The sequence below is a fragment of the Prosthecobacter sp. Pr1 genome, assembly GCF_057652315.1.
Map to the genome: position 1 here is coordinate 115,344 of NZ_JBYFBS010000015.1, position 57,671 is coordinate 173,014.

At 59.9% G+C, this 57,671-nt stretch carries 49 protein-coding genes and 1 tRNA gene (2 of these 50 cut by a window edge); 35 read left to right on the top strand and 15 right to left on the bottom strand.

All coding sequences use genetic code 11. The annotated features are described in order from the left end of the window. On the top strand, positions 1–2,057 hold the 3' portion of the coding sequence (locus AC24GY_RS21320) for an ankyrin repeat domain-containing protein (RefSeq protein ID WP_487686979.1). 463 nt of this gene lie to the left of the window's left edge; only the last 2,057 of its 2,520 coding nucleotides appear in the window; its start codon lies off the left edge, out of view; the stop codon is at positions 2,055–2,057. Between the two features lie 9 nt (positions 2,058–2,066). On the opposite strand, the gene AC24GY_RS21325 is transcribed toward AC24GY_RS21320, so the two are convergent. Both AC24GY_RS21325 and AC24GY_RS21330 read right to left on the bottom strand, forming a co-directional pair. Then, entirely contained in the window at positions 2,067–2,933 is an 867-nt protein-coding gene (locus tag AC24GY_RS21325; protein WP_487686982.1) for a hypothetical protein, read from the bottom strand. Positions 2,934–2,966: 33 nt separating this feature from the next. After that, complete coding sequence (locus tag AC24GY_RS21330) at positions 2,967–3,947, bottom strand: DUF3500 domain-containing protein (RefSeq protein WP_487686984.1); 981 nt, start codon at positions 3,945–3,947, stop codon at positions 2,967–2,969. Between the two features lie 148 nt (positions 3,948–4,095). Between AC24GY_RS21330 and AC24GY_RS21335 the strand changes: the two genes are divergently transcribed. Continuing rightward, positions 4,096–5,352, top strand: a complete 1,257-nt coding sequence (locus AC24GY_RS21335; protein ID WP_487686988.1) for an NAD(P)/FAD-dependent oxidoreductase — start codon at positions 4,096–4,098, stop codon at positions 5,350–5,352. Here AC24GY_RS21335 and AC24GY_RS21340 read toward each other — a convergent pair. After that, complete coding sequence (locus tag AC24GY_RS21340) at positions 5,328–5,729, bottom strand: hypothetical protein (protein WP_487686990.1); 402 nt, start codon at positions 5,727–5,729, stop codon at positions 5,328–5,330. The genes AC24GY_RS21335 and AC24GY_RS21340 overlap by 25 nt on opposite strands. Positions 5,730–5,843: 114 nt before the next feature. Between AC24GY_RS21340 and AC24GY_RS21345 the strand changes: the two genes are divergently transcribed. After that, positions 5,844–7,397, top strand: coding sequence for a cryptochrome/photolyase family protein (locus tag AC24GY_RS21345; RefSeq protein WP_487686992.1), 1,554 nt, complete (start codon positions 5,844–5,846; stop codon positions 7,395–7,397). Between the two features lie 252 nt (positions 7,398–7,649). On the opposite strand, the gene AC24GY_RS21350 is transcribed toward AC24GY_RS21345, so the two are convergent. After that, positions 7,650–9,071, bottom strand: coding sequence for a DUF1501 domain-containing protein (locus AC24GY_RS21350; RefSeq protein ID WP_487686994.1), 1,422 nt, complete (start codon positions 9,069–9,071; stop codon positions 7,650–7,652). Next, the gene (locus AC24GY_RS21355; RefSeq protein WP_487686997.1) at positions 9,064–11,943 is read right to left on the bottom strand and encodes a PSD1 and planctomycete cytochrome C domain-containing protein; all 2,880 of its coding nucleotides are present in this window, start codon (positions 11,941–11,943) and stop codon (positions 9,064–9,066) included. Before AC24GY_RS21355 ends, AC24GY_RS21350 begins: the two co-directional genes overlap by 8 nt. Positions 11,944–12,069: 126 nt before the next feature. On the opposite strand from AC24GY_RS21355, the gene AC24GY_RS21360 reads away from it, so the two are divergent. From AC24GY_RS21360 to AC24GY_RS21395, 8 genes are all read left to right on the top strand, one after another. Then, positions 12,070–12,546, top strand: a complete 477-nt coding sequence (locus AC24GY_RS21360) for a TspO/MBR family protein (RefSeq protein WP_487686999.1) — start codon at positions 12,070–12,072, stop codon at positions 12,544–12,546. Then, complete coding sequence (locus AC24GY_RS21365; RefSeq protein ID WP_487687001.1) at positions 12,525–13,361, top strand: oxidoreductase; 837 nt, start codon at positions 12,525–12,527, stop codon at positions 13,359–13,361. The genes AC24GY_RS21360 and AC24GY_RS21365 overlap by 22 nt, the downstream gene beginning before the upstream one ends. 2 nt (positions 13,362–13,363) lie before the next feature. Next, positions 13,364–13,843, top strand: a complete 480-nt coding sequence (locus AC24GY_RS21370; protein ID WP_487687004.1) for an SRPBCC family protein — start codon at positions 13,364–13,366, stop codon at positions 13,841–13,843. 46 nt (positions 13,844–13,889) lie between these two features. After that, positions 13,890–14,936 (top strand): hypothetical protein, encoded by a 1,047-nt coding sequence (locus tag AC24GY_RS21375; protein WP_487687007.1) that lies wholly within the window; start codon positions 13,890–13,892, stop codon positions 14,934–14,936. Between the two features lie 75 nt (positions 14,937–15,011). Then, a complete protein-coding gene (locus AC24GY_RS21380) occupies positions 15,012–15,542 on the top strand; it encodes an RNA polymerase sigma factor (protein WP_487687010.1) in 531 nt (176 codons plus the stop codon). Beyond that, positions 15,526–15,873: a hypothetical protein gene (locus AC24GY_RS21385; RefSeq protein ID WP_487687013.1), complete on the top strand. Its 348-nt coding sequence runs from the start codon at positions 15,526–15,528 to the stop codon at positions 15,871–15,873. Before AC24GY_RS21380 ends, AC24GY_RS21385 begins: the two co-directional genes overlap by 17 nt. Next, positions 15,870–16,709 (top strand): Spy/CpxP family protein refolding chaperone, encoded by an 840-nt coding sequence (locus AC24GY_RS21390; RefSeq protein WP_487687015.1) that lies wholly within the window; start codon positions 15,870–15,872, stop codon positions 16,707–16,709. Before AC24GY_RS21385 ends, AC24GY_RS21390 begins: the two co-directional genes overlap by 4 nt. Before the next feature lie 245 nt (positions 16,710–16,954). Next, positions 16,955–17,416 (top strand): RNA recognition motif domain-containing protein, encoded by a 462-nt coding sequence (locus tag AC24GY_RS21395; RefSeq protein WP_487687018.1) that lies wholly within the window; start codon positions 16,955–16,957, stop codon positions 17,414–17,416. 46 nt (positions 17,417–17,462) lie between these two features. On the opposite strand, the gene AC24GY_RS21400 is transcribed toward AC24GY_RS21395, so the two are convergent. Next, positions 17,463–18,761, bottom strand: coding sequence for an MFS transporter (locus tag AC24GY_RS21400; protein WP_487687022.1), 1,299 nt, complete (start codon positions 18,759–18,761; stop codon positions 17,463–17,465). Between the two features lie 151 nt (positions 18,762–18,912). Between AC24GY_RS21400 and AC24GY_RS21405 the strand changes: the two genes are divergently transcribed. The 7 genes from AC24GY_RS21405 to AC24GY_RS21435 all read left to right on the top strand — a co-directional run bounded on the left by AC24GY_RS21405 (position 18,913) and on the right by AC24GY_RS21435 (position 25,720). Further along, complete coding sequence (locus AC24GY_RS21405) at positions 18,913–19,773, top strand: hypothetical protein (RefSeq protein WP_422323450.1); 861 nt, start codon at positions 18,913–18,915, stop codon at positions 19,771–19,773. 348 nt (positions 19,774–20,121) lie between these two features. Further along, on the top strand, positions 20,122–20,445 hold the full coding sequence (locus AC24GY_RS21410) for a hypothetical protein (RefSeq protein WP_487687025.1): 324 nt from the start codon (positions 20,122–20,124) through the stop codon (positions 20,443–20,445). Positions 20,446–20,739: 294 nt separating this feature from the next. Next, a complete protein-coding gene (locus AC24GY_RS21415) occupies positions 20,740–21,204 on the top strand; it encodes a hypothetical protein (protein ID WP_487687029.1) in 465 nt (154 codons plus the stop codon). 157 nt (positions 21,205–21,361) lie between these two features. Then, positions 21,362–22,918, top strand: coding sequence for a Gfo/Idh/MocA family protein (locus tag AC24GY_RS21420; protein ID WP_487687032.1), 1,557 nt, complete (start codon positions 21,362–21,364; stop codon positions 22,916–22,918). 101 nt (positions 22,919–23,019) lie between these two features. Continuing rightward, complete coding sequence (locus tag AC24GY_RS21425; protein ID WP_487687034.1) at positions 23,020–23,382, top strand: DUF4870 domain-containing protein; 363 nt, start codon at positions 23,020–23,022, stop codon at positions 23,380–23,382. 65 nt (positions 23,383–23,447) lie between these two features. Continuing rightward, on the top strand, positions 23,448–23,948 hold the full coding sequence (locus AC24GY_RS21430; protein ID WP_395732915.1) for a hypothetical protein: 501 nt from the start codon (positions 23,448–23,450) through the stop codon (positions 23,946–23,948). Between the two features lie 11 nt (positions 23,949–23,959). After that, positions 23,960–25,720 (top strand): prenyltransferase/squalene oxidase repeat-containing protein, encoded by a 1,761-nt coding sequence (locus AC24GY_RS21435; protein WP_487687037.1) that lies wholly within the window; start codon positions 23,960–23,962, stop codon positions 25,718–25,720. A 308-nt stretch (positions 25,721–26,028) separates the two neighbouring features. Here the strand turns inward: AC24GY_RS21435 and AC24GY_RS21440 are convergent, their stop codons facing one another. From AC24GY_RS21440 to AC24GY_RS21450, 3 genes are all read right to left on the bottom strand, one after another. Continuing rightward, positions 26,029–31,107, bottom strand: coding sequence for a DNA repair ATPase (locus AC24GY_RS21440; protein ID WP_487687040.1), 5,079 nt, complete (start codon positions 31,105–31,107; stop codon positions 26,029–26,031). A 179-nt stretch (positions 31,108–31,286) separates the two neighbouring features. Further along, entirely contained in the window at positions 31,287–33,371 is a 2,085-nt protein-coding gene (locus AC24GY_RS21445; protein WP_487687043.1) for a flotillin family protein, read from the bottom strand. Positions 33,372–33,396: 25 nt separating this feature from the next. Continuing rightward, a complete protein-coding gene (locus AC24GY_RS21450) occupies positions 33,397–34,059 on the bottom strand; it encodes a hypothetical protein (protein ID WP_422323434.1) in 663 nt (220 codons plus the stop codon). A 357-nt stretch (positions 34,060–34,416) separates the two neighbouring features. Between AC24GY_RS21450 and AC24GY_RS21455 the strand changes: the two genes are divergently transcribed. Further along, positions 34,417–34,659 carry a DNA-binding protein gene (locus tag AC24GY_RS21455; RefSeq protein WP_397381501.1) on the top strand — a complete coding sequence of 81 codons (243 nt, stop codon included), beginning with the start codon at positions 34,417–34,419 and terminating at the stop codon, positions 34,657–34,659. 54 nt (positions 34,660–34,713) lie between these two features. Here the strand turns inward: AC24GY_RS21455 and AC24GY_RS21460 are convergent, their stop codons facing one another. The 3 genes from AC24GY_RS21460 to upp are packed head-to-tail and all read right to left on the bottom strand — an operon-like array spanning position 34,714 to position 36,751. Next, complete coding sequence (locus AC24GY_RS21460; RefSeq protein ID WP_422323432.1) at positions 34,714–35,055, bottom strand: hypothetical protein; 342 nt, start codon at positions 35,053–35,055, stop codon at positions 34,714–34,716. Positions 35,056–35,083: 28 nt separating this feature from the next. Continuing rightward, the gene (locus AC24GY_RS21465) at positions 35,084–36,010 is read right to left on the bottom strand and encodes a metallophosphoesterase family protein (protein ID WP_487687046.1); all 927 of its coding nucleotides are present in this window, start codon (positions 36,008–36,010) and stop codon (positions 35,084–35,086) included. 54 nt (positions 36,011–36,064) lie between these two features. After that, a complete protein-coding gene (gene upp / locus AC24GY_RS21470; protein WP_422323429.1) occupies positions 36,065–36,751 on the bottom strand; it encodes a uracil phosphoribosyltransferase in 687 nt (228 codons plus the stop codon). 14 nt (positions 36,752–36,765) lie between these two features. Between upp and AC24GY_RS21475 the strand changes: the two genes are divergently transcribed. Further along, positions 36,766–37,254 carry a hypothetical protein gene (locus AC24GY_RS21475; RefSeq protein ID WP_487687049.1) on the top strand — a complete coding sequence of 163 codons (489 nt, stop codon included), beginning with the start codon at positions 36,766–36,768 and terminating at the stop codon, positions 37,252–37,254. A gap of 6 nt (positions 37,255–37,260) precedes the next feature. Here the strand turns inward: AC24GY_RS21475 and AC24GY_RS21480 are convergent, their stop codons facing one another. Further along, positions 37,261–37,917, bottom strand: a complete 657-nt coding sequence (locus tag AC24GY_RS21480; protein ID WP_422323425.1) for a DedA family protein — start codon at positions 37,915–37,917, stop codon at positions 37,261–37,263. Positions 37,918–38,047: 130 nt separating this feature from the next. Beyond that, positions 38,048–38,824, bottom strand: coding sequence for a hypothetical protein (locus AC24GY_RS21485; RefSeq protein WP_487687052.1), 777 nt, complete (start codon positions 38,822–38,824; stop codon positions 38,048–38,050). Positions 38,825–38,952: 128 nt separating this feature from the next. On the opposite strand from AC24GY_RS21485, the gene AC24GY_RS21490 reads away from it, so the two are divergent. From AC24GY_RS21490 to AC24GY_RS21530, 9 genes are all read left to right on the top strand, one after another. Further along, the gene (locus AC24GY_RS21490; RefSeq protein WP_422317957.1) at positions 38,953–39,438 is read left to right on the top strand and encodes a phage regulatory CII family protein; all 486 of its coding nucleotides are present in this window, start codon (positions 38,953–38,955) and stop codon (positions 39,436–39,438) included. A gap of 21 nt (positions 39,439–39,459) precedes the next feature. Then, entirely contained in the window at positions 39,460–39,828 is a 369-nt protein-coding gene (locus AC24GY_RS21495; RefSeq protein WP_422317959.1) for a cupin domain-containing protein, read from the top strand. Positions 39,829–39,973: 145 nt separating this feature from the next. After that, a complete protein-coding gene (locus AC24GY_RS21500) occupies positions 39,974–40,429 on the top strand; it encodes a hypothetical protein (RefSeq protein ID WP_487687055.1) in 456 nt (151 codons plus the stop codon). 368 nt (positions 40,430–40,797) lie between these two features. Further along, on the top strand, positions 40,798–41,052 hold the full coding sequence (locus AC24GY_RS21505) for an acyl carrier protein (RefSeq protein ID WP_397381493.1): 255 nt from the start codon (positions 40,798–40,800) through the stop codon (positions 41,050–41,052). 63 nt (positions 41,053–41,115) lie between these two features. Then, positions 41,116–42,297: an acyl-CoA dehydrogenase family protein gene (locus AC24GY_RS21510; RefSeq protein WP_487687057.1), complete on the top strand. Its 1,182-nt coding sequence runs from the start codon at positions 41,116–41,118 to the stop codon at positions 42,295–42,297. 3 nt (positions 42,298–42,300) lie between these two features. Next, positions 42,301–43,236 (top strand): amino acid--[acyl-carrier-protein] ligase, encoded by a 936-nt coding sequence (locus AC24GY_RS21515; RefSeq protein WP_487687061.1) that lies wholly within the window; start codon positions 42,301–42,303, stop codon positions 43,234–43,236. Beyond that, on the top strand, positions 43,233–44,210 hold the full coding sequence (locus AC24GY_RS21520) for a DUF1839 family protein (RefSeq protein WP_487687063.1): 978 nt from the start codon (positions 43,233–43,235) through the stop codon (positions 44,208–44,210). The genes AC24GY_RS21515 and AC24GY_RS21520 overlap by 4 nt, the downstream gene beginning before the upstream one ends. Positions 44,211–44,215: 5 nt before the next feature. Then, positions 44,216–46,720 carry a glycoside hydrolase family 2 protein gene (locus AC24GY_RS21525; protein WP_487687065.1) on the top strand — a complete coding sequence of 835 codons (2,505 nt, stop codon included), beginning with the start codon at positions 44,216–44,218 and terminating at the stop codon, positions 46,718–46,720. Then, positions 46,710–48,662: an alpha/beta fold hydrolase gene (locus tag AC24GY_RS21530; protein ID WP_487687067.1), complete on the top strand. Its 1,953-nt coding sequence runs from the start codon at positions 46,710–46,712 to the stop codon at positions 48,660–48,662. Before AC24GY_RS21525 ends, AC24GY_RS21530 begins: the two co-directional genes overlap by 11 nt. 26 nt (positions 48,663–48,688) lie before the next feature. Here the strand turns inward: AC24GY_RS21530 and AC24GY_RS21535 are convergent. Continuing rightward, positions 48,689–48,765 (bottom strand) — tRNA-Met (locus AC24GY_RS21535). Positions 48,766–48,877: 112 nt separating this feature from the next. On the opposite strand from AC24GY_RS21535, the gene AC24GY_RS21540 reads away from it, so the two are divergent. The 6 genes from AC24GY_RS21540 to AC24GY_RS21565 form a co-directional block, all read left to right on the top strand. Continuing rightward, entirely contained in the window at positions 48,878–49,696 is an 819-nt protein-coding gene (locus tag AC24GY_RS21540; RefSeq protein WP_487687070.1) for a 3-keto-disaccharide hydrolase, read from the top strand. Between the two features lie 249 nt (positions 49,697–49,945). Next, on the top strand, positions 49,946–51,013 hold the full coding sequence (locus AC24GY_RS21545) for a polysaccharide deacetylase family protein (RefSeq protein WP_422317975.1): 1,068 nt from the start codon (positions 49,946–49,948) through the stop codon (positions 51,011–51,013). Continuing rightward, the gene (locus AC24GY_RS21550) at positions 51,010–52,266 is read left to right on the top strand and encodes a glycosyltransferase (RefSeq protein ID WP_422317977.1); all 1,257 of its coding nucleotides are present in this window, start codon (positions 51,010–51,012) and stop codon (positions 52,264–52,266) included. The genes AC24GY_RS21545 and AC24GY_RS21550 overlap by 4 nt, the downstream gene beginning before the upstream one ends. After that, positions 52,263–54,014: a DUF4091 domain-containing protein gene (locus AC24GY_RS21555; protein WP_487687073.1), complete on the top strand. Its 1,752-nt coding sequence runs from the start codon at positions 52,263–52,265 to the stop codon at positions 54,012–54,014. Before AC24GY_RS21550 ends, AC24GY_RS21555 begins: the two co-directional genes overlap by 4 nt. 68 nt (positions 54,015–54,082) lie before the next feature. Continuing rightward, positions 54,083–55,249: a GNAT family N-acetyltransferase gene (locus tag AC24GY_RS21560; protein WP_487687075.1), complete on the top strand. Its 1,167-nt coding sequence runs from the start codon at positions 54,083–54,085 to the stop codon at positions 55,247–55,249. Positions 55,250–55,258: 9 nt separating this feature from the next. Continuing rightward, positions 55,259–57,671, top strand: partial view of an exopolysaccharide transport family protein gene (locus AC24GY_RS21565; RefSeq protein WP_487687077.1) — the 5' portion only. It continues 74 nt past the right edge of the window; only the first 2,413 of its 2,487 coding nucleotides appear in the window; the start codon lies at positions 55,259–55,261; its stop codon lies beyond the right edge, outside the window.

The window sequence follows — 57,671 nt, forward strand, 5'->3', positions numbered from 1 at the left end:
AGCCCAACCACCGAGCTTTGGTGTCTGCGGTCAGAGGGTGTCATCTCGATATTGTAGAGCATTTGGTCAAAGGAGGCATTGACCCGACTTCCACCGACAAAGATGGCCGCACCTTGCTGCACGAAGCTGCAAGTATGTCATGGGCTTACTCGCGGGAGGAGCCAGAAAAGCGGCTAACTCTTTGGAACCGAATACTTGCGCTGGGAATCCCTGTCGAGGCGCTGGATCGAAGAGGACGCAGCGCTTTGTTTGAAGCCGGTTCCGAGGAGATGATGGAATGGCTCGTTCAGAAAAATGCGGATGTGAATCTGAAGGACCATGAGGGCGTGACGGTGCTGATGGAGGTGGCAGGAGACGGATGGGATATGGCAGAACTGGTTCGATGGCTGCTGAAGGCTGGAGCCGATTTGAAGGCGAAAGATCAAAAAGGGCGTTCTGCGCTGGACTTCGCCGCCGGTGCAGAGGCATGGGGGGAAATGTCCCTGTTGCTGGATGAAGGTGCGACTGCGGACCATGCAGTGGGCATGCTCACGGCCATGGCCCGCGCCACGCTGGATCATGCGACGGCGCATGAGCATCTGGCCAGCATTACCGAACATTTGCTGTCGCAGATTGGGGAGCCGAATGCTCTGCGTGTGGATGGAATGCCGCTGCTTTCTTGGGCGGTACTGATCAATAATGAGGCAGTGGCAAAGCTGCTGCTGAAGGCCGGGGTGGATGCCAATGCTGTGGATGCCGAAGGACGCACTGGTCTGATGATGGCCGCGCTGGCTGGCAATACCGCCATGAAGGGACTCTTGCTCAAGGCGGGGGCTGATTCCGCGCGCAAAAACAAGCAGGGGCTCACGGCTGATAGATTGACCCCTTTTCCAAAGATGGGGAATGAAAGCCTCTCATCCGGCGGGAGTGATGGATCCACCGTGGCCGTCGAAGCAGCGCTGAAGGATGACATTTTCGGGGCGATTGCGGCTGATCAAATCGAGGATGTTAAGCGGCTGGTTGCGGCGAAGCCCGGCATCCTTCAACAGGAACGAGGTGGCGTGCAGCCACTGCATCTGGCGGTTGCGCTGGGCCGACTGCCTATCGTGGAATGGCTCTCGAAGAATGGTGCGACGCTTGAAGCAAAAACATCGGATAAGCAAAGCTGCCTGGCGGTCGCGCTGGGGGCGAATCAACCGGAGATGGCGCGGTGGTTGATGAAACAACGTGATGTTTTTGACCCTGCGGCGGTGATGGAAGAATTGCTCGGTAGTTGGACAGATCAAGAGGGCTGTATTCTGGCAGTGCGTCTAGCTCTGGAGGCCGGATGGAAACCAGACGGTAGTGGAAAGGCCAGAGATGCGGTGGCACTGGCCGTTCGATGCGAAGATCTTATCACGACGCGGCGACTGCTGAGCCTCGGTGCCCCGCTAACTCCGGTGGAGAATGACAGCGCTGAAAGTATAACGATTGGAACACCGCAAAATCTGATTCGGTTTGCCGCGCAGAGCCGCGATACGGTGATGCTGAAATTTCTGCTGGAGAAAATCTCCGCTAAACACAAGGAATGGCGGGCGGACATCACGGCAGCGCTGCATTTTGCGGCCAGTTCAGGCAACCTGCCGGTGGTGAAGCTGCTGGTGGAGCAGGGCGGGGCCGATGTGAATGCAGGCACGCAAAAGTTTCACGGGACTGGCTGGGGGTATCAATCTCTTGAAGACAAAAGCATCTTGTTCACTCCCATCTGCCTCGGCGTGGAGCAATCTCAGCGCGAGATCGTGGAATATCTGCTGCAAAAAGGTGCCAAAGCCGAAGGGCATGATACTTCCGGACGGCAGGTGCTGGCCTGTGCTGTGGCGACGGGGAAAATCGAGCTGGTCAGACTCATGCTGGAGCATGGTGCGGCCCTTGAGGCCAGGAATGGAGATGGTGGCACCGCACTGCATGAAGCGGTGCGATGCGGGGTGTCTGACATCACAGCGCTGCTGCTCAGCAAGGGAGCCAGCCGTGATGCGAAGGATAAGAATGATCGTACGCCGGCGCAACTGGCCGAAAGCATGGGTCAAACTTTTCCCTGAAGCACCGCATCATTCTTCCGGCAGTTTTTCAAAGGCGGTGACGATCTTTGCAACGCCGGGATAGCTGCCATCGATGGTGGCATTCCAGGCGATGCCGAGCCAGCCGCCGGTGGTTTTCATGGAGACGTTGGTGTTCCAGTGGCTAAGGCCAGGAAGACGCTTGTGCTCCACTTTGCCGCTTATGGGATCAATGCTGGTCAAGATGGTCTCCCACCTGCGCAGTGGATCTTTGCGTTCCGCCGCAGTCTCTGCCTGGCGCACCCAGGCCACCCACCAGCGGCGGGCCGCCCAGACGGGAGCTGATGAAGTGGGGAAATCATAGATCGTCGCCGGCTCACCGAGCAGCACGGTCTTGCCGGGTGAAAAGCCTTTCGTGGCGGCGGTGGAGAACATCAGTTTGACTGAAGCCGATGGATCCACGCGCTCGTCGCTGGTCCAATCGTAGCCTAACGCAGTCCAGGTGAAGCCTGCCCATTCACCAGCCAAAGTTGCTTCGTCAACCATCGCAAATTTTGCCGGGTCGAGGGGCAGGGGCTGTTCGACTTTCTGCCCATTCGTTGTTCGAGTCAGAACAAAACGTGTTTTGCGTGAGCCTGGCACTCCAAGGGTTTCCACCTTGATGGCATCGGCAGGTGGGGGCGGCTCCGGGCGTTTGACCAGGATTTGATGGCGTGGAAGCAGGAGTTTTCCCTCTGGAGAGAAGACCATGCCCCATTCCAGAACCTGTGTTTCCACGCGTGTGATGAAATGGATGGCGAATTTGCCATCCTCGATCTCCACACTGGGGCTGACGTCCCCATGTGGATTCATGTGAGCCTGAGTGATCAGCGGTACGGACAACAGGCAGGCGAGGCCGAGAAGGGCTTTGGCTGACATGGCGCAAGGCGATGGAGCAATCCGTGCTGCGAGCTAAGCCGCCTGCGGGGAGCGGATGTGGGCCCAGCAGTGGACGTGGGGGGCGCCGCGGAAGAACCAGACCATGTTGGGGCCTTCGATCTGCCAGACGTCCCAGATGCCGTCTTTGCCGACGTCCTGGTTTTTGAAGAAGGCCATGTGGAGGTTGTCGTAGCCGCCGGCTTCGATGTATTTCATGGATTCTTCGCGCTCGGACTGGCGGAAGGGTTTGAGGAGATCGGCGATGACTTTTTTGACGAGGTCTTTCTGGTCGGCGCTGAGTTCGGTGAGGGGGATGCCTTCGAGGCCTTTGGTTTTGCCGGTGAGCTTGACGGTGTCGTTGCCGTCTTCGTCGCGGGATTCGCCGAGGAGGGCGAGCTCGCGCTGCTTGCCGTCGAGGGCCTGGAAGACTTCGTTGGCACGCTTGGCCTGATACCAGTAGGCGTTGCCGGGGTGGTCGGGCTTTTCATTGAAGCCCTGGGCGGCGTGGCCGTAGAAGATGGGGCCGCCGAAGGCCGCGCCTTTTTCGCTGTCGCCATCGCAGCGGCGGGTGCAGTGGCGGCCGGTGAGGACGAACTCGAACTGACTGGTGCCGGGCTGGCCGAAGAGGGCGATGGAGGCGCTGCCGAAGCCGCCGTCGCCTTTGTTGTCCTGATCGAACTGACGCCAGACTTCGGATTTGTACTCGTCGCTGTGGAGTTTGTCGAAGATCTCGCGCACGAGTTCCTGCTGGTCGGGCTTGAGGACGTCGCGGATTTTCTGCGGGGTGATGTGCCAGTTGTTGTCCACCTTGAGGCGGCGGGGATCGCTCCAGGCGAAGCAGAGGGTTTTGCGCTGGGCTTCGTCCATGCTGCCGTAAAGCTGCTGGACGAGGGTTTCAGAAGTGGCGGCGGAACTGGCGCCGAAAGCGGAGCCAAGGAGGCCTGCGGCGGCGACCTGCGCGCTGCGGGTGATGAAATCACGGCGGCTGGCCGAGGGAATGATGTGCGTGTTCATGGCGGGGTTGTACCAAACGTGGCTTTGAATGGGAAGTTTTTGTTTTCCCTGCGCCATTATCGCAAACGGGCATAAAAGTGATGCTGAAATGGTATTGCAGGTGGCGTACCAGCAGACAGCATTCATTCGTATTGAAGTTGTTATGCACATGAACAGTACCCACGAAGTCATCATCATCGGCGGCGGTCCGGCCGGAACCAGCACTGCAGCCATCCTCGCAGAGTACGGCCACAAAGTGCTGGTGCTGGAGCGGGAGAAGTTTCCGCGGTACCATGTGGGTGAGTCGTTGATCCCGTTCACGTTTGGACCGCTGGAGCGGCTGGGGCTGATCCCGACGATGAAGAAGTCGCACTTCATGAAGAAGTTCAGCGTGAGCTTTGTGCAGCCTGACGGAAGGCGCTCGCAGCCCTTCTACTTTTACAACCGCTATGACCGCGAGACGGTGGCGCAGACCTGGCAGGTGATGCGCTCGGAGTTTGACCAGATGCTGATGGAGCATGCACGCGGCAAGGGTGCCACGGTGCGGGAGGAGACGACGGTGACGCAGCTGCTCAAGGATGACAGCGGCCGGGTGATCGGCGTGGCGGTGCAGAACAAGGACGGCAGCAAGGAGCATCTGCTGGCCAAGCTGGTGATTGATGCCTCGGGCAAGGAGGCGTTTGCCTCGGTGCGTGAGGGCTGGCGCGTGGGCGATCCTTATCTCAACAAGGTGGCGGTGTGGACGTACTACAAGGGGTCGAAGCGCGAGGCAGGCCTTGATGAGGGTGCGACGACGATCGCTTTCGTGCCGGACAAGGGCTGGTTCTGGCACATCCCGATGCATGATGACATGGTGAGCGTCGGCGTGGTCGCCGAGGGCAAGTATCTGAGCCGCGATGGCGTGAAGGATCCGAAGGCGATGTTTGAGCGTGAGATTGGTGAGAACCAGTGGATCAAAGACCACCTTTCGGCGGGTGCCTCCACGGGTGAATACTGGATCACGAGCGAGTACTCACGCCACTCGAAGTATGGTGCCTCGCCGGGCCTGCTGCTGGTGGGGGATGCGTTTGCGTTTCTGGATCCGGTGTTCAGCAGCGGCGTGATGCTGGCGCTGAAGAGCGGCGTGCTGGCGGGAGATGCGGTGCATGAGGCGCTGGTGGCGGGTGATGTGTCGCCGGAGCGCTTTGCGGAATACGCCGAGTCCATGCGCCAGGGCATCGATAACATGCGCAAGCTGGTGTATGCCTTCTACAACCCGAACTTTTCCTTCAAGGATGTGGTGATGAAGTATCCGGACGCCGGTGACGAGATCACCGACTGTCTGTCCGGCGATGTGAACAAGGATTACTCATCCCTGTGGACGAAGATCCGGGAGTTCTCCCCGATACCCGACATCCTGCCCTATGGCGTACCGATGGCGGCGTGAGTTTTCTTGACGCCCCAGACCACGAGCAGAAACAGAGCGATCAACCCCGCACCGGTGGCGTTTTCACGCCATGAGGGAGGGAATACCAGCACGTAGCCGGCGCTTTTCACCAGTGCGGAGAAGCTGGAGACGCAGAAGGGCATGAGAAAGAGGCGAAAGGTGACCCAGCGGTCCGGCCAGACCCAACGACCGGAGGACTGGGACTGCGTGCTGATGAGCAGCGCGGCACCGATGATGCCACTGAGTCCGACGGAGGTGAGCCAGATGCGGGGAGTGCTGTCGAAGTGGTTCACAATGCTGAGCGCCCACCAGATGAAGTAGCACCAGAGGATGGTGCGGCCGGTGGAGAGGTTCTGCAGGTAGCGGATCAGGGGCATGGCGGGTGAGGCTTCCTATGAAGCGCATCAGCGCAGGGGCAAATACGAAGGCCAGCCATGGAACGGCAGCATGATGCGGCCACAGCACCGCATGGGGCGTAATGCGCATGCGCCATGCCATCCCGACCCCGACTTGTGCTAGTGCTGGGAGACCAGCTTGATCTTCAATCTGCTGCTTTTGACGGCTTTGATCCGCTGCGGGATGTGGTGTGGATGGCCGAGGTGGCGGCAGAGTCCACCAAGGTGTGGAGCGTGAAGGCGAGGATTGCCGTCTTTCTCGCAGCCATGCGGCATTTCCGCGAGGCGCTGAGGGAGAAAGGATGGAGGGTGGTTTATCATGAGATGGGTGCGTATGGGGACTTTGGGCAGGCTCTGCGTGCCAGTGTGATGGAACTGAGCCCTTCCGCGCTGGTGATGGTGAAGGCGGGGGAATGGGGCGTGCAGCGTGATCTGGAGGCTGTGGCTGCGGAGCTGGGGGTGCCACCGGAGGTAAGGGAAGACCGTCACTTTCTCTGCACCACGGCGGAGTTTGCGGAGCATGCGAAGGGCCGCAAACAGCTGCGCATGGAGTTCTTTTACCGTGAGATGAGACAGCGCACGGGGGTGCTGATGGAGGAGGGCAAGCCAGCGGGAGGGGAGTGGAACTTTGATCACGACAATCGCGGTTCTTTTGGCAAGGAGGGGCCGGATTTGCTGCGGGTGCCGCCGAGGAGGTTTGTGCCGGATGAGATCACGCGGGAGGTCATTGAGCTGGTGGAGGAGCGTTTTGCGAAGCATCCGGGCACACTGAAGGATTTCGACTGGCCGGTGACGGCGGCGCAGAGTGTGGAGGCGCTGGAGGATTTCATCGCGCACCGGCTGCCGGAGTTTGGGCAGTATCAGGATGCGATGTGGGTGAATGAGCCGTGGCTGTATCATTCACGGCTGAGCGCGGCGATGAATCTGAAGCTGCTGGATCCGAGAGTGGTGATCGCGGCGGCGGAGAAGGCGTGGCGTGATGGCAAGGCACCGCTGGCGGCAGTGGAGGGATTCATCCGGCAGATCCTTGGCTGGCGTGAGTATGTGCGGGGCATCTACTGGCTGAAGATGCCGGACTATGTGCGGCTGAATGCCATGGAAGCGCACGAGGTGCTGCCGGGTTTTTACTGGACGGGGGAGACGGACATGAACTGCCTGAGGGATGCTCTTTCGCAGACGCTGCGCTACGGGTATGCGCACCACATTCAGCGGCTGATGGTGACGGGTTTGTTTGCGCTGCTCTACGGGGTGGACCCGCGTCAGGTGCACGAGTGGTATCTGGCGGTGTATGTGGACGCGGTGGAGTGGGTGGAACTGCCCAACACGCTGGGCATGTCCCAGTATGGAGACGGCGGCCTGATGGCGAGCAAGCCGTATGTGGCCAGCGGCAAATACATCCAGCGGATGAGCAACTACTGCACAGGCTGCAAGTATGATCCTGCGCAGGCCACGGGGGTGAGGGCGTGTCCTTTTACGACGTTGTATTGGGACTATCTGCTGCAGCATGAGGTGAAGCTGCGGGGGAATCAGAGAATGGCGATGCAGCTCAAGAATCTGGGGCGACTGACTGCGGAGAAGAGGAGTGAGATTCAGGAGCAGGCGCGGAGGGTGAGGGAGGGGGGTAGTCTTAGTGGCCTGCGGCTACGCTGAATATCGGCCCCTCACCCGGCCTCTCCCCGAAGTATGGCTGGAGCAGCAAAGCCTTGGACGGGGAGAGGAGATTTGCGCTGAGGCGCTGTGAAACTGTGTCGAAGTCACAACGTGTCTCCCCCTCTCCCCGCCGAGGGCATGGTTGGCGCTACGCACCTTCGGGGAGAGGCCGGGTGAGGGGTGTCACGTAGCTTACTTGAGTTGCGATTAGGGGCTGAACAGTGACTGCGGATGTTCGTTATACTTGAATGATCACGCCAGGATGTCCTTCACGACCTTGGCTGGCTCCACGCCGGTGAGGCGGAAGTCGAGGCCTTGGGCGCGGAAGGTGAAGCGTTCGTGGTCGATGCCGAGCTGGTGCATGACGGTGGCGTGGAGATCTCGGACGTGGACGGGATTTTCGGCGACGTTGTAGCTGAAGTCGTCGGTGGCGCCGTAGGTGACGCCGGGTTTGATGCCGCCGCCGGCCATCCACATGGTGAAGCAGCGCGGATGATGATCACGTCCGGCTTCGGGGCTGTCCCATTTGCCCTGACCGGCGACGCCACGGCCGAATTCGCCGCCCCAGAGGACGAGGGTGTCATCGAGGAGGCCGCGTTGCTTGAGGTCTTTGATGAGAGCAGCGCTGGGCTGGTCGGTGTCGCGACAACGGGCGGTGCACCAGCTTGGCAGACGGCTGTGATGATCCCAGTCGGGATGGAAGAGCTGGATGAAGCTCACGCCACGTTCCGCGAGGCGGCGGGCAAGGATGCAGTTGGCGGCGTAGCTGCCGGCGCGGCGCGAATCGGGGCCGTACATTTCGAAGACGTGATCGGGTTCGTCGCTGAGATCGGTCAATTCCGGCACGCTGGTCTGCATGCGGTAGGCCATTTCGTACTGGCGGATGCGGGTGGTGATTTCGGGATCCTGGGTTTGCTCAAAGCGCATCTGGTTGAGCTCCGCGAGCCCGTCGAGCATGCCACGGCGGAGGTGGCGCGGCAGGCCTGCGGGATCGGTGAGATAGAGGACGGGGTCTTTGGAATTGCGGAGTTTTACGCCTTGATAGCGGGAGGGCAGGAAACCGCTGCCCCAGTAGTGGTCGTAGAGGGGCTGGTCGCTGGGGCGCTGCATCTTGGAGATGAGAACGAGGTAGTCGGGCAGGTTGCGGTTCAGGCTGCCGAGACCGTAGCTGATCCAGGAGCCGAGGCTCGGCCTGCCAGGGAGCTGGTGGCCGGTGAGGAACTGCGTCATCGCCGGCGCGTGATTGATCTGGTCTGTCGTCATCGATTTGATGAAGCAGAGGTCATCGGCCACGCCCTGGAGATGGGGCAGCCATTCGCTGATGGTGGCGCCGCTCTGGCCGCAGCGGCTGAATTTGGTGAGGCCGGGCAGGATGAGCTGCTTCTGACCTGAAGTCATCGTGGTGAGGCGCTGGCCCTGGCGCACGGACTCCGGCAGTTCTTTGCCTGCCCAAGGCATCAGTCCGGGCTTGTGGTCGTAGAGCTCCAGCTGCGAGGGCCCGCCTGAATGGGTGAGGAAGATGACGCGCTTTGCCTTGGGTGCGAAATGGGGAAGGGAGGGCAGGCCGGTGGCTTCCTGCTGGGCCATGGAGTGGAGAGCCATGGTGCCGACGGAGACGCCGGTGCATTGGCCGAGGAAGTAGCGCCGGGTGGTGTTGAGGGAGGATTCACTCATGGGTGATGGCTTCGTCGAGGTTGAGGACCAGGCTGGCGACCAGTGTGTGCGCGGCGAGTTCGGGCGTGGTTTGCAGTTTGCGGGCGTCGTCGGGATGGGCGCGGTAGTGGGCGAGAGCGCGGTCGAGTTCGCGCTGAAGGACGGACAGCTCTTTTGGCGTGGCTGGTCGGGTCAACACGGACAGGTAGAGGAGAGGGAGGCGATCTTCGGTTCTCGCGGCGAGCATGCGTTTGGCGAGGGCGCGGGAGGCTTCCATCATGGTCTCGTCATTGAGCAGGGTGAGGGCTTGCAGGGGCGTGTTGGTGCGCGAAATCGCCACCTCGCATGAGCGGCGCTGGGCGCTGTCGAAGAGGAAGGTGGGGGCGATGCTGCGACGCCAGAAGGCATACAGGGTGCGGCGGTGCTGGGCGGCACCCTGGCTGGGCTCATAGGTGAAGCGGCCCATGAAGATCTCTTCCCACACGCCATCGGGCTGGTGGGGGCGCACGGGCGGGCCGCCGAGGGCGGGATTGAGCAGGCCGGAGGAGGCCAGGGCGGCGTCACGGATCATCCAGGCGGGGAGGCGGAAGCGGGGGCCGCGAGAGAGGAGGAGATTCTGTGGATCAGAGGAGTTGGTATGGTCTGATGCCTGCTGGTAGGTCTCGCTGGTGACGATGAGCTTGATCAGCTTTTTCACGTCCCAGCCGTTCTCCATGAAGTCGACGGCGAGCCAGTCGAGCAGTTCGGGGTGGGTGGGGCGCTGGCCTTGGAGGCCGAAGTCATCGGGTGTGCGCACGAGTCCGGCACCGAAGAGCATCTGCCAGACTTGATTGACGAAGACGCGGGCGGTGAGGGGATTTTCTTTGGAGGTGAGCCATTTGGCGAGACCGATGCGGTCCTTCACCGTGCCAGCGGGCCAGGGTGCGATGGCGGCGGGGACATCGCGCTGGACGACATCGCCTTTTTTGTCCCAGACACCGCGAACGAGGACGTGGGTGTCGCGCGGTTCTTTGCGCTCGGCGAGCACCATGACGTTGAGCTTGCCGGCGGCGGCCTGCACTTCCTTGAGCTGGGCATTGGCGCGATCATAGGAAGCTTTCGCGAGCTGGTAGGGTTCGTGATCTTCCAGGAATTGATCGAGCAGGCGGTGACGATCGGGTTTGCCAATCGCGAGTTGTTCGAGCGGGGTGGGGCCGAGTTCGCGCACGGCGGGGCCGGGCTGATCCGTAGCGGAAACGCGGAAGCTGGCGATGTTGGCGTCCCCGTTGGTGGAGCGGTGGCGAAGTTCGAAGATGAGCTCTTCATCGCTTTCGAGCACGAGCGGTTCGGCGAGGCCGTAGAGGGCGGTGTGCGGCTGATCTTTGGGGAAGCCTTTCGTGGTCCAGCCGTTGCGTGGATCATCGTCGAGGGTGCCTTTGACATCGCCGTATTCGCGGGCCTTGGCTTCGAGCTTGGTATCGGCGACGGCGTATTTGACGAGGATGTCGCGGATCTGGGAACTGCCATTGCGGCGCACCTGCAGCTTGATGTCGGTGAGGATGAATTCGCCGTCCTTGCCGCGTGAGAGCACGCCGTTTTGTGGCAGCACTTCGAGCTTCAGGCCGGTGAGGCGGGGCAGCTTGATCACCGAGATGAGGCGGTAGTCATCCTGCTTGGGATTGGGGCCGGTGGCGATGACGATGCCGTCTTTGGTTTGTGCGAGTTTTGTGCCTTCCTGAGATTCCACGGCACCGTGGATGATGTGCCAGGCCTGGAAGCCGTTCTTAACTGCGGCTTGCTGCTCCGTGAGCCATTTTTCGAAGGGTTTTGCAGCATCCGCCTTGGCTTTGGTTTCCACGGGCTTGCGGGCATCGACGAGTTTTTGGGTTTCATCCACGGCACGCTTGGCGTGAGGCGACTGGTAGCTGAAGTACGGCTTTGCAGCTGTGCCGGCGGCACCGTCTTCGTCGATGCTGTTGAAGAAGGCGTGGAGGCTGTAGTAGTCGTGCTGGGAGATGGGGTCGAACTTGTGCGAGTGGCACTGGGTGCAGCCGAGGGTGAGGCCGAGCCAGACGGTGCCGATGGTGTTCACGCGGTCGATGACGTAGTCGATGCGGGACTCCTCCTTGTCGCGGCCGCCTTCGCCGTTGGTCATGTGGTTGCGGTGGAAGCAGGTGGCGAGTTTCTGCTCGGGGGTGGCATTGGGCAGGAGATCGCCGGCGAACTGCTCCAGCGTGAACTGATCGAAGGGCTTGTTGGCATTGAAGGACTCGACCACGTAGTCGCGCCAGGGCCAGTTGGTACGGGAGGCGTCGGACTGGAAGCCATCGGTGTCGGCGTAGCGTGCGGCATCCAGCCAGACCATGGCCATGCGTTCGCCGAAATGCGGTGATGCAAGCAGGCTGTCGATGGTTTGATTGGCGGTGGGTGGCAGGCCGGTGAGGTCAAAGGAGAGGCGGCGGAGGAGGGTGTGAGTGGGGGCTTTGGGGGAGAGCTTGAGGCCTTCTTTAGCGAGGCGGGCTTTGACGAAGAAATCCACGGGATGGCCTTCGACTTTGGCTTTCACGGGTTTTTCGAGGGACCAATGCTTGCCCCACTTGGAGCCTTCGGCGATCCAGCGTTTGAGCATGGCGATCTGCTCTGGTTTGAGGGCGGGCTTGTGGGACTTCGGGGGAGGCATGATCTCCTCGGGGTCCGAGGTGACGATGCGTGTCATGAAATCGCCGGATTGGAGGACTTCGCGAGCGCCTTCCGGGGTGTCGAGGCGCAGGTCGGCCTTGCGATGGCCAGCGTCCTGGCCGTGGCAGGAGAGGCAGTTGTCTGAGAGCAGGGGCATGACCTCGCGGCTGAAGCTCACCGGGTCCGCATGGGCGGACAGAGTGAGGGCGAGCAGGAGCAACAGGTGTTTTGGCATGTAGAAACTAACGCGGCTGGGCATGCAAGGTGCATGCATCTGCTATGGAGAATCCTGAGATTTTTGCGATGCCAGCTTTCCTAAAAACAGGCAAAGCGGCGGTGGGAGGCGTAATCGAAGGCATTCATGAGTGAACAACCCTCCAACAAGCGCCATGGCCTCGTGCTGGCCGGATTCATCGTCATCACGTTTTGCGCGCCGCTGCTGAGTGTGGGCTCCATGCCGGGCGCGTGGTATGCGGCCTTGCAGAAGCCGTCATGGAATCCGCCGGCGTGGTTGTTTGGTCCTGCGTGGACGCTGCTGTACACGCTGATGGCGGTGGCGGCGTGGCTGGTGTGGAAGCGTGTGGGATGTGCCAGACCGCTGACGCTGTACTTTGTGCAACTGGCGCTGAATGCGGCGTGGACGCCGATTTTCTTTGGGGCGCATCAGCTTGGCTGGGCGCTGATCGAAATCGCGCTGCTGTGGATTGCGATTTTGGCGACACTGCTGAGTTTTCGTCGTGTGAACAGGGCAGCCGGATGGCTGTTGGTGCCGTATCTGGCGTGGGTCACGTTTGCGACGGTCCTGAATTTCACCCTATGGAAACTGAATCCCGCATGAATCAAAAGAACTGGCTGATCACAGGATGTTCGAGCGGCTTTGGCCGTGCGATTGCGGAGGCGGCGCTGGCGGCGGGGCAGCGTGTGATCGCCACAGCGCGGGATATCAGGAGCATCGCGGATCTGGAGCGTGCGGGAAGCTGTGAGGTGATGGCGCTGGACATCACGGATGCGGACAGCGTGCGCGAGGTGATCGCGGCGGCGGGGACGCTGGATGTGATCGTGAACAATGCGGGCTACGGACTGATCGGTGCGGTGGAGGAGTGCAGTGACGAGCAGATCCGCCGCAGCATGGAGACAAATTTCTTTGGGCCGCTGAATGTGATCCGTGCGGCGCTGCCGATGCTGCGGGCGCAGAAGAGCGGGCACATCGTGAACATCAGCGCGGCGGCGGCGATTTCGAACTACCCGGGCTTTGGCATTTATGGAGGAGCCAAGGCAGCGCTGGAGATGATGAGCGAGAGCCTGCGGCTGGAGCTGGCGCCGCTGGGAATTCAGGTGACGCTGGTGCAGCCGGGACCGTTTCGGACGGACTTCATCGCGCGAGGTTTGGAAAAGGCGGCGGGTGAGATCGAGGACTATGCGGGCAGTGCGCGCAAGTTTGCCACGTTTCTGGAAACGGTGAACGGCAAGCAGCCGGGAGACCCGGTGCGTGCGGCGGAGGCCATCGTGAAGATGGTGCTGGATGGCCAGGCACCGCTGCGGCTGCCGCTGGGCAAGTATGTGGTGAAGAAGATGCGGGACAAGGCGGCGGCGCTGACACGTGAGGTGGAGCAGTGGGGAGAGGTGGCGGTGAACACGGATTTCCCCAGCTGACCATGGCTGTTCACACCTTGCACACGAAGCAGATCATCCGGGCCACGCGGCAGGAGGCGTGGGATTTTTTCTCGAACCCGAGGAATCTGGCGAAGATCACGCCGCCGGAACTGGGGTTTGAAATCATCACGCCGGATCTGGTGCCGCAGGTGCGGGAGGGGATGATGATCGCGTATCGTGTGAGGCCGCTGCTCGGGCTGCCGATGACGTGGCTGTCTGAGATCACGCTGGTGGAGCCCGGAGTGCGGTTCATCGACGAGCAGCGTGTGGGGCCGTATGCGGTGTGGCATCATGAGCATGAGTTTCACGATCTGGGCGACGGCCGAATCGAGATGGAGGACAAGGCGACGTATGTGCTGCCCTTTGCACCGCTGGGAGATCTGGCGCATGCTTGGCTGGTGCGGCCGCAGCTGGAGCGCATCTTTGCCTATCGTGAGAAGGCGGTGAGGCAGCTTTTCGATTGTAGCCCGAGCAAGGGATGATCGTTTGTTCGACTTGAGTGAGGTTGCCGTTTAAACACCCCCTAGCATGAAGATCCCTGTTGCTTACGAACTGAACGGCCGCCGACGCTTTCTGCTGGTGCAGGACGGTGAGACGATCAGTGTCGGGCGTGGCGAGACATGCAGCATTCGACTGACGGGGGAGGCTGCGCAGGAGGTGGAGCTGACGGCGCAGTTTGTGAACGGCTGTCAGTTCCTGGTGGTGCATCCGGCCAATGGCAGTGTGCCTTATGCGCAGCCGCTGCCGTGGAAGGTCACGCTGGCGGGGATGGAACTGGAGCTGCAGCGTCCTTTCAAAGCGGACCAAGGCAAGGCTGGGCGCGAGCTCGTTTTGCAAGGTCTGAGCGCGGGGGAAACCCGGCTGGTGATGCAGCCGGACAAGCCGCTGCTGCTGGGTGCGAGTGATGGCTGCGAGGTGGTCATTCCAGATGCAGGCTGTCCGGATGTGCTGCTGGCCCTATGGGGGGCAGGGAACAAAGTGCTGGTGCAGGTGCTGGATGAGTCGGCTGTGGTGGGCTGGGTCGGACGTGCGGGTGAAACCGAGGCTGAGCTGGAGCTGCCGGTGAGTTTGAGCATTAGCGGCCGGGTGCTGCTCTTTCGCTCTGGCGAGGCAGCGGCAATGACGCATCCCGTGGCGAAGCCGATGGTGCCTGTGGCGGCAGCACCGCATGCGCCATCCATTTTGGCGAAGAACGCCGAATATGCCCCCAAGATCATCGCACGGCAGGGAAGCCCGAATGGCAGTGAGGAAGGCGGTATCCATCTGGTGAAAAAGGAGGAGCAGGCTCTGGTGACCACGGGGCGTCCGCTGGTTCTGCCGCCGCCGTCGGTTCTCCCTGCGGATGAAGGGGTGCCGATCATGACGATAGAGGAGGCGGTTCATTCGCATCCCAAGCCCTACACTCCGAAGGTGTTCCTTCTCGTGAGCTGGCTGCAGGTGGGGCTGATTTTTGCCGTGGCGCTGCTGCCCCAGCGGGGGCTGATGACGCCCGAGCAGATCGTGCAGTTGTGGTATGCCGCGGGCGGCATGCTGATCCTGACGCTGGTGCTGGGTCTTGGGGTGCTGCTCAAATGAGGCGTGGAAGCGGCTGGTTTTTTTGAGGAAGGTGTCATACAACGCGGCACGCCCGCGTCACTCAGCGGGAAATGAATGGAACGCGCCATTGCCGACCAGCTCGAAGCCCTGCATCCCGACGCCTTTGGCTGGGCGCTGCACTGCTGTGCCGGCGAGCATGGGAGGGCGGAGGATGTGCTGCAAAACGCGTATCTCAAACTGGCCCAGCAACGGGCGCAGCACGACGGGCGCTCCAGCTTCAAGACGTGGTGGTTTGGGGTGATCCGCTTCACGGCGCACGAGGAGTTCCGGCGGCTGCGCTACCGGGAATCCCTGCTGGGCAAGCTGCTGCTGCAGTTCACGGGCGATGCCCACGATCCACAACCGTCGCCCGCACGAAAGATGGAGCTGGACGAGCGCACGGCCGAGCTGCGGCGCTGCCTGGCGCAACTGCCGGCACGGCAGGCGGAGGTACTGCATCTGGTGTTTTACCAGGATCTCACGCTCAACGAAGCGGCGGAGGTGATGCGAGTGGGCATCGGTTCCGTGCGCCAGCATTACGAACGCGGCAAAGCGCGCCTGCGGACGCTGCTGCAACCCGACCACCTGCATGAAACCGCAGTCTGACGACGACCTGCTCGAGATTTTTTCACACGCGCGCCGGCTTGACCGGGAAGACGCGCCTGCCTGGAGACCGGAGCTGCTGGACGGACCCCGGCAGAGGCCTGCCACCCCGTTGCGGTGGATTCCGGCGGCACTGGTGGCAGCCAGTGTGATCGTGGCGGCGGTATTCTTCACCCACGCGCCCATGCATGAGCCGCGACTGAGCGAGGCGCTGCCGCCGTTGTTTGAGTCTCAGCCAGGCGAGCTGTTTGCCAGCATGGAGCCATCACTCATGAGCTTTGAAGCGCCTTCCGACTTTCTTTTGCCCGATCATCTCAACCCCTACAACCCATGAAAAAGCTCCTTTGCTGCCTTTTGCTCACCGTCGCCAGTTTGCCTGCTGCCCAAGTCGAAGACTGGCTGAAAAGCGGGCTGCTGCATCCAGACCTGATCGCCTCGGTGCGTGAGCAGCTGGGCCTGACGGAAGAGCAGCAGACCAAACTCAACTCCCAGCTCAGCGACGCGCGCTCCCAGGCAGAACCGCTGGAGCAGGCGGTGCAGGAGCAGAAGAAAGCGCTCAATCAACTGCTGCAGGACCCAAGCACCAGTGCTGACGTGGCCGCAGCGCAGCTGACCAAGCTTTTGGATGCGGAAGCTGCGGTCAAACAACTGCAGCTACGAACGCTGATTGGCGTGCGCGATGTCCTGACACCGGAACAACTTGGCAAAGCGAAGAAACTGGGGCCGCCGAAGCTGGCTGCAGGTGGAGGACTGGAGGCGAAAGTGAAGGAGAAAGCCGGCAAGCTCAGGGCCGCGGTGGAAGCCATCGGCGTGCCGCCTACCGAGGCGATGAAATATCGAGGTGAAGAAATCGAAAAGCTGATCAAAGCCAGTCAGTTTGCCGAAGCCAACAAGGAGCTGGATGAATTGATGGAAGACTCGCACTTCAAGGAGCTGGACGCCGAAGTGGAGAAGGTGGATTTTGCCAAATTCGAGCCCGGCAGCACCGATGTCGAAACTTTGCGGGAGCGCTACGAAAGCGTGCATGCGGCGGGGCAGGAAATCATCTCCCTGCCATTGCTGCGTGAGCTTGTGCAGGCCAAGACGGCCTTTGAAGCCGCGAAGGAGGCGCAGGACGCCGACAAGGTGGGGCGCATTCTCACCTATGTGGAGGGCAAGCTGAAGAAGTAACCTGGGCGGGAAACTGGATCTAAGGACGGGAAAGCAGCGCTCCGCCTGAGGGTGACGTCGGGGTGAAACCGTAGAAAAGTTTCGTTTGCCTTTGGCCATTTTCCGGCGATAAAACGCCGTAAGTCACCTGTTAAGGGTCAGGCTCAGTCGTGCATCAGGTGATTTTGAATCCGTTGGTGTTCATATACCGATGATCGGGGCTGGTTCTGACACGAGGCAGAGGACGGCACCCAACAACGAAAGATATGAATACCAAGATGTACGTGGGCAATCTGCCCTTCGCCGCTCAAGAACAAGACATTCGTGAGCTGTTTTCACAATACGGTGGTGTCACCGAAGTCTTCCTCCCGATGGATCGCGAAAGTGGTCGTCCGCGCGGCTTTGCCTTCGTGACCATGGACTCCGCAGAAGCCATGAATGCTTCGATCAACGCGCAAAACGGCCAGGAATTCATGGGCCGCAAGCTTGCCATCAATGAAGCCCGCCCACGTGAAGAACGTCCGGCAGGCGGCGGCGGTGGTGGTGGTCGCGGTGGCTACGGCGGCGGTGGTGGCGGCGGCGGCGGTGGCCGTGGCGGCTACGGTGGTGGCGGCGGCGGCGGTGGCCGTGGCGGCTACGGTGGTGGCGGCGGCGGTGGCGGCAAGCGCGGTGGCGGCGGTTTCGACCGTGGCAACCGTGGCGACGGCGGCGACGGCGGCGGCTGGTAACACCTGACCCTGTTTTTGACTTTACGCCCGTGATCCGGTGAGAGCGTTATGCGCCCTCCTGAATCACGGGCTTTTCTGCGTTCACGAACAGAGCAAACACACCGGCGAGCACGAACGCCGTGGCACACATCCACACGCCCTCGTGGAAATCGTGATTGGTGTCATAAGACTTGAGCACCAGGGTGAAGAGCATGGGCATGATGGCGGCGCCGAAGTTCCCCCACATGTTGGACCAGCCAAAGAGCTGCGCCTGATTTTTGCCGCTGATGTCCTGCATGGTGGTCCACATGGCAGGCAGACCGATATCGCCGAAAAAGGCGGCCATGCCAAAGGCTGCGGCCATGCCCCAGGGAGAGTCCGTCCACAAGGCCAGCACATAACAGCCGGCGGCGGCGAATTTGGTCACGCTCATGGGCAGCATGCGGCCCATGCGTTTGCCATGATGACGTGTGATGTAGTCGGTGATGAAGCCGCCGAGAGGGAGCGCCACGATGCCAATGGACAGAGCACCGGTCGTGATGAGGCCGGCGAGGCCTTCCTCCAGATGCATGACTTTCTTGAGGTAGTCGGGCAGGGAAAGGATGAGAAATGCCCAGCCGATGTTGGTGAAGAACTGCACGGCATTGGCCATCCAAAGATTGAGGCTGAGGCAGGCGGCCTTGAGGGGAAAACGCCGTGGTGGATCTTTGATGGGCTGGAAGTCACCGCGTCCTTCGGCCAGCAGATCGATCTCTGCTGCGTTGCAGCGTGGGTGCTGGCGCGGGTGTTCACGAAACACACGCCAGTAGCAGATGGCGACGATGACTCCGATCAAACCATAGATCCACCCCGCCCAGCGCCAGTCGCCAGAGCGCAGAATGACAAAAGCAGTCAGGCCCGGTGCCACCGCACCCCCGACGCGCCCGCCCCAGGAAATCATGCTGCTGGCAAATCCGCGTGCTTCAATGTGGGCCCAGCGGGTGAGCAGGCCGCTGCTGGCCGGATAGTAGCCCGCTTCGGCGAGTCCGCAGCACAGCCGGGCGATCAGCAGCGTGGTGAAGCCCAGTGAAAAACTGGTGGCGGCGGTGAAGACGGACCAGGTGGCAATGTAAATGGTGATGAGGATTCGCGTGCCGAAGCGATCGCTGAGCCATCCGGCGGGGACTTGAGCCAGGGCATAGGCCCAGAAGAACGCGCCCTTTACCCAGTCAATCTGCCAGCCTTCCAGCGCGACGCTTTTTTGAAACGAATCTGAGGCCACGATCTGAGCCAGGCAAATGCGGTCCAGATACATCAGGAAGGCCACCATCGTCGCGGTGGCAAGGATTTGATGGCGGACGATCGTGGGGCGGGAGGAAGAAGACATCGAAGAGACAAGACGCAGAAAATCAGCCAGCCCTAACAGGATTCCGACTTGATGAAGCATCGGAAGGCATGCATGAGCCGTGTATTGCAGCGCAAAAGCGTCGCAATGAATAGACTTGCGTGCCTCACAGTCTCATCAACTCTTCCCTATCATGACCGCCATCAAAAATCTTACCGCACTGCTGGTGCTGAGCTTTCTCGCTTCCGGTGTGCTCGGCTGGTTCCTGTTTCAGTCGCACACCGATCTTGCAACGGCGCATGCAGAGCTGGAGCAGATTAAAGCTGCGCATGCTGAAGAGATGAGTGCGAAGGCGGCTGAATTTCAGCGTACGCTCGACACCCAGGCGGCGCAGCATCAGAAAATGATCACTGCGATCAATGATGAGCATGAGAAGAAGATCGACGAACTGCGCACGGGCGAGCGCAAGCGTCTGGCCATCGCGGCCAAGGAGTTTGAAAACATTTTCGAGGGCAACAAGACCACGCTGCAGTACATTGACCTGCTGGAAGACAAGGTGAAGACCGGCCAGTCGCTGTCGAAGGCGGAAGTGGAAAAGCTTTCGATCATCACCACCGGGCTCGGCTACCTGAAAAAGCAATATCAGAAGCCGATGCAGGAGTTTCAGGAGCTGGCGAACTACTTTGACGCCCAGGCCTCCAAGCAAATCGCCAAACCGAAGGGCGGCTTCTTCAAGCGCCTTTTCAGCAGCGACTTCCGTGATGCCGAAAAGGAATACCTGCGGCAGGAAGGCGCCAAGGAGGCTTTTGAGCAGGCGCAGAGCAAGTTCTCCGGCACCTACAAGCAGGCCCAGAAGGTCATGGGTTCGGTGAATCTGGATGCGGACGCCCAGATCCAGAAGCTGCATGCGTACATCGATGACAAGCAGCAGATGAACGCCGAAGATCTCTCTTCCTTCTTTGACAAAGCTCGTAAAGCGCTGCGCACCCATCAGGACGTGCTCGACTTTGAGCCGGACGCTGCACGGCTTCCTGCGCCGAAACCGCAGCCCTGAGACCAGTGGGACGGTAGGGAAATTTAGGTGAGGTGCTGGGGCGCGTCAGGGATTAGTGGTGTCTTGGAGGTGCTGTGCAACCAACTGCCCCAACCTTTCAATGAATGGCCGTGGCATGGGTATGATGCTACGCAAATTGTAGGTTTTTGAAGGGGACGAGGGCTCCAGGAACTGCGAATTGATCGCAATTTACGCTCCTGAATAGTAAGAGAAAACCGAAAATACAGTCTGCTAACATGCTGGCGTAAATTTTCGCAGGAAATCATGAACATATTCTAGATCTCGACCAGCCCAATCCTTTGCCATCGACCCCCTCCCCTAATTTAAATAAACATGAAGTTTTTACGCATGCATCGTCCCTTTATCAGCGCGCTGATGATGATGTTAATGTTCTCCTGGCAGAGAGGTCAGCCGCTCGCGGCGGCAACACTTTACTGGGATGCGGATGCTGCAGTGGCAGGGAACAGTTCGGTCACGGGGGCTGGTCTGGGCGGATCTGGAATTTGGAACACCACTTTGCCGTATTGGTGGGATGGCAGCAGCACGGACGCTGCGGTGACTTTTACCAGTGCAGACACAGCCCTCTTCACCGGCTTGGGCGGCATGGTGCAACTGGGAGCGCCCATCACCTTGGGATCGATTATTTCAGTCAAAACATTGGGGGTGCGCTGACGCTGGCCAACCGGAGCATTGAACTCGCGGGAACCACTGGCGGCGGCACGACCAACGGGCAGGGGCTGGACATTCGCTCGGACGCGGCTTCCACGGGAATCCGTTCGATCAGCAACAACAGCGCGACAAACGCCTATATCTATTTGGATCATGCGGCCACGGACGGCAACGCCACGACGGGGCAGACGATCACCTTTGGTATGATCGCCCAAGCGAATAGCACGGCCGCCATTACGTTCGTGGGCAATCATGGTTATGGTGTGGCGCTGGGTGTGAACACACTTGCGGCCAGCAATGGCAAGTCTGAGCTCCGCCGATTCGACAGATGCGAGCTTTGCAGACTGGTTCCATGCCCATCCCGGCGGAACCGCTGCGGATTATGTCACCAGCGTTGGCGGGATCGCCAACACGGGAGCAGGCACCAGCTGGAATGACATCCACTCGGGCAGCCATGACTTCATCTCGGCTGAAGACACGATTGTCCTGGGCAGCACGAATACCACTGACAAGCGTGTGGTGGTGTCCGTGAACAACCTCACCGGGGTGACCTATGGCAGTGTCTTCAATCTCATGGACTGGAGCACACTGGGCCTGACGCATGATGACAGCGCCCTTTCCGACATGGGCGCATTCAATGTGGCGAACAACCTGCAACTGCAGGACATTTCGACCCTTTCCCCCGGGCTGTTGCTTGATCTTGCGGAGCTAAACCACGCAAAAATCATCCATTCAGGGCGGCCCGCCCCGCAGTTGATGTGATTCGGTGGTCTGCCGAATCACAAACGGCGGGGGATTGGGCATAAACGGCGGGGAATGAAAGGAAAGGTTGTCTTTTCGCTGACGTTTTGGCTAGGCTTAACGTATTCCATGCCGCGCTTTTGAGGTGCGGTCGTGCCTGATTCCAACTCTTCATTCCATGCAAACAAAACAAAACCAAACCACCCGCCGAACCTTCCTTCGCGGCACTGTGGCCGGCGCCGCCGGTCTCGTCGCATCCCGAGCCTTCTCCGCACCGCTGGGTGCCAATGGTGACGTTCGTGTCGCGGTCATCGGCTTTAACGGACGTGGCGCAGGCCACATCAAGAGCCTGGAGGAAATCCCGGGCGTGCGCATCGTCGCTCTCTGCGACGTGGACGCCAATGTGCTCGCGAAGGGTGTGGCAAGCCAGGCCAAGAAAAACAACACCGTCACAGCTTACTCCGACTACCGGAAGCTCATGCTGGACCCTGAGGTGGACGCCGTGACCATCGCCACGCCGAACCACACGCACACGCTCATCGCCATGACGGCCATGCAGCATGGCAAGCATGTGTACGTGGAGAAACCCGTGTGCCACAACATTTGGGAAGGCCGTCAGCTTTTGAACGCCGCCGAGAAGGTCGCCAAGAAGGGACTCGTTGTTCAACATGGCATGCAGCGCCGTTCCAGCCCCGGCTGGGCGGAGGCCATGGCCTGGGTGAAGGAAGGCCACATCGGCAAGGTGACGCTGTCCCGTGGAGTGAACTACAAGTCGCGCATTTCCACCGGCAAAGTGGCGGCGGCGATCGAGCCCAAGGACGGGATGATCAAGGGAACCTTCCACGATCTGCGCAACGTCAAGACCGACCCGGCCGGAGCGCCGCAGGAGGTGGATGTGGACTACAAGCTGTGGGCTGGACCACGTGGCATGCAGCCGGTGAGCCGCACGCAGTTCCACTATGACTGGCACTGGCAGTGGGCTTTCGGCAACGGCGACATCGGCAACCAAGGGCCGCATCAGACAGACGTGGGCCGCTGGGCGCTGGGAGATCCCGAACTGCTGCCCAAGCGCGTGATGAGCTTTGGCGGACGCTGGGGCTACAAGGATGACGGCGAGACCGCGAACAATCAGATGGCTTTCTGGGCCTACGAGCCTGCGCCGCTGCTGTTTGACAACCGCGGTCTTCCTTTGAAAGACATGGACTGGAAGCTGGAGCCCGTCTTCCGCGTGAATGGCAAGACCGCCGCGGCACGCGTCGGCAACGTCATCCATTGCGAAGGCGGTTACGTCATTGAGGCCAAGGCTTATGACAATGAAGGCCAGGCCATCAAGAAGTTCGAGAACTTCAATGACGGCCCTGACCACATGCTCAACTTCATCAACTCGGTGCGTGCCGGCAAGCTCATCAACCCGAACCTGCACGTCTCCCACGGTTTCCATGCCGCTTCGCTGGCCCATCTGGCGAACATCTCCTACCGTCTGGGCAAGGCTGCGAACGTCGCTGAGGTGCAGGAGCGCCTCAAGAATGACAAGGCCGGCCTTGAGACTCTGGAGCACTTCGTGAAGAATCTCGAGGACAACAAGATCGACCTCAACGTGGACAAGATCAGTGCCGGCCCCTGGCTGGAGTTTGATCCCGTCTCCGAGAAGTTCACCGGCGAGTTCGCCGATGAAGCCAACAAACTCGCGATGGAGAACTACGTGGACGAATTCAAGCTGCCGGAAATCAACTAACCGAAGAGCCAGCTTCGAATTTGATGCTTTGCGCGGAGCCGGGAAACCGGCTCCGTGTTTGTAATTGGCGGCGGGCTGCTTTGGAGTAGGGTTAAAGTGCCATGGAATCCCCCAATCCACCTCCCGCGCTGCCGTATTCATCCGTCACTCAGGATGAAAAAACTCTGGGCATCGTCATGCACGTGCTTTGTCTGGTCGGTTTCCCCATTTTGGGTCCGCTCATCGTCTGGCTGGTCAAAAAGGACCAAAGCAGCTACATCGATCTTCAGGGGCGGGAATTGCTGAACTTTCAGCTCAGCTTCCTGGTGTATGGTTTTCTGTCCTTTTTGCTCTGCTTCATTCTCATCGGCATTCCGCTTCTCATTGCAGTGGGCGTTGCCACCGTGGTGCTGACCATCATCGGGATCGTGAATGCTTCGGAGGGGAGGATTTATCGGTTCCCGCTGACGATTCGCCTGCTGTGAGGCAAAACGGTTGCGACTTCTGTGCCGTGGTGGTAGCTGAGTTCCCCGTTTCCACCCCAATCCAGATGCGACCCAACCAACTTCTTCAAGCCATCGGTGCCGAGCTGCGCATGCAGATCATGACCTACATGCAGACCGATCAGCGCGCTGCATACAAGGCTGTCATTGATTCGCTCGCTCCGGCCAAGCGTCTTCGTCCTGCTTTCATTCTGGAGAAGTCCCGTGCCAAGCAGGCCGAGTGGCTGCTGGAGCAGCTCAACACGAAGTCGAACGAAGAAGTGACGGCGCAGATCTTCCAGATCTGGCTGCTCAAAGGTCAGCCGCAGATGCTGATCACTTTCCTCGATGCCGCGCAGATCGCGCATGATGGCAAAGGTGAAGTGACCGAACTTCCCGAAGTGATTGATGACGACAAGGCCGAGGCCGCCGTGGCCGCCTTGCTCGCTGCGTATCCTGCCAAGCAGGTTGCCTTGTATCTCTACATGTTCCAGCAGCAGCGCGAAGGCGGCTGGATCTCGCTCACCAAGGCCATCGATGCCCGCCCTGAGCTGAAGCTCGAAGCCTGAGATTTTCTGCCATGATGGACGCCCTCGACAGCGCCATCGCCAACACGCAGGCGCATCTGGATGCCCTGCGCAATGCGAGCGGCCACTGGGAAGGGCGGCTTTCCAGCAGCGCGCTTTCGACCGCGACGGCCATCGTCGCGCTGGCGCTGGTGGATCGTGACAAGCATGCGGTGCACATCGCTGCCGGGGCGCAGTGGTTGTGTGAGCATCAGAATGCCGATGGCGGCTGGGGTGACACGACGCTGAGCAAGAGCAACCTTTCGACCACGCTGCTGTGCTGGAGTGCGCTGCATCTGGTGGGGAAGCGGACTTCGCAGGCCGTTGAAGCTGCCAATGGGTGCATCATCGCGCAGGTTGGCTCTCTTGAACCAGCGGCCATCGCCCGGGCGGTGGTGTCCCGCTATGGCAAGGACAAGACTTTCTCCGTGCCCATTCTCATGCTGTGCGCGCTTTGCGGCACCTTGGGGGACAAGCCGTGGAAGCATGTCATCGCGCTGCCGTTTGAGCTTGCTGCGTTGCCGCGCACTTGGTTTGGGGCGGTAGGGCTGCCGGTGGTGAGCTATGCGCTGCCGGCGCTGATTGCCATTGGGTACACGCGGTTTAAGAACAAGCCGCCGGCGTGGTGGAATCCTCTGAGGTGGCTGCGTGCGCTGACGTGGCCGCGCATCCGGCCGATGTTGAAAACGCTGCAGCCAAGCAGTGGAGGTTATCTTGAAGCCACGCCGCTGACGAGCTTTGTCACCATGGCACTGGCGGGTGCGGGTGAGTTTGATCATCCGTGCCTGCCGCTGGCGGTTGAATTCTTGGTGAGTTCGAAGCGGGAAGATGGGAGCTGGCCGATTGATACCAATCTGGCAACATGGGGGACGACGCTATCGCTGCGGAGCTCCGACTTCAGCGCTCCACCTATTCCGTGGCTGCTGGCACAGCAGTATCGTGAAGTTCATCCTTTTACCAATGCGCCGCCGGGGGGCTGGGCGTGGACGAATCTGCCTGGCGGAGTGCCGGATGCGGATGACACTTCGAGTGCGCTCATTGCGTTGAAGAAGATCGGACATTCCTGCGATGAAGCGATTCAGCAGGGGATCACATGGTTGCTTGATTTGCAAAATCGCGATGGAGGCATTCCGACGTTTTGCCGTGGGTGGGGAACGCTGCCGTTTGACCGCAGCACGCCGGAGATCACGGCGCATGCGTTGTGTGCATGGTGGGTGTGGAGAGATGAAGCGCCGCAAGCTTTGAAGAAACGCATCGATGCAGGAACGCGACAGGCGCTGGCCTATTTGAAGCGGGTGCAGTTGCCAGATGGTTCCTGGATTCCGCTGTGGTTTGGCAATGAGCACACGCCGGATGAAAACAATCCGGTCTATGGCACGGCGCAGGTGGTCAATCATCTGAGTGGCAGTGCGCAGCTTGCCAGCAAGTTTGATGCGTTGATTCAGAGCGGGAGGCAGTACCTGCGCAGCGCCCGGAAGTCCGATGGCTCGTTTGGCGGGGATGCGAATGCACCTGCCAGCATTGAGGAGACTGCGGTTGCTTTGCATGCTTTGAGTGGTGAAGAGCAAGACGTGATGGCCAGCGTGCAATGGCTCATTGGGGCAACAGAAAACGGCACTCGTTTTCCTACTGCGCCCATTGGTCTCTACTTTGCGCGGCTGTGGTATCATGAGCAGCTTTATCCTGTGGTTTGGACACTGGGAGCGCTGCGGGCCGCAAGGCGTGAGCTACAGACCAGTGAGCCGTTACGGAACCGCGTTGCGGTTCATCCTTGAGATCAAAGCGGTGGTTGTTGCGGTACCAGGGAAGCACTCGCTAAAGCTCGGCATCCCTTCGCTTTGATGAGGGAAGGCCTTTGGCCTTCGAGACGGGGGCGGAGATGGCATCCGTGGAATTGTGCAAACGTATTGCTGGAATGAAGGTGTGGAGACGTTAAAACGCGCTCTCGGAGAGAGCGCTCCACTTCACGTTGGGTATTTGCATGCTCTGCGCGGAGTTTATGCGACTGCTGCCAAGGAGTCGCATGGCGAAATCTGCGCTGCCCTTGGGGAGGCTTGACCTCAAGTCGTCATTGTTCAATGAGTCATTCCTGTTCGACGTTGCTGGAGACATCCACGGGGGACTCGCCTGCGACTTCTTTTTCGACGGGCTGCACTCGGATTTCGACGTTTACGGGGACGGCGCGGAGGCCTTCGATGATGCGCTGGAGGCGCTCGATGGTGACGTCGGAAAGGGTGGGTTTGCTCACGGCCTGCTCGATCTTTTCCAGACCGACGGTGAAGGCGTTCATGTGGCCGGTGATGCGGTTGATCGGATCGTTTTCGCCTGCGCCGCCGGTGAGGAGGTTGCGTTTGAAGGTGCTTTTAATTTCGGTCCAGCGGATGACGTCGGCCTCGGTGGAGAGGGCGTTGATCTCGCGCCATTTGAGGAGGTTGGATTCGGCGGCCTGGCTGAGGGTTTGCGCTTCGCCGCGATAGTGATCGGCGATGAGGCTGGCGACTTCGGCATCGGTCATGAGCGGGAGGATTTTCTCCGCGATCTTGTTCATGTTGCGGTAGCTGCCCTGGAGCTTGAAGGGGGGCTCGGTGCGGTAGGCGTCTTCCATGGCGGCGCTGCGCACGTATTCCTGATTCACGCGCAGGATGATCTCGCGTACGTGGAGAAGCTTTTCCATGACGGCAACGGCTTCGTTGATCTCTTCGGCGCTGTAGCTGCCTTCAAACTCGACGCCTTCGCGGGTGCCGGTTTGGGAGACCTTCAAGACGGCCAGTGCATCGGCATGACTGCGCGCGGCGATGCGGGCCAGGGTGGCATTGCTGGTGAGGCTGTTTTCGATGTAGCTGTCTTTGAAGACTTCCTGATGGCCGCCGAGGATGTCGCCGAGGTTGTAGGTGTCAGCACGATTCGCGAGCATGTCCGGCACTTGGAATTTGCCGCCGACTTCGGTGTAGGGATTGCCGGCCATGACGACGGCCACCTTGCGGCCACGCAGATCGTAGGTTTTGGCTTCGCCTTTGAACACGCCTTCGATCTTGCGGGTGCCGTCGCAGAGGGAGATGAATTTTTGCAGGAATTCGGGGTTCGTGTGCTGAATGTCATCGACGTAGATCATGACATTGTCGCCCATCTCGAAGGCGAGGTTGAGCTTTTCCACTTCTTCACGCGCGCTGGCGTTGGCGGCTTCGGCGGGATCGAGCGAGGTGACCTTGTGGCCGAGAGCGGGGCCGTTGATCTTTACCAGCGTGATGCCCAAGCGGCTGGCGACGTATTCCATGAGCGTCGTTTTGCCGTAGCCGGGCGGTGAGATGAGCAGGAGCATGCCCATGCGGTCGGTGCGCGTGTCTTTGCCTGCGGCGCCGAGTTGTTTCGCGAGGTTGGCACCGATGAGGGGAAGATAGACCTGATCGATGAGGCGGTTGCGCACGAAGGAGCTGAGCACGCCGGCTTTGAACTGATCGAGCCGCAGTTCGCGACGGCGGGTGTCGGCCAAGCGATGCTTGAGCAATTGGAAGGATTCGAACGCAGGGACGACCTCGGCTTCGTAGCGTTGCAGGCGCGTGGTGAATTCGTGGTAGTTGAGCTCGAGCTTTGCGTCGGCGATGCGAGCATGGGTGCCGATCAAACCGGTGATGGTGGCGTGGGCGGCCGGCTCGGTGGGGATGGCGGCTGGAGGTTGGTCGTGGGTCACGACCATGGCGGCGGTTTCGATCAGGGCGCCGGGAGCTGCGGTGGGGTTCAGCGCCGTGATCCATTCCAAAGCGATTTCGAATGCGAGCAGGGGCTGAGTGGCGAGCGAGGTCAGAGTTTCTTCGAAATCCTTCGCCGCGTGTTTGACGGTGAGTTCGCGGTGGAAGGAACGCAGGAGTTCTGTGGCGGCGGCGGAGCGGGTGAAGGGGTGCTTGGATTGGAGCTCGTCGAGGAGGCAGGCGGTGATCTGGGATGACGAAGCTCGCGGCAGCGTTTTGGAGTGCGCCGGTCCTCCGGCGCTTTCGAATGTTCTATGGCCTGCGGAAAGCTCCAGAGGGCTGGAGCACTCCAAAACGCTGCCGCGTTCTTGAATACACAGCAGATTTTCGACACGTTTGACCAGATCGTGGGCGGCGGAGGCATTCGAGATGCCGAGAAGGTCGCGCATGCGACCTTTGGACTGCATGCGGGCCAGGAGAGCTTTCTTGGCGTCGTCTTCAGTCCACGCGTGCCAGAATAGGCGTGCGTAGCCGCGGGCGGCGGGGGAATGGCGGAGGAGGCCGAGGGCCTGCTGCATTTCGCGCAGGGGTTTCAGCATCAGCGCGGCGTCGTGATCGTGCACGCCTTTGGTGTAGCCTTCATGGTAGCGCTGCGCCATGAACGTGGCCACGTCATCGCCTGCGCCGGATTTGAGCATCTGCCAGGCGAGGTATTCGGCGCGATAGACATCGGCATTTTCCGAAACGACGGCCTGATCCCACACGCTGCGCTGCGTCGCGAGTTCAGGGTTTTCGACGGTCTCGTAAAAACGCGTGCCGGTGAGGTGGAAGGCAAGGCCATTTTCACGAGGCAAAATCGTGAGCTCCAGCGGCTGCTTGTTCACGCTGAACTGATGCTGGCCGAGCTGGATGAGATCGCCGCCTGCGACGAAGATTTCCGACTTGTCGCGGATCTGCTTCAGGGAGTCCTGCTGGACGGTCTTGAGGCGGGTTTGGAGTTCATCGGCGCGGACGCTGTCGCCGAGCTTGCGCAGTTCTTCGATGAGATCGCGCAGCTTGGCGACCATGGCGTCTGCCGCGAGCCAGGCGTGGACTTCCTCGGGCTTCGCGAAGTTCGCGAGGCGATTGCGGATGCTGGTGAGGATGCGTTCGGCGGACTGGCCGAGGCTGCCGCAGCGGCGGTTTAAGGCATCGCTGAGGCTCTGGCGGCGCGACTCGAAGGCGGTCTGCACCTCTTCGCGCTTCTGGATGAGTTCGGCGGCGTAGTCGTCGAAGTCGGAGAAGCGGGTCTCCATTTCCTCGATCTGCACGAGGACGCGGGTGAGGGATTCATCGCACTTCTCCGGGGTAGTGGCGACTTCGAGGTAGTTCAGCACGCTCTGGCTGAGGAGGCTGAGCTGCGCCTGAAACTGCGCGGCGCCTTCGGTCTTGGCGAGCTCATTGCGGCGGTTCCGCAGCACGCTGCGGACTTGATTGAGCTGAGCGAAGAGCGTGGAGATGCCTTCGATGATGCGAGTGGTCTCGGTGGCGTCTTCGATCTTGAGGCCGCTGACAATCGCGGTGAGCATTTCCAGCTCGCTGCTGGATTTGGCGAGGGCTTCTTCGACAGCCTGGGCTTCGGTGACTTTGGCCAGTGCAGGCACACGGGCCTGCTGCTCGGCGATTTGTTTGCGGTAGGGGTCCAGCGATTCCGGCTTGAGCAGGAAGGTGACGCATTTGGCCGAGAGCTTGTCTGCGCCTTCCGCCACCGCCTTGTCCATGCGGTCGATCTCAGCGGCGTCGGTGTAGCGCACATCGCGCAAGGCGATGATCTGGCCGCGCAGCTCGCGCAAAGAGGTGAGGAGATGGACGAAGCCGAGGATGTCGGTGGGATCGGTGTTGGCGGCGGCGTTGAGAGCCTTCTTCGATTTCTCCTGCAGCGTGGTGGTCTGCTCCGCTGCGGTCTTGCGCATGCGGCTGACTTTTTCAAACTCGCCCAGCGCGGCTTCGGCGGTGGTCTTGACCTCAACGAGGATGCTCTTGAGATCGTGGGCCTCTTCGCGGCCGACCCAGAAATAGCTGTCGGCAATATCGCCGCAGGAGCGGGAGAGCTCGACGTAGAGGCCGGAGAAGGAATCGTCTTTGCCAAGCAGAGTGAGCACGCCCTGGCACTCGGCCATGGCGCGGACGATTTCGGCGTTGCCGATCTTGCTGAGGAAGGTCTGCGAAGCTTTGGCTTCGCTCACATCGGCGGAAACGAAGGGCGTGCGCCAGACCTGAATGACGTGGTGCTTGCGCGGCTCGTCATCAGCCGAAAAGAGCACGAGTTCGCCGCTGGGGAAGAGGCTGAAGCCATGGCAGGGCTGTGGCGTGGCGACGTTTTGCGTGATGAGATTGTAGCTGAGCAGCAGGTAGGAGCCGCTCTCCAGATGGCTGAAGACAAAGAGCGTATCCTCGCCGTTCGCGGCAGGGATGCGCTTCTCAAAACGCATGGGCGGCAGGCCAGTTTCAAAGCGGCGCACTTCGCCAGTCTGCAGCACATACCCATGCGGGAAGAGAATGCCGTGGTCGTCCGGGAGGAGGACGCAGCTTTCGGCGATGCTGTCGATGCGATGCGCCTGACGTGTGCGCTCATTGAAGACGAGATGTCGCCACGTTTTCTCCTGGTAGGGGAGGATCTTGAGCAGGATGAGGCTGCCGACGATGGCGTAGTACACCTCCGCGTCGTCGAGGGTCTGATCTCTGTTTTCGACGGGCTCACTGTAGATGCCGCGGCCTGAGTCGGTGTTGTTTTCCACCTTCACGGTGAGATCGCCGCCGATGGTCTCGACGAAGACGCGATCCTCGATGCTGATGTGCGGGTGAGTGCCGTGGATGTACATGTCCCGCGTGGCGCGCTTCCACGCAAACTCCTGCGGTGTGGGGAAGACGAATTCGTGGTCGCTGCGGTTGCCGAGGTACTTGAGCGTGCCGTGGTCATCGTCCACGAGCCACTTGAAGGCTTTCACCTCGGTGGCGCGCTGGCCCACCTGAAAGCCCAGGTAGAGATGCGGGCCGATGCGGTGGAACTTCAGGAAGGAGGCGTGCTTGTAGTAGCTGTAGAGGTAGGCGAAGTCCTCCACGAACTGGGGGTCGCTGAGCAGGCCGTCTTTGTTCGGATGAAAGCTGTGATCCGCTGGATGATAATCATAGACCGCGAACACGTCCTCGATGCGCATGGTGCTGCGCAGGCCGAGGTGGACGTTGTAGCCAAACAAGAAACGGTGCGGGCCGATGGCGGCGAGATCGCGCGGCACGCAGTTGTTTTCTGTCGTGAGGCGTGACGTGGCCAGCAGCGCTGTCTCAATGCCGCCGAACTCCGCCTTGCGGTCGGCGTTCAGAAGATCCAGCCGCCGCTGCAATTCGGAGCCGTGCTTGTTGAGACGCTGACGAATGACTTCGTAAGCACCGGCTTCGAGCTGCGGGGAAGGTTGGGGAGATGGAGTCGGGTCAGCCATGTGTGTCCATCCAGATCAATTTGAGAAATAATGCGGCATGCAGAGGTGCGAGAATGCTCAACCAGACTGGGCCAGAGCAGACATCGACCACTGCCATACCTATGGCCAGCAGGGTCCAAACGGACTTGCCTGGATACACCAAGGTGCGTTGCACTGCTGGAGCCGCAGGTTTCATCAGCTTACTTCTTCGCCGCCTTGGCTGCGAGGAGGCCGCTGACGGTCTGCTCGGTGAGGCCGAAGCGGGAGGCGGCTCCGATCATGCCGGTGAGCTTATTTAAGGTGGTGGCGTCGGGGTTGAGGCCGATCAGTTTGCTGAAGAGAGCGCTGAGGGTGAGGTTCTTCGTGTCTTCGGAGGTGAGGCCGAACTGATCGATGATGTTTTTGAGCTGGGATTTGAAGTAGTCGGGATCGCCGGTGAAGAAGGTTTCCTTCACGTCGGTGAGGGTGCGGCTGCCTTCGACCATGCGGTCGATGGCGCGGGCGTTGCCGATGGCGTTGGTGATCTTGTCGAAGAACTGGCTTTCGCCGCCGATGATTTCGATCTTGGCGGACTTCATGGCCTCGCCAAGCACGTTGGCCTGGGCGGCGGCGATGTCCTTCTGGATGTTGATCTGCGCGAGCTCGATGGCTTTTTCCTTTTCGAGGGTGAGCTTGAATTCCTCGTGTTCGCGTCCGGCGTTTTCGAGGAGCTTCATGGCCTGCGCCTTCTTGGTGATGCCATCGGCTTCCGCAGCGAGTTTGAGCTGCGTGACTTCGGCGTCTGCGGTGCCCTGCTTCTGTGAAGCCTCGGCCTTGGCGAGCAGGACCTGGGCTTCTCCGAGGCCGATGGCGGCGGAGCTGGCGGTGCGACCTTCGGCGAGTGATTTCTCGGCCGCAGCATCTTTGGAAGCGGACTCCTGCCGGGCTTCGGCCAGAGTGAGCAATTCCTGAGCGTGAAGCTCGGCAGCCTGCTTGGAAGCGTCGGCGGCTTTGATGGTGGTGAAGGCGGCCTGCTCGGCGGCGAGCTGCGCGGATTGTTTGGAGGCTTCGGCCTCCTTGATTTTCTGGATGAGCTGCTCCTGGGCGTTTTTCTCGGCGTTGGTGAGCGCGACCTGCTTCTCGCGGTCGGCCGTGGCGAAGGCTTCGGCGTCCTTCATCTTCTGCTGCTCGATGACGACGGTTTTTTCGAGGGCCACGCGGTCTTTGATGACCTCCTGGATGTTCTTCTTCTCCACTTCGACGGCCTTCTCCTTCTCGATGGCCTTGAGCGTGGTGACGCGCTCGCGGTCAATGATTTCGAGATCGCGGTCCCGGGTGACACGCTCGATTTCGACGGCGTCGGTGCGCTCCTTGTTGCGCTGGGCGACGAGGACCTGGCGGTCTTTGTTCTGGGTGGCGACAGCGATTTCTTCGTCGGCGCTGATCTTGGCGCGTTCGGCCTTGAGGCGCTCTTCCTCCTGCACCTTCATCGTTTCGGCCATCTCGCGGGCGCGGACGCTTTCGACGTCGCGCTTCTGCTTGGATTCGGTTTCTGCCAGCTGGCGCTCGAGTTCGAGGATGGCCTCGCGGGCCTGCACGTCCTGCTGCTTGATGACCTTTTCCTTGTCGCGCTGGATGTTGTTGGAGAGTTTGGCCTGGGCGGCGGTGAGCTCGGTGATTTTCTTGATGCCTTCGGCGTCGAGGATGTTGTCGGGATCGAGGTTTTCGAGCTGCGTTTGTTCGAGGAAGTCGATGGCGCAGTCGTCGAGGGTGAAGCCGTTCAGGTCGGTGCCGATGACTTTGAGGATCTCGCTCTTGAAATGATCGCGTTCATTGTAGAGCTGCACGAATTCGAAGCGCTTGCCCACGGTTTTGAGGGCTTCGGAAAACTTGGCGTCAAACAGCACGCGGATGGTGTCCACAGTGCTGGCACGGGTGCAGCCGATGCTCTGGGCCACGCGCAGCACGTCTTCCGGAGTTTTGTTCACGCGGACGAAGAAGGCGACCTTGATGTCCGCGCGCAGGTTGTCTTTGCAGATGAGGCCTTCCTGGGCTTTGCGCTCGATTTCGATGCGCTTGACCGAGATGTCCATGTACTCGGACTGATGGGCAACGGGAATGACGATCATGCCGTTGAAGGTCACCTTGGTGCCGCCGATGCCGTTGCGCACGATGGCCTGGCCCTGCTGCACCTTGCGGAAAAAGCGCGAGAACAGAATCAGGATGCCGAGAAAGATGCCGATGATGATGACTCCGACAAGAAGGCTGCCTTCCAGCAGGAGAGCGAGGGGTAGGGATGTGGTCATGAGAGTTGGGTGAAAGGGTGTTGGATTAGTTCTGGGGAGCGGGTTCGATCAGGTAAAAAATATTGTCGGGACCGGCGGAGATGACTTTGGCCGAGTCGCCGCGTTTCAGGGGTGTGACTCCCGGCTCAGTGCGGACATTGATCAGCAGAGGAACGCTGGCGGTGGTGATTTCGAGCTGGCCGTAGGAGGCATCCGCCTCCGTGGAAACCACGACGCCGGTGCGGCCGATCACCTCCTCGGCTTCTGAGTCGGCATCGCCCATGGCTTTGAAGAGTTTGGCGACGGGGAGGGTGACGAGCTTGGTCACGATGAGGCTGCCGAGCAGGTTGGGCAGGAGGAGCCAGGTGGCCTGCAGCAGACTGCCAGCCTGATTGTACCATTCATTCAGCGCCAAGGAGCCGAACCAGAGAAAGAGAACCAGGAAACTGAGCCAGACCATGAGGGGCACCTGCGAGAAGCCGAGGAAGCGACCCGCCGAGAGCCAGGCGCCGCCGGTGCTCATGCCGAGAGCGTTTGAGGAGCCAGTACCGTCGTGGGCATCACCGTCTGTGCCCAGATCGTCGGGCAGATCAGCCTCGAAATCCAGCGCACCGAGCAGGACCAGAAGCCAGTAGCAGACGACCAGTGTCAGCAGCAGCGTCAGCAAAAGCTGGTGTGGCAGGATGGCGGCTTGGAAGAGTTCGAACACGGTGGGAGAATTTGGCGGAAAGGTGATGTGCGATATAAGCAACTGACCCGAGGCGAGGCGATTACAATTTTGCAGATCGTCTTCAATGCCATTAGACGAGCCTAGTTGCGCGTGCCTGAGGGGTTAAATAAATTCCTGATCGCCGGAGTGAGGGGTGGGTTGAAAACTGAGCTTCCGAAGGTTCATGTGGGTTATTTTTTGCGCCAAGCGAGGGATGGCAGATTTCGCGTCTGGAAGATTTTAGGTAGTGATATGAACCGTGAGAAGGATTGACAAGCCCGGCGCTGCTCCTAGAATCGGCATCGAATTCACCCAGAACAAAGTACAGCGAATCGTCAGTCAGTGGAGGTTACCGGCATGAGGAACACAGAATTTGAAGACGAACGGCGTCCGCCCAATCCGCCGCTGCATTCCGAGAAAATCGTCACGGATCGGAAGATTTTTTTCCTCGATCTCAAGGAGAATGATCGCGGCAAGTTCATCAAGATCACCGAGGACGTTCGCGGCCGTCGTGACACGATCATTCTGCCGATCGATGCCGCGCAGGAGTTCTTGGACGCCATGATGCGGACGGTGGACGCTGCGAGTGTGGATGAGTGAAGTGGTGACCGTTACCGCTCATTGCAGGTGGACACGGTTCCGATGCATGCGACCTCAAGCTGGGTGCAGCGAGTGAGCGCGACGTCGGAGTAGAAGCACGCCGCAGGCGCTTGCCGCCATGGCCATGGAGACATGCAGGCAAAAGACGCCGCCGTTGAGTTTCGCATACCATGCGTCCTGGTCTTTTCCACGGTCATAAACCAGCCAGGACAGCCCCAATCCGTATTCAGTCCGCACACAATTGAAGAAGCGTGTCGAATCGGCCGGTCTGGACCATTGGCCGCTTGAGGTGTAAAGATTTTCGGGATAAGCGCCGATTGGATAGGAATGCCGTGGAAAGAGCAGAATGAACAGGCTGGCCAGCAGCAAAAGGGTGCCTTGGAAGAGCATTTTCATGTTTAATGGCAAACAGGCACAGTGAGTCTTAGGTGAACCTGATCACCTGCTTCTGCCCGTGCTCTTCATGCGCGGGATTGAGGGCACGGAGTTCGAACTCGGCGCGCTCTGAATTGATGCGGACGATGACCCAGCCGTTCGGGCGTTTGGGGTCGAAGGTGTAGGCGACGGGCGGGAGATTGATGAGCGGGAGGCCGGTTTTCTCGTGCTTCGTTTTCAGCCAGGTGTGGGTGTGGCCGTAAATGTAGCCCTGCACCTTGGGATAGGCGGCGAGGAGGTCGAAGAGGGCATCACTGTCCTGCAGGCAGGTGCCTTTCTTCTTGTCATCCATGCTGGGCTGCATGGGATTGTGATGCGCGACGATGAAGGTGGGCTTGTTGGGCGCGTTGCGCAGTTCACGCTCGATCCACACGAGCTGGGGTTCACCCAGCATGCCGGGGGTTTTGTTCACGAGGTCGAGGGAGTCGAGCAGGATCCAGTTCACCTGGGCGCTGGTGACGGTGGCGACGTGCTTGTCCGGCACGTTCATGGGGCGCTCGGCGTTGGGCGGCGGCGGGCCGATGATGGCGTTGAGGAAGTTGTTGCGATGGTCGTGGTTGCCGAGGGTGCAGTGAATCTGGATGGACTGCTCGCGAAGGGCCTGGATGCAGTGGGTAAAGGTGACGTAGTCTTCCGTCTTGCCTTCAAGGTAGGCGCAGTCGCCGTTGACGATGAGGCCGAAGGGCTTCTGTCCGATCTTGAGCACCTGATTGGCGCAGCGGCGCAGGTTTTCCGCCATGCAGGCACCGCGTGCGACGAGCGCCTCGTCCTGGGCGATGTGGGGGTCGGAAAACAGGACCCAAGTCTGTTCAGGAATCTCAAGCGCGGGAAGCTGCGTGGCGAGTGCGCCCAAAGCAGCGGCGGTGCCGTGCTGCAAAAAGTTGCGGCGGGTGAGAGGGGGGAAGGTGATTGGCATGGGAAGGAATGAAACGCTGCTTAAGGGCAGGATCGTGCGAACAGGAAGCAAACTTCAGGTGCCGAAATAGCGGTCTCCGGCATCGCCGAGGCCGGGGACGATGTAGCATTTGTCGTTCAGACCGGAATCAATGGCGGCGGTGACGATGGCCACATCTGGATGAGCACGCTCCATGGCGGCCAGCCCTTCAGGGCAGCTCACCACGCAGATCATGGTGATGCGCATGGCTCCGGCCTCCTTGAGCTGGCGCGCGGCTTCGCAGGCGCTGCCACCGGTGGCAAGCATGGGGTCCAGAAGAAATACATCTGCGTTGGAAAGACTGGCGGGCAGATTCGCATAGTAGGCATGCGGCAGGGCGGTTTCCTCATTTCGCCTGATGCCGACATGGGCGACGACGGCGTCAGGTACGAGTGGCAGGATGCCATCCAGCAAACCCAAGCCGGCGCGCAGGATGGGCACGCAGACGAGCGGGCGTGCCAGCTGTGAGCCCACGGTTTGCTTCAGCGGTGTCTGCACGTCAATCTCACGCACGGGGAGTTCACGGGTGGCTTCGAGGAAGAGAAGGCGCGCGAGGTGGTTCAGATGCCGCCGAAACTCATGCGACGGCGTGCCGACAGCACGGATGGCGGCGAGATGGCACTGTGCCAAAGGATGCTGAACGACGACAACGGGCTGCATGCCGGGCATTCTGCCGCGTTTGCCCGTGCTGGCAAAGTTTTCCACCACCGGGTTGACGGTCATGATACCCTGCAGGCATGAAAACACGATTCTGTGTGCCTGCATTGGTCGCACTTTCTCTGGTCGCTTGTGACAGCGCACCGAGAGGGGACGGTTCGAGTTATTATTACCCGTCTGCCAATCGCCCGGAAGCCGTACCTCGCAGCAGCCCCAGCCAGAGCATTGCCAGCATGGCGGGCAGCAGCGGAGCTCCCGTGCCGCGTGGTGGGTATGCACCCGGTTCGGGGCCTACAGCGATGCCGCAGGGGGACCAGTTCATGTATCAGCAGAACGTTTCAGGTCCCTTTGGCAGCCGCAGTTCAAGCGGTGTGATCAACGCTTACGGCGGGGTGCAGAGTTATCAGACGATTGGCAACATGCCGGTCTATCCCGGCATGGCGATTCCGTACAACAACCCGCGCTACAACGGCAGAATGCCCACGAAGCCGGTGTATGTGCCCGGTGTCGGCGGCGCTCCCGGCTACTACATGAACCCGAGCACTGGGGCGCGGGTGCCGGGGCCATAAGCCGGGTTAAGCTTCACCATCTTTCTCCGCCTGGGCTCGCTTGGCCTCTGCTTTGTGTTTGAGCACTTCAAACACGATGGGCAGCATGGAGACGACAATGATGAGAACGAAGACCAGCTTGAGGTTGTTTTTGATGATCGGGATGCTGCCGAGGAAGTAGCCGGCGATGCTGAAGCTGAGCACCCAGACCAAGCCGCCGCCGAGGCTGTAAACAAGAAAGCGGCGGTAATCCATGCGGCCAAAGCCGGCGGTGAAGGGGGCAAAGGTGCGGACGATGGGCACGAAGCGCGCGAGGATGATGGCCTTGCCGCCATGCTTGACGAAGAACGCCTCCGTCTTGGCCAGGTAGTCGCGCTTGAACCAGCGCTGGTTCACGATCCAGCCGCCCGCCTTGCGGCCGATCCAGTAGTTCAGGTTGTCACCGATGATGGCGGCGCACATGAGCAGCGGAATGATGAGTTCGATGCGGATGAGCCCCTGGGCGGATAGAGCGCCCACGGCAAACAGCAGTGAATCACCTGGCAGAAAGGGCATGATCACCAGGCCGGTCTCGCAAAAGATGATCGCAAACAGCAGCCCGTAAATGAGCGCCCCATGATCCTGTGCGAAGGCTTGCAGGTGTTTGTCGATGTGCAGAACGAAATCGAGAAGCTGGGAGATCATGGGCGGCGAATCTCCGGCGTCAGAGCGGCGCGGCAAACGAAAAGTCATGCCGATCCCGACAGGTTCACAAAAAAGCCGGGGCGTGATGCCCCGGCTTTGCTGGATGGGTTCTGCCGATTCGATCGGTGGCTTATTTCAGCTCAGCGGTGACCACTTTTTTGCCCTCGATCTTGAGGCCGTCGACGTTTTTGAATTTTTCCGCCACCTCTTCCGGGCTGAGGCCGACGTCAGCCGATTCCATGAAGCCGGCGAAGATCTCGGTGTTGTCCATGATCTTGTCGAACTGGATGTCCATGTAGCTGATCGTGCCATCATTCAGATGGGCGGCGTTGGAGCTGGCGATGCCATTGGCCCCTTGGACTGCCACCGCCACGCGCATGCCGGCAAACATGGGCTTCATCATCGCCATCTGCGATTTCATCATGGCGATTTGATCCGGGCTCTTCTTTGGCTTGGCAGCTTCGCCGCCTCTCTTTTTATCTGCGTCCGGATTGGTGATGGTGAGGGTGGAACCACTCAGCGCGAAGGTCATCGGCTGCGTGGTGGAGGGTTTGCCTTCCTGCTCCGGCTCAAACGGCACGTATTTCAGCTTGGAGAGATCAGCGACGGCGAAGACCACTTTCACGCCGCTTTTGCCATCGGGAGTCTTCACTTCTTCATGCGATTTGACGGTGACGCCCTCGCCGAGTTTTTTGGCGCGTTCAGCAGCCTTTTCCTTGTCCATGACGAGGCCCTTGAGCTGATCGCTCTGTCCGCCCTGCATCATGGCAGCCAGCTGAGCACCCAAGAGAACACTCTCCTCGATGGTGGCTGTGCCGTCCTTGCTGACGATCACGGTGGATTTGATTTCAATGCAGGAGGCCAGCACAAAAGTGACCGCCGCGAGGAGGAGGGATGAGATTTTCATGAGGCGGCAGATTAGGTGTGTGGAATTTTCTTCTACAAGCGCAAAGAGCGGGGCGGCGTGACATTTACCATGGCAGAACGACAAGGATGATGCTTGCCAAATGAGTTAATTTCTGAAACAAGTCAGGCATGGACTCCCATGAAGTGATCAGCAAGGCCGTCGAGCAAACCAGCTTCAAAGAGGTGGCAGCGCAGATGGGCGTTTCCCTCTCGCTCGCCTACAAGTGGTCCCAGCCGGACGAGCAGCAGGGCAGCGGCACCTCCAATCCCTTGGACCGAGTGCGCCAGCTGTTTGAGATCACCAAGGACGCGCAGCTCATCCAGTGGCTTTGTCACAAGGCGAACGGGGTCTTTGTGCAGAATCCCGCCAGCGGAGGTCCGCGCGGCATGGAGCTGATGCCTGCCACGCAGGAAATCGTCCAGCAGTTTGCCGATCTCCTCACGGCCATCAGCAAGGCGGCCTCTGACAACCGCATCAACAAGGAAGAGGCGGAGCACATCCGCGGAGTGTGGGATGAGCTGAAACGTTTCACCGAAGGCTTCGTCCGCCTGTGTGAGAAGGGCGACTTTGCCCACCTCGCGGATGAGATCAAAACGCATCAGGGGCACAAATAACGAACCTGATTGTTGGAAGCCATGGCCGCCACGGGTCCGCTGCTCATCCGTCACGAAGGCCACACGCCACGTGAGCGCAGCACCTGTGGCTGGAGGGATCGTTTGATCAGCCGTGAAGATGTGGGCCTGTCCCCCGCTGCCTGGGCGCATGCAGTGGACATCGACGGTGCGAAACTCCACTACCACAAACGCTCCACGGAACTCTACTACGTCCTCGATGGCGGTGGCACTGTGGTGCTGGACGGCGTCGAACAGGCTGTGAGCCAAGGTTCGCTCGTGCACATCCCGCCCGGCGTCGTCCACGGCGCGCGTGGGAAGATGCGCGTCCTCGTCGTGGGCATTCCGGACATCGCGGAGGATGATTACTTCGAGGTGGGAGAGGTGGTCTGAAGGTAGAACTCTGCGGCGATCTTGGCGTGGATGATGCTGGCAGGGGCATCCTTTACAGTGCCACTAAGCAACCGCTTTGTAGATAAGGATTAAATTGATCTCCCAAGAATAAGGCTATATTTGTGGGCGCGATACTAACACTCTTATGAAGACACACTCCTCCCTGCTTGCTTTTCTCGTTGTTTTTGGTCTGGGCATGTTCGCATCAGCCAGGGCCTCGGATTACGCGACAAATCCCAGTTATAACCATCCAATGGCAGGCCTGAAGCCAGCCAAAGATTTCAGAGGGCGCTACCCGATGCTCACCAAGAGCATGAGGGCAGGGCAGGTGAGCGCCGTCACCCCGGAAAATGTGGTCAGCTACGGCTACCCCTTCATTGGCAAATACAACAACGAGATTTACTGGCTGGTGCCTGTGACGTTTTACACCGCAGGTCCGGACACTTCGTATCAGCAGATCAGCATGGATGGCAGACCTCTCCCGTACGTCTCCAGGGCACGGTATAGTGCCACCCAGTTCTCGTCCGTAGTTTATGCATGTGTCCGCGCTGGGCGTGTTGAACACTGGATTTATAAGCTTTCAAAAACTCCGGTGCGCTGATTGGCCTTACTGCTTCTGCTGCCAGAAGGCAGGGGGAAGCCTTCAGGCAGCTGCAACCCCTTCTCTGCTAAACCTGTACGTTAGGACAGGTTTAGCATAAGTGGCGTCCATTTTACCATTTTACCACTGTGCCACAAAGGTGAAAGGGCAGGAGGGCGGTCATGCATTGCAAGACACAGTCGAGTAAAACCGCAGATGATGAGGGACGCTGCGGATGGGAAAAATTGGCCAAAGGGCGCTAAAAAATCGCCCCCAAGGGCATGCTTTATCGCAGCGTGAGGAAAATCCCAGTGGCTGATAAAATTAGGTGGACCAATTTGCATTTGTTATGTTTATTATAATCATAAACATTTAGTCCATTTATCATTATGAGCGAGAACGAACGCAACACTCTGGTGCCAGACATCCGTGAAGTCCTTGCCCAGCATGGCCGGTTCCCTGTGGAGAATCTGACGGAGGCTGATGACCTCTATAATGCCGGCCTGACCTCTTTGGCGACGGTGGCGGTGATGCTGGCGCTGGAAGACAAGTTCAATGTCGAGTTCCCCGACAATCTGATCGGCCGCCGCACCTTCAAGAGCATCGAATCCATCGCGGAGGCGATCACGAAGCTAGCGGCCTAGTTCCGTGCCGCAATGCGCCGCAGTTATTCAAGCCCGTACCACTCCCACCCTCAATCCAATCCTGTGAGCGCTCGTTGCAGCACCGAAGTCGATTTTGACGAACTTTTGAAGGAGGTGCATGCGCTGGGCAAATCGGTGCTCCGTGTGCATGCGGCGGATGTGGACAAGGAGGCGCGCTTTCCGAGCGAGTCTATTGATGCCATGCGCGAGGCGCGGCTGCTGAGTGCGTATGTGCCAGAAGAGTACGGCGGCATGGGGTTGAACCTCGTGCAGGTCGCAAAGATCTGCGAGACGCTGGGGCAGTACTGCGGCTCGTCGGCGATGATTTATGCGATGCACAAGATTCAGGTGGCCTGCGTCGTGCATCATGCCCAGCAGTCAGAGTTTTTCTGCGACTACCTGAGGCAGCTGGCGGAGGAGCAGCGACTGATGGCCTCTGCGACGACGGAGATCGGCACGGGCGGAGACCTGCGCTCCAGCATCTGCGCGGTGGAAGTCTTGGGGGATCAGTTCAAACTCACGAAGAAGGCCCCGGTCATTTCCTATGGTGACTTCGCAGACGAGATCTTGGTGACCTGCCGCAGCGCACCGAACGCGCCGGCGAATGAGCAGGTGCACGTCATGGTGCGCAAAGGAGAGTACACCGCCGTGCCGCTTTCGACCTGGGATACCATGGGTTTCCGAGGTACCTGCAGCTCGGGCTTTGAGCTCACGGCCACAGGCAGCGCGGAGCAGATTCTTCCGCAGCCTTTCAATGAGATTTTGGGCCAGACGATGCATCCTTACTCGCACATCGTGTGGGGCGCACTGTGGTCGGGCATTGCGATGGACGCAGTGAACCAGGCCCGAGCCTTCGTGCGTGCCGAGGCGCGCAAGACACCTGGTGAAACACCCATTTCGGCCATCCGCCTCGGTGAAGTCGATCAGGTGCTGCAAGTGATGAGGAACAATGTGACGTCCATGGCCCGTGAGTACGACGAACTGCGCAGCCGCGACTGCCCGGGAGTGTTTGAAGAGTTTGGCTTCTCCATCCGCACGAACAATCTGAAGCTGTCCACCTCGCAGCAGTTCGTGGACATCGTCGGCCGTGCGATGCTGATCTGCGGCATCTCGGGTTATCGCAACGATTCCAAATTCAGCATTGCCCGCCATCTGCGTGATGCTTATGGCGCGGCACTGATGGTCAACAACGACCGCATTTTGAAACTGAACGCCACGATGCTGATGGTTCACAAGGAAGGCTGATTTATGACGTGCACCTCGACTGCAACTCTCCCCATCACCGAGGCCTATCAGGCGTTTCTCGACCAGGTCACCGAAGCCGGGCTGCTCGTCCCGCTTGGCGTGCGCGGCGTCTATGGTTACAACGGTGTGTTTGAAGGCGTGCTGCAGAGCTTTGACCGCCTTGTCACACGACGCGCAGCACACTTCCAGGCGGACATCATGCGCCTGCCCGGAGTGCTGAGCCGTGAGCATTATTTGAAGACGAGCCACATCGAGAACTTCCCGGACCTGATGGGTTCCGTGCACAGTTTCATGGGGCGCGATCGCGAACATATGGGAATGCTGACGAAGCGCGAGAGCGGCGAGGAATGGACCCAGGACCTGACCCCGAGCGCACTGATGCTGACGCCCGCATGCTGCTATCCTTTGTATCCTACGGCGACTGGCACGCTGACGAGTGAGGGCAGGACGGTGGATTTGTTCTCGCAGGTGTTCCGGCATGAGCCGTCGATCGACCCGTGCCGCCTGCAGATTTTCCGCCAGCGTGAATTCGTCCGCATTGGCACCGCTGAGCAGGCGCTGGAGCATCGCAAACAATGGATCGAACTTGGCCGTGACATTCTGGGAGAGGTCGGACTCGGCGTGGAGATCGTGGTCGCCAATGACCCGTTCTTTGGACGTGGAGGACGGGTGATGGCGGCATCGCAGAAGGAGCAGGACCTGAAGCACGAGTTCACGTTTGCCGTGGCCTCGGAAGAGAAGCCGACGGCGATTGCCTCGACGAACTGCCACATGGATTACTTCGGCAAAGCCTTCGACATCAAGCTGCCGAACGGTGAAGCGGCGCATTCGGCATGCATTGGATTTGGGATGGAGCGCATCACGCTGGCCTTGTTCAAGCACCACGGATTTGATCCCGACCGCTGGCCGTATGAAGTGAAAAACGCCCTGGAACTATGAGCCGGCCGTTTCCAGCGCTTGATCCCCAAACTTACACGCGCCATCGCCTGCATACACAGGAACGCGAGTGGGCGGAGACGAACTGCTACGTCGATGTTTGGATCGAAGTTCTGCATGCCCGTGGTCTGGAGCCGATAGCGGCCCTGCCGTTCACGCTGGGCATCGACTTTGAGGGCGACCAGTGGACCTTTTTCAAATATCAGCTGACGGATTTGTACGATCTGTACGCGCTGGATGTGCAAGAGCTCGCCATTTACCGGCCGCTGACGGCGCACATTGAGGAACAGTTGTCGCTTGGACGACCCCTGCTCATTGAGCTGGATTCATTTTATCTGCCCGACACGGCTGGCAGCGCCTACCAGCTGGAGCATGTGAAAACGACAGTGGCCATCGCTGAAATCGACATGGAGCAGCAGCGTCTGGGCTACTTCCACGCGCAAGGCTACTACCATCTGCATGGGGATGATTTCGCGCATGTGTTTCATCTGCGTGGGGAAAAGAATCCTGCGATTCTGCCTCCCTACTGCGAGATCGTGAAGAGCACTCCCTTGCTGCCGCTGCAAGGCGAGGCGCTGCTGAATGCATCGCTGGTTCGGTTGAAGCGACAGCTGCAGCGCCTGCCAGAGGTGAACCCTTTTGTGAAGTTTCGTGCCCGCTTTGAGGCTGACATGCAGTGGCTGATCAACGAGCCGATCGCCACGTTCCATCAGTACTCTTTTGCCACGCTGCGCCAGTTTGGCTCCTGCTATGAACTGGCCGGCACCTACCTGAAGTGGTTGCAGAGCCAGGGCGTGGGCGGGCTGGATGGCGCGATTGAGTCGATCCTCCGGCTGTCCACCGGCGCGAAGACGCTGCAGTTCCAACTGGCGCGTGCGATGGCACGGAAGAAGGCGATAGATTTCACGCCCGTCGATCAAATGGCGGAGTCCTGGACCCAGGCGATGCAGCAACTGAAAGACGCGTTTCCCGCGTAATCTCTATGACGAACCCTGTTCACTTTGCGCCGTGGACATGCTGTGCGCAGGCTCCCGGAGCGAGTGCTGAACCCGGAGCGGTGCAGGGGGATTGGATGGCTGCCGAGGTGCCGGGCACGGTGGCCTCTGCATTGCGCGCACGTGGTCAGTGGAATCATCAAAATCCGCCGGAAGTGGATGCGCAGGACTGGTGGTATCGCACGACATTTACTGCAGCGGCGCGAACTGCTGAAGATCCTTGCGCCCTGTGCTTCGACGGGCTGGCATCGCTCGCTGACGTATGGCTCAACGGCGAGCTCATTCTAAGCTCCGACAACATGTTCCGCAGCCATCGCGTGGATGTTGCACGAGTTGTGCGCGATGAGAATGACTTGGTGATCCGCTTTCGTTCGCTCACGGCGGACTTGAAGAAGAAACGTTCGCGTCCGCGTTGGAAAACGAACCTCGTGAACAACCAGCAATTGCGCTGGCAGCGGACGAGCCTGCTGGGACGCATTCCTGGCTGGTCGCCACCAGTGCCTGCTGTGGGGCCATGGCGTGCGGTGAGACTGGAGCGTGCGCCTGTGCTGCTGACGGACATTCAAAAGACGGCATTGCTGGTGGGAGACGAAGGCGTCGTCAGTTTTCGTGCGAGGGTGGAGACGTCGATGAAGATCGTTTCGGCGTGGTTGAACATCGGCGGGCATTCTGCCGAGCTTTTGTGTGAGGATGATGCTCTGCGCGGTGAGCTGCGAATTCAACATCCGGAGTTGTGGTGGCCGCACACGCATGGCGTGCCGGCGCTGTACAGCGGCAAGGTGATCATCGAAACGAGCGCAGGTCCGCATGAGTTTCCGCTGGAGCAAACGGGCTTCCGCAGCATCGAGGTTTGCAACGACCCCGGGTTTGCGATTCATGTGAATGGAGAGCGTGTTTACTGCCGTGGTGCGTGCTGGACGACAAATGACATTTTTACCCTCGGTGGAACAGAGGAGTCACTGCGGCATGATCTTACACTCGCGCGTGATGCGGGCATGAACATGCTGCGCATCGGCGGTACGATGACCTATGAGAGCGATGCATTCTACCGTCTCTGCGATGAGCTGGGCATCCTCGTCTGGCAGGACTTCATGTTTGCTAACATGGACTATCCCGTGGATGACGCGGCGTTTGCAGAAAACATCACGATTGAGGCGACACAGCAGCTGGGCCGACTCGCGCAGCACCCGTGTGTGGCGGTTTACTGCGGCAACAGCGAGATCGAACAGCAGGCGGCGATGCTGGGCATGGCGCGTGAGCTTTGGCGCAACCGCTGGTTTGGCGAGCAGCTGCCAGCGCTGTGCAGCCAGCATCATCCCGGCACGGCGTATGTGCCTTCATCGCCGAGTGGTGGTGTGCTGCCTTTTCACACTCGCACCGGCGTGACTCATTATTATGGCATCGGGGCGTATCTGCGCTCTTTGCGTGAGCTGCGGCAGGCGGATGTGAAGTTTACCAGCGAGTGCCTCGGGTTTTCAAACATTCCAGAGACGGAGGCCATCGATGAAATCATGGGAGGTCTCATGCCGGTGATGCACCACCCGCGCTGGAAGCAGCGTGTGCCGCGTGACACGGGAGCCGGATGGGATTTTGAAGATGTGCGTGATCATTATCTTCGGGAGCTTTTCAATGTCGATCCGGTGACGTTGCGCTCCTTCGACATGCCGCGTTATCTGGAACTGAGCCGCGTGGCATCGGGCGAGATGATGGCGCGAACATTCGCGGAATGGCGCAGCGGGCACAGCCGCAATGCGGGTGCGCTGGTGTGGTTCTACAAGGATCTGTGGCCGGCGGCGGGCTGGGGCATCGTGGACAGCACGGGCGCTCCGAAGGCCGCGTACTATCAGCTCAAGCGTGCATGGCAGACACGGCAGTTAAGCATCACGGACGAAGGGCTGGATGGTTTGCATCTGCATTTGAGCAACGAAACGGCCGAGCTGGTCGAGGGCTTTGTTGAGGTGCAGTTGCTGCGCGAACCGAATGTGGTTGTCGCACGCCATGAGATCGAGGTGACGGTGGCAGGGCGGTCGTTGGAGATGCGGAGCGTGGATGAAACTCTCGGTTCGTTTTTTGATGTGAACTACGCGTACCGTTTCGGTCCGCAGTCGCATCATGTGGTGATCGCAACCTGGTTCAGCACCGGGCGCGAGGTCATCAGCGAGGCGTTTCATCTCACTCGTGCACGTGATCCGGTGGCGCAGCCGTTGACGGCGGAAACGCTGGGGGCCAAGGCGGAACCATTGGGTGAGGGACGCTACCAGCTCAGGCTCAGGAGCGACCGGCTTTTGCAAAGTGTGCGATTGTCGGCCAAGGGATTTTTGTCCGACGACAATTACTTTCATCTGGCCCCGGGCCGGACCAAGGCGGTGTCCTTTGCGCCGACCTCAGGGAAGAGCGGGGCATTTGAAGTTTATGTTGAGGCCCTGAATGTGGCGGGCGAAATTTCGGTGGAGCCGAGCCGTGCATCCCACGCAACCCATCATGACACCTGAGCCACAGTCGCACGCGCCTGAAGACGCTTCGTGTGTCGATCAGGCCGGGCGGACCGCGTTCTACTTTGAGAGTGGTGGCAGGTCGTTGTTTGCGTGGCTGCACCGACCTGCGGGCGCTGTGGCTGAACATGGGGTGTTGATCTGTCCGCCACTTGGGCACGAGCAGGTTCATTCACATCGTGCGCTGCGACACCTCGCGGAAAGATTGGCGTCGCAAGGTTTTGCGGTGATGCGGTTCGACTATTATGGGACCGGTGACTCCGACGGTACAGAAAATGATCCGCAGCGTCTGGCCACGTGGCAGTCGAATGTGAGCGATGCCGTGGAGTGGATGCGCACTGAAGGGGGCTGCCGGAAGATCAGCCTTGTGGGCCTGCGCTTAGGGGCGGCGCTCGCGGCGCTTTATGCGGAGCAGCACGAGGTGGAAAGCCTGGTGCTGTGGGCTCCAATTTTGAAAGGCCGGCGCTATGTGCGCGAACTCACCGCCTTGAGCCAGACCGCGCAACTGGCTGCGGGCAGTGAATCAGCAGGCATTGAAGCCATGGGCTTTGTTTATCCAAATGAGCTGGCTGGTGAACTCGCGCAGTTGGATCTGCTCGCCCACTCGGTTCGCTGCCAGCAGGTGTTGATCGCTTCCAGTGCAAACGCGGCGGGTGATTTGGCGTTGTTGGAACATCTGACGAAGCAGGGCGTGTCCGTGGAGTCCATGGCGTTGACGGGTTACGAGGGGATGATGGCCGAACCTCATGACACCCAGGTGCCGCATGATGCGCTGAGGAGCATCGTGGACTGGATGAAGGCCAAAGCACAGCCTGTCCTGACAGGCAGGAGCAAGATAGCCGCTGCAGGTGCAACGACGATGCTGACGAGCGGTCCTGACGTGGTGCGCGAGACCATTCATCAGATCAGCAGCACGCCCGATTTGTTTGGCATCATGGCGGAGCCGGTGGAGCGCCCGACTTCACTGCCGTGGATCGTGATGATCAATGCTGGTGCGGCATACCGGATTGGTCCGGGGCGCATCCATGTGGCGATGGCGCGGCAGCTTGCAGCGCTCGGTTATCCCTGCCTGCGGCTCGACATCAACGGCATTGGCGACAGCGTGGCCGCTGATCCTGAAAAGGAAAACGACACCTACGCGGCGACCGCCTTCCGCGACGTGAGTCTGGTGTGCGACTACCTGCATGCGCGGCAGCCGGCCCGCCCGATTGTTTTGCTGGGCCTCTGCTCGGGCGCCTATGTGGCCTTTCAGTCGGCGGCCCAACTGCCCCATTCCGCCATCATCGAGAGCATCCTGATCAATCCCCTCGTCTTTTTCTGGAAGGAGGGCATGACGATCAATGACACGAACACCGACCAATTGGTGGCCTGGCGTGAGTATTGGAATGCGATTTTCAAATGGAGCCAATGGAAGATGCTGCTCACCGGCAGGACGCGCATGGGATTTGCCGGCTCGCTTAAACGTTTCGCAGGCCATGTGAAGCCGCGTTTTCTAACTGCTGGCAGGCGTGCTCCGGAGAAGGGCATGTCCACGCCACAGAGCGGCTGCGCGCATCCGGCGCGCAAGGATCTGCCGGGAGATTTGAGCCGCATCGCTGCCGCCGGACGCACCCTGGCCATGTTTGTTTCCGACAACGATCCGGGGCATTTTCTTCTGATGTATCAGGCGCGTCGCAAAGCCACGCAGCTGATGAAGCAGGGCCTGCTGCAGTGCCGCTTCATCCATCAGGCGGACCACACTTTTTCCACCGCTCAGGCGCGCCATACCTTTTATCAGTCACTCACGGACTACCTGCATCACCGCTTTGGTTCCGGTAGGATCGAGAAGCGGGCACCGGATGAAGATTGTGACGGCATGACTCGGCTGGATCTGTTGCCAAGTCTTTATTTCAAAGGCGGAACGCGGGAGGTCTTTGAAGGTAAGCACAAAAAAGCCCTGTAAAACATTGGTTTACAGGGCTTTGAAATTGGTTGCGGGAGTAGGATTTGAACCTACGACCTTCAGGTTATGAGCCTGACGAGCTACCGGGCTGCTCCATCCCGCGATTTGATGAGGGACTAGAATCGGCGGTATCGAAGGATTGGCAACCTGTATTTACATTACTTCACATCTTGACCTGCAATATCGCCTGCGGCTTCTCGTTTGCTGCTTCCCCAATGAAACACACTGCTACAACCCTCCTGCTTGCTCTGGCGAGTTTTCCGGCCTTGGCTGCCGACTCCAAACCTGCCGTTCCAGAAAAACCTTCACCCATCGGCTATTCGGACACGCCGGTCATTCCAGGCACCCAGTGGAAGGTTCACGACATCGACCGCCCTCGTCCAGCCGCTGTGGCTCCTGGAGAAAAGCCCGGCGACCCACCTGCAGATGCGATTGTGATCAATGCCGACTCGCTGCAGGCGAAGGAAAAGGACGCGAAGGGCAAGGAAACCGGCAAGATCATTCCCTGCCCTTGGACAACCGACAGCGGAGTGATGATGATCTCCGGTGGTGATTGCTGGACGAAGCAGGAGTTTGCCAGCTGCCAGCTCCATCTGGAATGGATGAGCGAACCCAATACAAAGGGCAATTCCCAGAAAAAAGGCAATGCCGGGGTGTTTTTCATGGACCGCTACGAATCCCAGATGCTGGACTGCGACAACAACCCCACCTATGCCGATGGCATGACGGGTGGTGTGTATGGCCAGACGCCGCCGCTGGTGAACGCCGTGCGTCCTGCAGGCCAGTGGCAGGTTTATGACATCGTCTTCACCGCGCCCAAGCTGGAAGGCGACAAAGTGGTGGAGCCTGCCTACATCACGACCTTTGTGAACGGCATCTGCGTGCAGAACCACACGAAGATCATGGGACCGACGAAGCACAAGAATATCACGGACTACACGGGTGAGTTCCCCGCAAAAGCACCGATCCGCATCCAAGACCACAAAAACGAGCCGCCGGTGCGGATTCGAAACATTTGGATCAGGCCGCTCTGAGGCTGCAGAAAGCGTCTTTTAATCTCAAGGCCGGAGGCAACCCCTCCGGTCTTGTTGTGTTTAAGCGACAAAGCTCAAAAGTAAGGAAAGCGTAAGATTGATACAGTATTTATGATAATTTCATTGAAGTTAATAAATCGCCACCTAAAATGTGTGTAATTGTTGCGATTGCCAAATTTCTATAACCGCCATGCCAGCCAGCCAGCCACCTCCGGCTGAGGGCCTAAACTTTTCTTTAACCCTTTGATTATGCCGCTCGCCCTACACTCGCGCTCTATCAAAGCCGCCGCCCTTGTCGGGAGCGGGCTGGCATCGTTCTCGCGTACACGGCGTTCCTCCGAGGCCACGATTTTAACGTTTCATGGTCTCAGTGAAAATACAGGAGGTCGGGACATCCTCGACTGGTCTCTGCATCTGGATGTCGATGCTTTCCGCAACATCTGCTCCATGCTGGCCAAAGAGTACCGCGTGATATCGCTGGCAGATCTCGTTGAAGCGCGCAGCCAGGGATCCGGACTGCCTGACAACTCAGTCGTCATCACTTTCGACGACGGGTATGCATCCAACTACGAACTGGCGTTCCCTATTTTGAAGGAGTTCGGGCTGCACGCCACCATCTTTGTCGCCACGGGCTTCCTTGATCGGGTGGAAATGTTTTGGTTTCAGCGGGTTGATCTCGCGCTCGGTCGAACGCAGAAGGAGCTGCTCGACTGGAGGATTAATGGTAAAAAACTGCGCCTCTATCTCGGCACATACGAGCTGCGTCAGCAGTCCCTCAGGCAGCTGCTTCCAGAACTCAAGGAACTGCCGGACGCAGATCTGTTGAGCGAGGTGGACCGTTTGGAGGAGGCGCTGGAGGTCAAAACGCCTGCATTTGACGATCTGCCCAACGCCATGCGTCCGATGACGTGGGAGATGGCATGTGAAATGTCCCTCAGTGGTCACGTGGACATCGGCGGTCATACGCACACGCACCCTATTCTGGCGCGTTGCGATATCATGGCAATGCGTGCGGAAATTGCCACCTGCCGTGATCGCATTCACGCCGAGCTCGGTGAGCTGCCCATTGCTTTTGCCTATCCCAACGGCGGGCCGGACGATTTTACCCGCGAAACACTCATGCTTGTGCGTGAAGCGGGGTTCAAAGCAGCCTGTACGACGATCAGCGGCCGCGTTCATGACACTGTCTCGATGCACCAGCTGCCACGCTACGGCTCGCCTGAATCCGTGCTGGAGGCGAAAGCCACGGTGTCTGGCGCGTTCGAAACACTCAAAGACTGGCGGCAGAGCTGCCTGAAAGCGATTTCGATGATATGAGGACGATCACGCTTGCCACGAGTAACACGCTGCAGCTGCCCATCCAGCAGCCGATGCGTGCCTTCGTGGCTGCGCAATCCATGCCTGCACCCGCACTCGACCGCCGCCCGGTGGTGCTGCACTTTGCCTACAGCATCGGCGGTGGTGGCGCGGAGGCGATGCTCATGAACCTGGCTGAATCGCTCGATCCGGCGCAGTTCCGAACCGTCGTTGTGGCCATCAATGCCAAGCCCTGGCCGCATCAGCTGAAGCGGCTGCAGGAGGCCGGGGTGAATGTGCATGACCTGGAGAGCACCACCTACCTCAATCCACGTACACTCGCGAGACTGCACGCTGTGCTGCGTGCGGAGCGTCCCGACATTGTGCAAACGTGGACACATCATGCCGATCTGGTGGGCGGCTGGGCTGCGCGGGTGGCTGGAGTGCGCCACATTGTCTGGAGCATCCATTGCCGCGAAATCCACCGCAACCCCGGTGACAGCGACTCCAAGATGGCGCTCTTCCGCCGTGCGCTGGCCTGCAGCTCGCGTTTTATTCCGCAGCGCATCATTTCCTGCTCCGCCACCGCCATCGAAGACCACGCCGCCATCGGCTATCCGCGCGCCAAAATGCGCTGGATTCCCAATGGCATCAGCGCTGAACGCTTTGTTCCAGACGCGGATGCCGGACTGGACACGCGTGCCGAACTGAAACTGCCGCCTACAGCACCAGTGATCGGATTCGTCGGGCGCTTTCATGAGATGAAGGATCTGGCGACCTTCCTGCGCGCAGCGGCCCTGCTCCAGACCCGGGTGCCGGAGGCACACTTTGTTTTTTGCGGTGGAGTCGAAGTCGAACTGGGCGAAGTGGAGCGTGAGCTGCTGGCCATGATGCCGCAGCGTCAGCAGGTGCGCTTTGACTCTTTCCGTGCCGACCCGTGGCGTTTGTATCCTGCGCTGAGTGTGTTCTCGCTTTCCTCACGCACCGAAGCATGTCCGATGACCATCATTGAGGCGATGTCCTGCGGTGTGCCGTGTGTCACCACGGATGTGGGTGACTGCGGGCGACTGCTTGAGGGTGTCGGACAGGTCGTGCCCATGCAGGATCATTCTGCCTTGGCGAGAGCCTGGGAACAGGCGCTGCAGCTTGGAGCCGCAGCGCGTGAGGAAATTGCCCTGAAATCGCGCCAGCGGGTGCTGGAGAAACTTACCATCGCCCATGCTGCACGGCAGTATGCGGAAACCTACGCAGAGCTCGTGGAGGTGAAGTCATGAAAGCACTTCTCCTGCTCCTGGCATTGACCACCTGCGCGGCTGCCCAGCCGGTGAAAGTGTCGTTTTGCGATGGCATGACCCGCATTTCCCGTGGCGGCGACGCGCCGACGGCAGCCACAAACATCTTGTGCGCAGCACGCGGAGAGTGGGAGCCGCTGCAGATCATCGTCACCGCCACGCCGGAGCAGCTTAAAACGATGCATGTGATCGCCACGGGGATCGCCAAGGATGATTCTGCCGCCCTGCTGCCAGCCCCGAAAGTGCTGCGTGAGCACTATGTGCGCGTCACCCAGTCCACGTCGATGGCACCGCTGCCGCCGGGCGATTATCCGGATGCACTGGTGCCGCTGGACATGCCTGCGCAGGAGCTCAGCGGGACGGAAGTGGTGAACCAGCCTTACTGGGTGGATGTCTTTGTGCCTTACACGGCTGCACCGGGGGCATATACCGGCGAAGTGAGGTTCGAGTTTGCCGATGGCATGAAAGCCATCGCCAGCTACACACTCAACGTGTGGGATTTTGACCTGCCCGTGGTGCCCAAGCTGCGCACTTCGATCATGACCACGGTGCGTCACGTCGCCCAGGTGCATGGACTGGAGTATCATGACAATGCACCTTCGCTGGCGCACGCGGGTCTGCTCAATGCCTATTACGACCTGCTCGCGGAGCATCGGCTCAGCGTGGATCAAATCTACGGCAGCTATCCTGACGCCAGCACCGGCAGGCTGGATGAAGACAAGGTGGAACGGGCGCTGAGAAAGCACCTGCTGCACCGCCATTGCAACAGCATCGGCCTGCCGATCTGGCCGCAGTGGCCGTTCAAAGATCCCTTGGGCGAAGATCGCGCTGCGGCGATGAGTTATGTCGCGCAATGGATGAAGCTGCTGGCCAAAATCCACTGTGAGTCACGCGGCTACGTCATCATGGGAGATCTCGATGAGCCGAACGACGAGGCCGCTTATGCCACCGTGCGCCGCTGGGGCGAGTTCTTCAACGAGGTGGAAAAAAAGCACGGCGTGCGTGTGCCACTGCACGTCACCGAGCAGCCGACGGCCGAAAAGGCCGCGTGGGGTTCACTGGCCGGTGCGGTGGACATCTGGGTGCCGCATTTCAGCGAAGTGTGGAAGGACATGGAATGGGCCGGAGGCAAGCATGACATCGCTCTGCGCCGTCAGGCAGGTGATGAAATCTGGGCGTATGCAGCGCTCGTGCAGATGCCAGTGGCGTGGGAACAGCAGCACGGGAGGCCCAAGCAGCTCACCAGCAGCTTTCCACCCGTGTGGGCGCTCGATTACCCGCCGATGGCGCATCGCATCGTCGGCTGGCTGTTCCCAAAGCATGGCATCACGGGCTTTGATTACTGGGACACCATCTTTGCCGCTGAAGGCGTGGATGTCTGGCAGGATGCCGGCACTTTCAAAACACCCGATGGTGCGACTTACAATGGCGACGGCTCCTACATTTACCCTGCCACGGAGAAACGTCAGGGCCGCAATGCCCCGGTGGCGTCCATGCGTCTGAAATGGCTGCGTGAGACGGTGGAAGACTACGATTACCTGATGCTGGCGCGTCATTTGGGCCTCGAAGAGGAGGCACGTCGTTTGACGAACGGTTTTGCGCGTGGTTTTGGCGACTGGGATGACAATTCCAGCGTACTGCTGAAGGCGCGCCAGCAATTGGGTGCGCTGATCGAATCCGCGCAGCAACACAAACAAACAGCCGCCGTGCCAGCAGGAGGTGCCAAGTGACTACAACCATGTTTCTTCACAAACTGCGCCGCGATTCGGCTCCATCAAGCCCAGAACCATGTCGTGGCGTGCTCACGCTCGAGATCGTACGCGACGAAGCGGGTTTCTATGCGCTGCAGCCTTTTTGGGACACACTGGTCGAGCAAATGGCCACGAGTTCGCCATTCGTTCGCTGGGACTGGATGAGCCTGTGGTGGGAAGAATGCCGTCAAGAGGCACGGCTGGTCGTTGGAGTGCTGCGGGATGCCGAAGGTATTCCGCAGGCCATTGCGCCGCTGATGCTCGCCTCTGAATCGGATGCGGTGCGCAAACATCTCGTGACCCTGACCTTTCTGGCCGGGTTTGGAGATGCGCATGGCGAGCGGCTGGACCTCATCGTGCCCGCCGGCCGTGAGGATGAACTGACGCCTCAGCTCTGCCGCGTGTTCAAGATCCTGCGGCCTGAATGCGACAATGTCCGGCTCAATCATCTTCTCGAAGAATCTCCCAACAGGCCCCATCTCCTCGCGGTGCTGGAGGAGGCTTTCAGCGATGCCGGAGTGCTGAACCGCCAGGTCACCCGTTTTATCAACCTGCCTGCGTCCTGGGAAGAATACGAGGCACGCCACAGCTCCAAATGGCGCAATTTACTGCGCCGTGGTCGCAAAGCGTTTACGGCAGAGCATGCTGGCATCGCCACGCAAGTCGGTGAGCGCATGACCATTGACGAAACGATGAAGGAATTTCGGGTGCTGCATGCCATGCAGTGGGCGGAGGGAATCAGCAGCTTCACCACGGAGGCTTCCTGGCGTTTTCACCAGCGCCTGGCGGCTCGCTGGCTGCCGCAGCAGCGCGCATGGATGCCCTTGCTCGAAGCCGACGGCAAACTGGTGGCCGCGCTGTACGGTTTCGTTGAGCGTGAGCAGTTTTTTCAGTATCAGTCGGGCTGGGATCGGTCCCTGGCGAAGATTTCCCCTGGAAAGCTGGTGATCCGCTGGGCTGTTGACTGCTGCATCCAGCACGGCCTGCAGGTGTATGACATGCTGCCCGGCGACTACGAATACAAACGTCAGTGGTGTGACGGCACACGCTGGCTGCTCGATCTCGAAGGTTTCAATCCAGCAAGCTGGCGCGCCACCGCCTTTTGTGCTCTGCGCACCGTGCGCCGCTGGCTGCCACGGTCCAATTCTTCAGTGGTGATCAGTCCCAACGATTCTCAGGAGGGGAATGAACCTGTTCTCCCTCCAGCTGCTTAATTCATTCATATGGCCATTTCCTACAGCATCCAGCCCTCGAACGCCGCCCCACCGGACGGCTTTGGAGCGATGCTTGCCCTCCCACCAGCGCGTGGACTGGTGCCAATGGCTCCATCCATGACCATGCCGGCGAACCCAGGCATGTCGCCGGTGTTTGACCCGCGTGCCTTCCTGCCGCCGATCAATCCGCAGGATTTTGAGGTGCAGTCGCTCATCAGTCTCGTGGATGTCATCGGCTACATCCGCAAGCGCTGGCTGCGGGCTGCCGTGCTGGGTCTCATGCTTGGGGCATTGACGTTTTACTACCTCGGCATGGGGGTGAAGATCTACGAGGCGGAGTCGCAGCTGCTGCTGCGCATTCAGGATGCCAGTCCGGTTGACATTGATGGAGCGGTCTCCCGCGGTCCTGGAGAACTGAGCGCTGTGCAGTTGATCAACAACCACCGTGCGGAGCTGCTGTCCCGGCGCTACCTGAGTTATTTGTTCGACCACTTTCCAGCGAAGGAGCGTGATGTGTTTCTGGAGCGTGAGGCACACTCGCTCAGCCGCAAGGACGAGCTGATGAAACTGCTGGGACTGTACAAGCCGGGCAAGCCGGGCGATCCACGTGAACGGTTCATCAATCTGATGATCAGCAATGCACGCGTGGAGCCGCTCAAGGAATCGCACGTGCTGCGGGTGCAGATTCGCGACCGTGATCCGCAGACCGCCGCCGATCTCGCCAATCACTACACGGAAGAGTACACCCGCTATGTGGCCGAGGAGGAAGGCCAGCTCAGCGCGAATGCCTCCACCTTCCTCGAAACCAAGTCTGCGGAGTTGCTGAAGCGCCTGCGTGAATCGGAGCAGAAGCTCGCGGAATACCGCAAAAGCCAGGGCATCATGGAAGACGTCGATTCCAAGGATGTTTCCAACGACAAGGTGCGCCAGCTTAACGTCGCGATCACGGAGGCTGACCTGAAGCTCACCAAGGCGAAAAGTGATCTCAATGATCTTGTGGCTGCCCAGAAGGCCGGGCGTGACCTGACCGAACTTCGGTTGTTTGCAGACAACCCGGATGTGAATTTCATCCGCAAGCAGCTTGATGCCAAGATCGCCGAACGTGCGCCTCTGGAGGCCACCTGCGGCCGCAAACACCCACGCATGATCGGTCTGACGAATGAAATCGAAGCGCTGCGCGGGTCGCTGGCTCGCGCGATCAGCTCTGTCGGTGGAATGATCCAGGCCGAGGTGGAGTCGCAGGAGCGCCAGCTGGCCGACTACCGCCGCCAGCTCGAAGAAGCACGCGGCGTGGCGCTGGACGTCAATGGCAAGAACGTGCAGCAGAGTCTGCTGCGTGATCAGGTGCGAATGGACCGCGATCTCTATGAGAAAATCGAGATGCGCCGCAGTCAGGCAGCACTCACGGGCCAGTTCCGTGACAGCGGTCTGCTGCGTGTGGCGGATGTGGCAACGGTGCCGGAAAAACCTGTGAAACCGAGCAAGCCCATCGCCGCCCTGGCTGCCGTGATACTGTTTGGTCTGACCTTGATCGGCCTGCCAGTGGGCTGGGGAATTTTTGACGATCATGTGAAGAAGCTTTTCAGCCCCAAAGTCGAAAAGCCAGTGATGCAGGATCAAACGCAGCACACCGCGTATGGCTATGGCTTTCCGGCTCAGCAGGCTCAGGCACCGCCGCGTGCTTCTCCCTTCACCATTGCCAGCCCTGCGACGCCGGCCTTGCCTGCTACGGAGCGTCCATCGCCTGTAATGAATCGTCCTGCAGCGCCTCCGCCTCCGCCGCAGCCGCCGCAATCGCGTCAGATGCCGGTGATCAAGCCTGCCAAGGGTGAAACCACCATTCTGGCCCGTCTCCCCTATGTGCAGAGATCCAGCCCGGAGGCCATGCTTTCGGAACTGCTGAAACCAGAACCCATCGGCGCTTCCAGTGCGCTCCATCAGCTCACCAGCACGCTCGAACAACAAGCCATGAACCGCAGCGGCACAGCCGGGGTGATTCTCATCACGAGTGCGGGCAACGGAGATGGCAAAACGCTGGTGGCCGCCGCGCTGGCCGCCGCCTTCTGCCACCAGGGCCGTCGTGTGTTCATGATGGAGTGCAATCCGTCCTCCCCCACGCTGCACCAGTGGTTCCCGCGGGCCGTGCAGGGTTACGGCGCCTATGCCAGCAGCCTGGAGGCCCTGCGCTACGGCCACAGCAATCTTTTCCTGCTGCCCGGCTGCGATCTGCCCGCACACGCCACCAACGAGCTGCTCGACGGCTACCGCAGCTGGATCGAACGTGCGAAGACGGAAGTGGACTGGATCATTCTCGATGCCTCCCCTCTGCTGAAGAGCTTTGCCAACGTGGCTCCGCTGGCCCCGCTGGCGACCGATGTGCTCATCGTCCACAACCCCTCCAAAACCACCCCCTCCCAGCTGC

Excerpts from the sequence above, each read along its gene's own strand:
- AC24GY_RS21340 (WP_487686990.1), bottom strand. The coding sequence starts at position 5,729 with ATGCCCCTGATCCGCTACCTGCAGAACCTCTCCACCGGCCGCACCATC.
- AC24GY_RS21430 (WP_395732915.1), top strand. The coding sequence starts at position 23,448 with ATGCGACCCAACCAACTTCTTCAAGCCATCGGTGCCGAGCTGCGCATG.
- AC24GY_RS21490 (WP_422317957.1), top strand. The coding sequence starts at position 38,953 with ATGGACTCCCATGAAGTGATCAGCAAGGCCGTCGAGCAAACCAGCTTC.
- AC24GY_RS21330 (WP_487686984.1), bottom strand. The coding sequence starts at position 3,947 with ATGAACACGCACATCATTCCCTCGGCCAGCCGCCGTGATTTCATCACC.
- AC24GY_RS21395 (WP_487687018.1), top strand. The coding sequence starts at position 16,955 with ATGAATACCAAGATGTACGTGGGCAATCTGCCCTTCGCCGCTCAAGAA.
- AC24GY_RS21425 (WP_487687034.1), top strand. The coding sequence starts at position 23,020 with ATGGAATCCCCCAATCCACCTCCCGCGCTGCCGTATTCATCCGTCACT.
- AC24GY_RS21525 (WP_487687065.1), top strand. The coding sequence starts at position 44,216 with ATGACGAACCCTGTTCACTTTGCGCCGTGGACATGCTGTGCGCAGGCT.
- AC24GY_RS21365 (WP_487687001.1), top strand. The coding sequence starts at position 12,525 with ATGGAAACTGAATCCCGCATGAATCAAAAGAACTGGCTGATCACAGGA.
- AC24GY_RS21410 (WP_487687025.1), top strand. The coding sequence starts at position 20,122 with ATGCATCGTCCCTTTATCAGCGCGCTGATGATGATGTTAATGTTCTCC.
- upp (WP_422323429.1), bottom strand. The coding sequence starts at position 36,751 with ATGACCGTCAACCCGGTGGTGGAAAACTTTGCCAGCACGGGCAAACGC.
- AC24GY_RS21455 (WP_397381501.1), top strand. The coding sequence starts at position 34,417 with ATGAGGAACACAGAATTTGAAGACGAACGGCGTCCGCCCAATCCGCCG.
- AC24GY_RS21440 (WP_487687040.1), bottom strand. The coding sequence starts at position 31,107 with ATGGCTGACCCGACTCCATCTCCCCAACCTTCCCCGCAGCTCGAAGCC.
- AC24GY_RS21505 (WP_397381493.1), top strand. The coding sequence starts at position 40,798 with ATGAGCGAGAACGAACGCAACACTCTGGTGCCAGACATCCGTGAAGTC.
- AC24GY_RS21495 (WP_422317959.1), top strand. The coding sequence starts at position 39,460 with ATGGCCGCCACGGGTCCGCTGCTCATCCGTCACGAAGGCCACACGCCA.
- AC24GY_RS21465 (WP_487687046.1), bottom strand. The coding sequence starts at position 36,010 with ATGCCAATCACCTTCCCCCCTCTCACCCGCCGCAACTTTTTGCAGCAC.
- AC24GY_RS21335 (WP_487686988.1), top strand. The coding sequence starts at position 4,096 with ATGAACAGTACCCACGAAGTCATCATCATCGGCGGCGGTCCGGCCGGA.
- AC24GY_RS21355 (WP_487686997.1), bottom strand. The coding sequence starts at position 11,943 with ATGCCAAAACACCTGTTGCTCCTGCTCGCCCTCACTCTGTCCGCCCAT.
- AC24GY_RS21555 (WP_487687073.1), top strand. The coding sequence starts at position 52,263 with ATGAAAGCACTTCTCCTGCTCCTGGCATTGACCACCTGCGCGGCTGCC.
- AC24GY_RS21350 (WP_487686994.1), bottom strand. The coding sequence starts at position 9,071 with ATGAGTGAATCCTCCCTCAACACCACCCGGCGCTACTTCCTCGGCCAA.
- AC24GY_RS21345 (WP_487686992.1), top strand. The coding sequence starts at position 5,844 with ATGCCATCCCGACCCCGACTTGTGCTAGTGCTGGGAGACCAGCTTGAT.
- AC24GY_RS21385 (WP_487687013.1), top strand. The coding sequence starts at position 15,526 with ATGAAACCGCAGTCTGACGACGACCTGCTCGAGATTTTTTCACACGCG.
- AC24GY_RS21475 (WP_487687049.1), top strand. The coding sequence starts at position 36,766 with ATGAAAACACGATTCTGTGTGCCTGCATTGGTCGCACTTTCTCTGGTC.
- AC24GY_RS21520 (WP_487687063.1), top strand. The coding sequence starts at position 43,233 with ATGAGCCGGCCGTTTCCAGCGCTTGATCCCCAAACTTACACGCGCCAT.
- AC24GY_RS21375 (WP_487687007.1), top strand. The coding sequence starts at position 13,890 with ATGAAGATCCCTGTTGCTTACGAACTGAACGGCCGCCGACGCTTTCTG.
- AC24GY_RS21530 (WP_487687067.1), top strand. The coding sequence starts at position 46,710 with ATGACACCTGAGCCACAGTCGCACGCGCCTGAAGACGCTTCGTGTGTC.
- AC24GY_RS21460 (WP_422323432.1), bottom strand. The coding sequence starts at position 35,055 with ATGAAAATGCTCTTCCAAGGCACCCTTTTGCTGCTGGCCAGCCTGTTC.
- AC24GY_RS21480 (WP_422323425.1), bottom strand. The coding sequence starts at position 37,917 with ATGATCTCCCAGCTTCTCGATTTCGTTCTGCACATCGACAAACACCTG.
- AC24GY_RS21405 (WP_422323450.1), top strand. The coding sequence starts at position 18,913 with ATGACCGCCATCAAAAATCTTACCGCACTGCTGGTGCTGAGCTTTCTC.
- AC24GY_RS21550 (WP_422317977.1), top strand. The coding sequence starts at position 51,010 with ATGAGGACGATCACGCTTGCCACGAGTAACACGCTGCAGCTGCCCATC.
- AC24GY_RS21500 (WP_487687055.1), top strand. The coding sequence starts at position 39,974 with ATGAAGACACACTCCTCCCTGCTTGCTTTTCTCGTTGTTTTTGGTCTG.
- AC24GY_RS21435 (WP_487687037.1), top strand. The coding sequence starts at position 23,960 with ATGATGGACGCCCTCGACAGCGCCATCGCCAACACGCAGGCGCATCTG.
- AC24GY_RS21380 (WP_487687010.1), top strand. The coding sequence starts at position 15,012 with ATGGAACGCGCCATTGCCGACCAGCTCGAAGCCCTGCATCCCGACGCC.
- AC24GY_RS21540 (WP_487687070.1), top strand. The coding sequence starts at position 48,878 with ATGAAACACACTGCTACAACCCTCCTGCTTGCTCTGGCGAGTTTTCCG.
- AC24GY_RS21360 (WP_487686999.1), top strand. The coding sequence starts at position 12,070 with ATGAGTGAACAACCCTCCAACAAGCGCCATGGCCTCGTGCTGGCCGGA.
- AC24GY_RS21325 (WP_487686982.1), bottom strand. The coding sequence starts at position 2,933 with ATGTCAGCCAAAGCCCTTCTCGGCCTCGCCTGCCTGTTGTCCGTACCG.
- AC24GY_RS21415 (WP_487687029.1), top strand. The coding sequence starts at position 20,740 with ATGGCAAGTCTGAGCTCCGCCGATTCGACAGATGCGAGCTTTGCAGAC.
- AC24GY_RS21370 (WP_487687004.1), top strand. The coding sequence starts at position 13,364 with ATGGCTGTTCACACCTTGCACACGAAGCAGATCATCCGGGCCACGCGG.
- AC24GY_RS21420 (WP_487687032.1), top strand. The coding sequence starts at position 21,362 with ATGCAAACAAAACAAAACCAAACCACCCGCCGAACCTTCCTTCGCGGC.
- AC24GY_RS21485 (WP_487687052.1), bottom strand. The coding sequence starts at position 38,824 with ATGAAAATCTCATCCCTCCTCCTCGCGGCGGTCACTTTTGTGCTGGCC.
- AC24GY_RS21545 (WP_422317975.1), top strand. The coding sequence starts at position 49,946 with ATGCCGCTCGCCCTACACTCGCGCTCTATCAAAGCCGCCGCCCTTGTC.
- AC24GY_RS21515 (WP_487687061.1), top strand. The coding sequence starts at position 42,301 with ATGACGTGCACCTCGACTGCAACTCTCCCCATCACCGAGGCCTATCAG.
- AC24GY_RS21445 (WP_487687043.1), bottom strand. The coding sequence starts at position 33,371 with ATGACCACATCCCTACCCCTCGCTCTCCTGCTGGAAGGCAGCCTTCTT.
- AC24GY_RS21390 (WP_487687015.1), top strand. The coding sequence starts at position 15,870 with ATGAAAAAGCTCCTTTGCTGCCTTTTGCTCACCGTCGCCAGTTTGCCT.
- AC24GY_RS21400 (WP_487687022.1), bottom strand. The coding sequence starts at position 18,761 with ATGTCTTCTTCCTCCCGCCCCACGATCGTCCGCCATCAAATCCTTGCC.